We start from the raw sequence: 55,901 nt of genomic DNA on the forward strand, positions 1-55,901 counted from the left end.
GCCGATCCGGTTATCGCTCAATTTGACCAAGACCCCGTTATGGAACTGCGTCACTTTTTTAATAAAGGTCTGAACAAGAGAAGGGTCCAGTTTACCGAACGATTCATTAAATAACTGATCAAGCACGAGATAGGGAGAGGCGCCTTTTTTATGATAACGGGCGGAGGTCATTGCATGGAAAATATCAGCGATAGCTACGATCTTCGAATAGAGATGAATTTTATCCCCTTTGATTCCCATTGGATATCCGGAACCGTCTTCCCGTTCGTGATGCTGAAGAGCCGATAATTTTACCCCTTCATTAATGGCCGTGACGTTCTTTAGCATGTTATATCCGATAACGGTATGCTGCTTCATCTCTTCCGTTTCCTCAACAGTCAGCTTGTTCGGTTTATACAGTATTCCCTGATCCACCTTGGTATTGCCGATATCATGAAGCAGCCCGGCAAGTGCTACCGGCATCAAATCCCTGGCGGGTAGCCCGTGCCATTTGGCCAAGCTGTAGGAGGTTAAGCTCACCATAATGCTGTTATGGTACACATAGTCATGAAGCTGAAACATTCTAGGGGTAAACGTCAAAATCCGGTACTGTTCGATATGTTGAATCAGCGCCTCAAGCTGGGTGCGAATTTCAAGGATCGGCGGATTTTGTCCGCTGGCCGAGATAAATACCCGTTTCAGCAAAGCCAACATTTTATCGTATTCTTCGAAAAAAGGAGAGACCGCGCTTCCAGTTTCCTCCGTAGCCGCTTCTTTTGCCGATTCTTGTTCTGTCTTTGATTCTATCGAGACGGTTGGAATAAGAAATGCTTTCAATATCTCAATGTCTCTTTCCGTCATGACTTTCCCTTTGTAGAAAAGAGTATTGCCGCGCTTTGTCTGCACGTTTTCGCTCATCTTCTCGCCAGGCTTTAATTGAGATACGGGAACAGTCGCCATCGAACGTCCTCACCTTACTTTCTGTCATATCATTCCTATTCTAAACGAAAAAGAATGGGGATGTAACCCCCATTCTTCGCGGTATGTGATAAAATTTAACGTTTGACTTGATTACTCTTGCGACTCGTTGGAATCAACGGTTTCTTCGCCGTCCTGCTCATCCAGCGCTTCTTCGTTTTTCTCGACTCTGGCGACGGTAGCCACCTCGTCCTCATCGCGGATATTAATGAGTCTAACCCCTTGCGTATTGCGTCCCATCATGGAAATGCCCGACATGCTTGTACGAATAATCGTGCCAAGGGCGGTTATAATCATGAGATCCTCGTCATCCTGAACGACTTTGAGGCCGACCACATAGCCGTTTTTAGGCGTAACGTTAAGAGTCTTGATTCCTTTGCCGCCGCGCGATTGGAGACGGTACTCGTCAATCGGAGTCCGCTTGCCGAAGCCTTTGGAGGTGACGATCAGAACGCTGTTGTCCTTGCGAACCACGTCCATATCGATCACAGCATCGTCTTCGCCGATGTGGATGCCCTTCACCCCGGTAGCCGAACGTCCCATCGAACGCACTTCTTCTTCCGGGAAGTGAATGGAGAGGCCCTGCTTGGTTCCCATAATGATCGTCTGATTGCCGTCAGTCAACCGGACGCCGATCAGATCATCGTCTTCGCGAAGCGTGATAGCGATCAAACCGCCTTTGCGGATGTTGCTGTAGTCGTCGAGCGGCGTCTTTTTCACCAAACCGTTCTTGGTTGCAAAGAATAAATACTGCTCGGACTCGAAGCTCTCCACCGGAATGACCGCGTTAATCGTCTCTCCCTGCTCAATCTGGATCAGATTAATGATAGGAGTTCCACGGGCCGTACGGCTAAGATCAGGAATCTCGTAGGCTTTCAGACGGTACACTTTTCCCTTGTTGGTGAAGAACATCAAGTAATGATGAGTATTGGTTACGAACAGATGCTCGACGAAGTCGTTATCCTTCGTATCCATGCCGATGACACCTTTGCCGCCGCGCTTCTGGCTGCGGTACGTAGTTACCGGCAGCCGCTTGATGTAGCCGGTGTGCGTGATGGTGATAATGACGTCTTCCTGCGGAATCAGGTCCTCATCCTCGATGCTTTCTTCACCTATCGTAATCTCGGAGCGGCGCTCGTCGCCGAATTTCTCTTTGATTTCGTTAAGCTCTGTGCTGATGATGGCCAGAACCAGCTGCTCATCGGCCAAGATCGCTTTGTACTCGGCAATTTTTTGCTGGAGCTCCGCGTACTCCTCTTCGATCTTCTCGCGTTCCAAACCGGTCAAGCGCTGCAGACGCATGTCTAGAATCGCCTGCGCCTGCTCGTAGGTAAGAGCGAACTCCCGGATCAGACCGTCGCGCGCTTCCTCAGTCGTACGGGATGCGCGGATCAGGGCGATGACGCGATCCAAATGATCGAGCGCTATGCGCAAGCCTTCGAGAATGTGAGCTCTTGCTTCGGCTTTGCGCAGCTCGTATTCGGTACGGCGGCGGATAACTACCTTCTGGTGCTCCAAATAATGAAACAGCATTTCCTTCAGATTCATGACCTTCGGCTCGCCGTTGACCAGCGCCAGCATGATGATGCCAAAGTTGGATTGAAGGGCCGTATGCTTGTACAAATTGTTCAAAACAACATTCGGATTAACATCGCGGCGCAGCTCAATGACGATGCGCATCCCGTTGCGGTCCGATTCATCGCGCAGGTCGGTAATGCCGTCGATTCTTTTCTCTCGCACGAGCTCCGCGATCTTCTCGATCAGACGGGCTTTGATAACCTGATACGGAAGCTCATGAACGATGATTCGCGCTTTGTTATTGTTTTCTTCAATCGTGGCTCTCGCCCGCATCGTAACGGAGCCGCGTCCTGTATTATAGGCTTGTCTGATTCCTTCGCGCCCAAGAATGAAGCCGGCCGTAGGAAAATCCGGGCCTTTAATCGATTGCATCAAATCCATAGGAGTGCAATCCGGATTTTCGATCAGCTGCTGAACGCCGTCGATCACCTCTCTCAAGTTATGAGGAGGAATGTTCGTCGCCATACCGACTGCAATGCCGGAGCTGCCGTTCACGAGCAAATTCGGAAAACGGGCCGGAAGAACGGCCGGCTCCTGCTCCTCGCCGTCATAGTTCGGAATAAAATCGATCGTTTCCTTGTTGATGTCGCGCAGCATCTCCATGGCGATCTTGGATAATCTGGCCTCGGTATAACGCATCGCCGCCGCAAAGTCGCCGTCGATCGAACCAAAGTTGCCGTGGCCGTCCACCAGCATATAGCGAAGCGAGAAGTCTTGCGCCATCCGCACCATGGTCTCATAAACAGCGCTGTCCCCGTGCGGGTGATATTTACCGATGACTTCGCCGACGATTCTGGCCGATTTCTTGTGAGGCTTATCCGGAGACATTCCCAGCTCGGACATGGCGAACAGAATGCGTCGATGCACAGGCTTAAGCCCGTCCCTTACGTCCGGCAAGGCGCGGCTGACGATAATGCTCATGGCGTAATCCATAAAGGAAGTCCGCATCTCCGAGCTAATATCGATTTCTTTAATTTGTGGTGACCTCTGTTCGTCGGACATTGTTTACCTCCTGAGAGTTTTCCGTAGGGAAAACTTACTTCGTAAGCACTAGCTGAACTTTCCCATAGGGAAAGTTTACTTCGTAAGCACTACTGAGTTTTCCGTAGGGAAAACTTACTTCGTAAGCACTGCTGAATACGATTAAAGCCCGTGCAGTCTTTTAAGAATTAAATTATTCAATGAGTTCGCTCTAACAAATGGACTCCCGGCATTGATCCGCGGAATCTGCATCGGGTCGGTTCCCCGCTCCGTAAGCCCGCTGACGGTGGTATAGGCATACCGAATGCCTGCCTTGTTCAATAGTTCTGCCGATTTGGCGTCATAGATACCGAATGGGAAGGCAAACGAATCGACGGGCCTGGGATAAAGAGATCCCAGCTTGCTGCGGCACAGCTCGGTGTCGTCAATAATGCGCTGCTCGAACTGCGCTTCCGTCTCTTCTATCCCTGCGCTGTTCGTCAGCCTTGTCGTGAAGAGAGCGCCGCCGTTCGGAGCACGGTCATGCAGGCTGTCCGTATGACACTGTACGTCTATTCCGGGATTTTCCTGAGTCATTTGCCGGATCTGATCTTTCGATAGAGAAGGAATATGACTCATCAGTGGCTGTTCCAGATCTTTGGTAATGACGAAATTGACGGCGGGAATATTCAATTCATTCAAAATGGGGTAAGCGCGGGTATAAAAACTTTGGTATCCGTCATCAAAAGTAACCAAAACCGCATTCGGAGGAACCGCCCCTCCCGCCAAAAACGCCTTAAACTGAGAGAGCGTAATAAAGTGATACCCTCTTTGCAGCAGATCGGTCAACTGATCCCGGAACAATCGGGAAGAAATCGTCACGTCGCCTACTATTTCGTCATCGATATGATGATAGGCGACGACGGCTACCTTATCGGTGTAGGCATTCCATTCAGCGCTTCGAAACAATCCCGGACTGAGCCATAGCAGAACGATCATAAGCAGCCATAGTCCGGCTTTCTGTATCCCATTCAACGCTAATAGCTCCTTCTATTTTTTTCCTAAACATCAAGATTTTTAACGAACTTGGCATGCTGCTGGATAAATTCTCTGCGCGGTTCGACATTTTCCCCCATGAGCGCGTCAAAAATAGCGTCCGCATCCATCGCATCCTGAATATTCACCTGCAGCAGCGTGCGGCTCTCCGGGTCCATCGTCGTCTCCCACAGCTGTTCAGGGTCCATCTCTCCTAGACCTTTATACCGCTGCACATTGACCTTCACGCCTTCGCCGAACTCCTGCATGATCGCATCCCTCTGCTTATCGTTGTAAGCGTAACGGACCGTTTTGTTGCGCTCCAATTTGTACAGCGGCGGCTGGGCGATATAAATATAGCCGGCCTCGACCACTTTCCGCATATAGCGATAGAAGAACGTAAGCAGCAGCGTACGAATATGCGCTCCGTCGACATCGGCATCGGTCATAATGATCACTTTATGATAACGCGCTTTGGAGATATCGAAGTCGTCGCCGATTCCCGTTCCGAGCGCCGTAATGATCGCGCGAATTTCCGCGCTGGACAGAATGCGATCCAGCCGAGCCTTCTCTACGTTGAGGATTTTACCGCGGATCGGCAAAATCGCTTGGAAATGACGGTCGCGTCCTTGCTTCGCCGAGCCTCCCGCGGAGTCCCCTTCGACGATGTAGACTTCGCTGATCGAAGCGTCTCTGGAAGAGCAGTCCGCCAATTTCCCCGGCAGGGCGCTCACTTCCAGCGCGCTTTTACGACGGGTCAACTCGCGAGCCCTCTTGGCAGCTTCGCGCGCGCGCGCCGCCTGAACGCCTTTTTCGACAATTTTCTTCGCTATCGCCGGGTTTTCGTCCAGAAATTCCATCAGCTTCTCGGAGAACAGCGATTCGACAATACCGCGCACTTCGCTGTTGCCCAGTTTGGTCTTCGTCTGTCCTTCAAACTGCGGCTCCGGAATTTTAACGGAAATGATCGCAATCAGACCTTCCCGCACATCATCCCCCGTAAGGTTCGAGTCGCTGTCCTTGATCGCATTGTACTTGCGGGCATAATCGTTCAAAATGCGCGTCAAAGCGCTCTTGAACCCCGATTCATGCGTCCCGCCTTCATGTGTATGAATATTATTGGCAAACGAATAAATGTTCTCCGTATAGCTGTCATTGTACTGCAGGGCGATTTCGACCTGAATGAAATCCTTGGTGCCCTCCGTATAAATCGGCGCATGGATAGTCTCACGGTTCCGGTTCAAATATTCGACGAAGGAAATAATGCCTCCCTCGTATTTGAACGTATTGCTGACATCCGTCCGCTCGTCGGTCAAGCTAATTTCGATGCCTTTATTCAAGAACGCCAATTCCCGTATCCGGGATTGCAGCGTATCATAGTCGTAATCCGTCGTTTCCGTGAAAATCTCCTCATCCGGCCAAAATCGGATCGCAGTTCCCGTATGATCGGCGTCTCCTACGATCTTCAGATCATATTGGGGTACGCCGCGCTGGAATTCCTGCTGATGGATTTTCCCTTCGCGTTTGACTTGCACGACCAGCTTCTTGGAGAGAGCGTTCACGACAGACACGCCGACCCCGTGAAGACCGCCGGACACCTTATATCCTTCGCCTCCGAATTTACCGCCGGCATGAAGAACCGTAAGCACGACCTCCAGCGTCGACTTCTTCAGCTTCACGTTCTCGCCGACAGGAATCCCGCGGCCGTTATCAATAACGGTAATACTGTTGTCTTTATGGACAATGATTTCGATTTTGGTACAAAATCCGGCCAAAGCTTCGTCAATACTGTTGTCGACCACTTCCCACACAAGGTGATGAAGGCCTCTTACACTGGTCGACCCGATGTACATCCCCGGACGTTTCCGGACAGCCTCAAGACCTTCCAGTACCTGTATCTGACTTTCATCATACGTGTTTTGATTCACAGACATGTTGACACCCACTTTTCCAAGGTAAAATCTAGTTTGTTAATAACTGATGCGCCCGTTTCTTCAAAGTCATGGAGGAGATGGGGGAATAGTACACCTTCGATTGGGTGACCACCAGAGACTTGCTTTCTTCTTCCCCGATCACTTCAACCTTCTTGTCTTTGAGTGCGTAGCTGATGAACTGCTTTGATATTTTTGAAGATTTTTCGATGGATAAGTCAAATATGGCCACGAGCTCAGCTGCACGAATAATTTTTTCTCCGCCTAAATGGATGAACATTTCCGCGCCCTCTCCTTATCGCGTGAGACTTTGCTAAGTTAGGCTTCCGTTCCGAACATGAATGACAGAAGCGTTTTCCAGCTTGGCTAAATCCACGCTTTCAATTCCGGTCGTCGTAATAAACGTCTGCACTTTGTTCTGAAACGTCTCAATCAGCTGGGTTTGCCGGGACCGATCGAGCTCGGACAAAACGTCGTCCAGCAGCAAAATCGGGTATTCCCCGACTTCTTCGCGAATCAATTCGATTTCGGCTAATTTCAAAGAGAGCGCCGTCGTCCTCTGTTGCCCTTGCGAACCGAACGTTTGCACTTCTTTGTCGTTAATATAGAACAATAAATCATCCCGATGAGGGCCCACCAACGTAACGCCGCGCCGCACTTCCTGTTCTTTCACCTGTGATAACTTTATCATAAATTGGTCAAATAAAACAGTTTCATCTTCCACAGCCGCGGAATCGAACGCCGTCGCATAAGCGATTCGGACCTGTTCGCCTCCTCCGGTGATCCCCAGATGAATCTTCTCCGCCCAGGATTGCAGCTTCTTTATAAAGCTTTGACGTTTTTTAATAATTTTAATACCAAAATTCGCTAATTGTTCGTTCCACACCTCCAGCATGCCGTCTTTGGCATCCTTGGCGGAAAACAATTGCTTCAAGTAGTTGTTGCGCTGCGTCAATATTTTCTGATACTGCGACAGATCGTATAAATAAGCCGGATGCACCTGACCGATCTCCATATCCAGAAAGCGCCGGCGGACGGAAGGCGAGCCTTTGACGATTTCCAAGTCTTCGGGCGCGAACATGACGACATTGAGGGAACCTACGAAATTGCTCAGCTTCTTTTGCTCAAGTCCGTTGATCTTCGCCTTCTTCCCTTGCTGGGATATAGTCAGGTCAAGCTGACACGTGCCGTACTTTTTCTCCACCTCGCCGTGCAGCAGCGTATGGGAAGCGTTCCACTGGATGAGCTCTTTATCCTGATGAGTCCGATGAGACTTGGTTAAGGCCAACACAAAGATGGATTCCAACAGGTTCGTTTTTCCTTGAGCGTTGGGACCCACAATGATGTTGACCATATGTCCGGTTTCAAAAAAGACTTCGTCATAGTTGCGGTAATGCTGTAAAGACAGCTTTTTCAGTTGCAAAGCATTTCCTCCTACAGGCTTATGCGAACGCACAGCCGCTTCCAAACATGCTAGCCGCGAGCCACTTGAAATTCTCCGCAGCCTTCGACACGCACACGATCCTGATCAACGAGCTTCTTGCCGCGGCGGTTCTCCGGTTCTCCATTGACGAAAATAGCGGTGTCCTGCAAAAAGCTTTTAGCTTGACCGCCCGTTGAAATACAGTCCGCAAGCTTGAGAAACTGGCCTAACGTGATGTACTCCGTATGAATATGGATCGTCTTCATCGTAATTCGATCCCCCTTTTTCCCTGAAAATAGGCGCGTCAGTTCGTCGTCCGATAAGGCAGAATCAGCTGCAGCAGACTGGAGGTTTCCTCCGGCCGGATAATGATCGGCTGCATCGCGCCGCTGAAGCCGATGCGGATCAAGTCGCCGTCCATCACTTTGAGCGCATCGAGCATATATTTGGAGTTGAACGAAATCCGCAGCAGCTCCCCGGTCAAGCTGGACACTTCGAGCTGCTCCGTTACTTTCCCGAGCTCGGAGGAGCTGGAAGAAATCTCGATCGTGTGGTCCTCGCGCATAATTAATTTAACGATATTCGTCTTCTCTTCCCTTGAGAGCAAATACGCCCGATCGATCGCTTCGGCGAGCTGCTGCGAGTTAATGACCAGCTCGGTTTGGAACGATTGCGGAATCAGCTTGGACGTGTCCGGATACGTTCCGTCCAAAATGCGGGTATAGAACAAAATCGAGCTGAGTTTAAACAACACCTGATTTTCGGCAAAAATAATGTCGATCAATGTATTTTGGTCGGGCAAAATTTTGGAAAGCTCATTGAGCGTTTTCCCCGATATCGATACGTTGTGCAGCGTAAAATCGGCATCCACTTCGATATTCGTTTCGCGGCTGCCGAGACGGTGCCGGTCACATGCGGTAAACTTCAGCTTGCGATCGGCGATCGTCCACAAAATACCGGTCAAAATCGGCGTCGATTCATTGGTGGAGACGGCAAACGACGTTTGTTTGATCATCGTTTTGAGCAGATCGCTCGGCATTTGAATGCGGCGGTTTTCTTCGATGCTCGGAAGCGTAGGATATTCCTCCGGATCGAGACCGACCAGCTGAATTTCGGAGGAACCCGAACGAATGGTCGTTTGGAAATGATCCTTCACTTCGATTTCCACCACTTGAGCCGGCAGCTTCCGTACGATCTCTACAAAAAATTTGGAAGAGAGAACGACGCTCCCCGGGCGTTCCAGCTCAATGATATGAAGCTCGTTCTTTTCCACAGGGATAAAGCTTTGGATCGATATGTCCGTGTCGCTGGCGGTCAGCGTCATTCCGTTAGCATCCGCATCTATTTTGATCCCGCTCAAAATGGGAATGGTCGTCTTATTCGATATGGCTTTGGATACATGCTGAATGGATTCGTTCAAATGTTCTTTCAGGATCGTTAACTTCATATTGTCACTCCTATGGTTACGAAAATGATGGAGATGCCATATACATCTATAATACCTTTTTTTTATTAGTAATAGTAGTAGGGGCCCTGGATATGTGGATATGTGCAAAAAAACGCCAAAACGAAAGCCTATCCACATGTGAATAGTTTGTGCATAGGCTTATAGTTATACAGAAACGAAAAGCTACTCACCAAGACTCTGGATAAGTCTTTATCGGAGGCAAGTCCGATCAAGTAGCTTTGTTCATCATACCGTTATGTTTTTCACTTTCTCCATCAAATTCTGAATAATCTTGTATAATTCCTGATCGTTCTTCAATGCCTCCGAGATTTTCTCATGAGCATGAATGACGGTCGTATGGTCGCGTCCGCCGAACGCTTCGCCGATCTTGGGCAAAGAGAAGTCGGTCATTTCGCGGGCCAAATACATCGCGATCTGCCTTGGGAAAGCGACCATTTTCGTACGCTTCCTCGCCTTGAAATCCTCCAGCTTGAGTCCGTAAAATTCGCCGACCTTCTGCTGAATATCCTGAATCGTGATCACCTTCGGCCGGCTGCTGGGAATAATATCTTTCAGCGCTTCGGCCGCCAAATGCGAAGAAATATCTTCGTTAATCAGCGATGAATAGGCGACGACGCGAATGAGGGCGCCTTCGAGCTCCCGGATGTTCGTATCGATTTGATTGGCTATGTAAACCATCGCCTCGTTCGGTATTTCCAAGTTTTCCGCCTTCGCTTTTTTGCGCAAAATCGCAATCCGCGTCTCCAGATCGGGCGGCTGAATGTCGGTGATCAGACCCCATTCGAACCGGGAGCGCAGCCGTTCCTCCAGCGTCGGAATTTCTTTCGGCGGGCGGTCGCTGGATATAATAATTTGCTTGCGTTCTTCGTGCAGCGCATTAAACGTATGGAAAAATTCTTCCTGCGTTTGTTCTTTTCCGGCCAGAAACTGAATATCATCTATAAGCAGCACGTCGATATTGCGGTATTTGTTGCGGAAACTCTCGCCCCGGTTGTCGCGAATCGCGTTGATGAATTCGTTCGTGAATTTTTCGGACGAGATGTACAGCACCTTGGCGCTCGGATTATGCTCCAGCACGTAATGTCCGATCGCATGCATAAGGTGCGTTTTTCCAAGCCCCACGCCTCCGTATAAAAACAGCGGGTTATAAGCCTTCGCCGGCGCTTCGGCCACAGCAAGAGAAGCCGCATGAGCAAACCGATTGCCCGAACCGATGACAAAGGTGTCAAACGTATACTTCGGGTTCATCATATGGCTGAACGTTTCTTCTGGGACGGCGGATTGGGCTTTCACCGGGATATTGGGCAGGGAGGAGGGAGCGCCGACCGCTTTATCTTCGTCGGACTCGATGATGAACTTCACTTCCGCTGGCTTTCCAAGGTAATCGAATATCGTATCCTTAATCAGCTTGGTGTACCGGTTCTCCAGCCATTCCCTGGCGAAGTTGTTCGGTGCGCAGATGACGACTTTCGACTCGTTGAAAACAACGGCCTTTGTGGACGTAAACCAGGTTTCGAAGCTCGGTTTACTTAGCCTTGTTTGAATAATGGAAAGAACTTGCTGCCATTGCTCGTTCGGATGGCTTTCCACAATGTATTCACTCCTTCAAAAAAATAGGCGGTGTGGCTAAAGCCATACGGGTGTAGAAAAAATGCGGGTCGTGTCGTAAAATATCCACAACATTCAGAAGATGCGACTTTTTATTATACAGAGGGGCTGTAAATTGTTCACAAAGATATCCACAGGCTGTTGATAAAATAGTTGATAACCGTTCTCTATCCACAGGATAAGCATTATCATAATAACAAAATATGCAGTGATTATCAATGGATTGTTTCGATTTATCCACATCTTCAAGAGCTTGTGTGTAACTTTTATCAACAACACAAGATATTGTTTATAACGTGTTATTAGTTCGACAAATCCTGCGCATAAGCGCTTTTTTTTATTCACAGGCACTTTTTTGGCGAGTCATCCACAGGCCCGGCTGCGGCCGGGAGAATGGCAAAACTTTGTCGGAGGGGGAAGTTGACTTTTGGGCTTTAAGATGTTTTAATGTTATAAGGTATTTTTGGGAATGGTATTCCTTTGGGGAGGTGCATATAATGAGACCGACATACAAACCGAACGTGAGAAAACATAAGAAGGTTCACGGCTTCCGTAAGAGAATGAGTACGAAGAATGGTCGTAAAGTACTCGCTGCTCGTCGTCTTAAAGGAAGAAAAGTATTGAGCGCATAATACAAAAGACCACTGTCAGGTGGTCTTTTTTGTTGTATATGGACCTTTGGTTCCGGAGGTTGTCGGCGGCTGATTGCCCCGGAAGCGGGGAAGACGGGTTTAAAATTACCGGTTTTGGCACAGGCTAGTATTGTTTTGGCGGGGCGGATCGGGTCGAAGATGGAGAGAACACGCGTGGAGAAGAAAAATCGCTTAACGAAAAGAGAATATTTCGATAAGGTGTACCGCGGCGGCAAGTCGATGGCGAATCACCAGTTTGTCCTCTATTATTATCCGCGTCCTCAGCAGGAGTCGTTTCGCCTCGGGATTTCGGTCAGCAAGAAGCTCGGCAACGCGGTCGTCCGCAACCGAATCCGCCGGGTCGTTAAGGAAATCGTAAGGCTGAACAGGCCGAAATTTGCCGGCGGCTACGATTTTATTCTCATCGCCCGCAAGCCGGTCGTCGGACTGACTTATCAAGAGGTGGAGAAGAGCATCCTCCATGTGTTCAAGCGAGCGTCGCTTTTGGCGCGAAAATAAGGCGATTTCATTTCTTTTTTACGATAAGATATGATATAGTTTATTATTGGAAAAGATTAATCTAGGAGGATATCATTTTGACGCGTCGACTTGCTACATATTTACCGCTTTTACTATTGTTCCTGGTGTTAGCGGGTTGTACTCCGGCGACGACACCGATCGATCCGAATAACGGGGTGTGGGACAAGTATTTCGTTGGTCCTTTGGCAGAAGTACTCGATTGGTTCGCGGCAAAGCTGTGGGAACAGTACGGATTGTCCATTTTAGTCGTAACAGTTATTATCCGATTGATTATATTACCGCTTACGCTGAAGCAGTATAAGAGCTCGAAGCGGATGCAGGAATTGCAGCCAGAACTGAAGAAGCTTAAGGATAAGTATAAAGACGATCCGAAGAAGCAGCAGGAAGAGACGATGAAGCTGTTCCAGAGCAACGGCGTCAATCCGCTGGCAGGCTGTTTCCCGCTTATCGTGCAAATGCCTATTCTGATCGCATTATATAATGCCATCATGCGCAATCACCACATCGGCGAGCACTCCTTCCTCTGGATGCAGCTCGGAACGAAAGATCCTTATTATATTCTGCCGTTATGCGCCGCTTTGACGACGTTCTTCCAGCAGAAGATGATGAAAACTCAAATGAACCCGCAAATGCAAAGCCTTATGTTTATTTTCCCGGTACTGATCTTCGTCATGGCAATGAACTTCGCCTCGGCGCTGCCGCTATACTGGGTATACAGTAACCTTTTCACGATTGTACAATCATACTTTATTTATGGTGGATCTCAAAATAAGGTGGGCCAGTCGAAATGAAAAAAATAGTGGTTACGGGTAAGTCGATTGAGGAAGCCGTTAAGAATGGCCTTCAGCAATGGAATACCACCGAGGATCGGGTCAAAATACAAGTGTTGGAGCAGCCCTCTAGAGGGCTGTTCGGCATAATCGGCGCCAAGGATGCGAAAGTTGAGCTGGAGCTGATTCCCGATGCCATCGAAGAAGCCATTCATTTTTTGGAAGACGTGTCTCGTACAATGAGTTTGCAAGTTCGCATAGAAAAGAAGGAAGGCAAAGACGGTCCTGAGCTGCATCTCTACGGTTCGGAGCTCGGGATGCTGATCGGCCGCAGAGGGCAGACGCTGGATGCGCTGCAATATCTCGTCAACATCGTGGCTAACCGGTATTCGACCTCCCATTTGCGCATTGTGCTCGATGCGGAGCAGTTCCGCGAACGGCGCAAAAAGACGCTGGAGGATTTGGCCGACCGTTTGGCCGACAGGGTGATCCGCACTAAGAAGGAAGTCGTATTGGAACCGATGTCTCCGCAGGAGCGTAAAGTGATTCATGCCAAGCTGCAGGATCATGGCAAGGTTCGGACGTTCAGCAGAGGCGAGGAGCCGAACCGGAGAGTCGTAATTGTGTCCAGATAAAATGATCGCAATCGCTGCAATGATGTCATCGTTATGACTCATTGCTTTTTTTAAGTAGAGCGGTCTTTTCTCAAAGACCGGTGAAAGTGTCCGGGGAGCGAATAGGGAGTTGAAGCAGCGTCATGCATTCCATCGCCGGCCTTCTAAAAAATATATGCCGTCGTTTCGGTTGGTGAAAGAAGCCGTAATTTCAGGCTTGAGAGGTTGGGAGTTAACATGATACAAGATACTATCGCAGCGATTTCCACTCCGATCGGCGAGGGGGGCATCGCCATCATCCGCGTCAGCGGAGACGGAGCCGTGGCCGCAGTGGAGCGTATTTTTGCAGGGAAAATCAAGCTGTCCGAGGTGCCTACGCATACCGTTCATTACGGACATATTCAAGATCCGGCGACGAAGAGCCGCATCGACGAAGTGCTGGTGACCCTCATGAGAGGGCCCAGATCGTTTACGGCGGAAGATGTGGTTGAGGTCAGCTGTCACGGCGGATTCATTTCGGTGAAAAAGGTGCTGGATCTGCTGCTGGAGCAAGACGGGGTGCGTTTGGCCGAGCCGGGTGAATTTACGAAGCGGGCCTTCCTCAACGGGCGTATCGACTTGTCCCAGGCGGAAGCGGTGATCGATGTGATCCGGGCCAAGTCGGACCGGGCGCAGCGCATCGCGATGAAGCAGTCGGAAGGAAGCTTGTCGAAGAAGATTAAGGAACTGCGGCACGAGCTCGTCGAGCTGATGGCGCACATCGAGGTGAACATCGATTATCCGGAGCATGACGTTGAAGAAATGACTAATGCTTTCATCAAAGAAAAATGCGTGAAGGCGATGGAGCAAATCGAGCGGCTGCTTGCTACGGCCCAGCAGGGGAAAATTCTTCGCGAGGGGATTGTGACGGCCATCGTCGGCAAACCGAACGTAGGCAAGTCTTCGCTGCTTAATACGCTGGCGCAGGAGAATCGCGCCATTGTTACTGACATTCCCGGAACGACGCGCGATGTCATCGAGGAATTCGTCAACGTCAACGGCATTCCGCTCAAGCTGCTGGATACGGCGGGCATTCGCGAAACGGCGGATATTGTCGAACAGATCGGCGTGGAGAAATCGCGCAGCGCCTTGGCCGACGCCGATTTGATTTTACTCGTCTTCAACGGAGCGGAACGGCTGCAGGAAGACGAGCTGGAGCTGATCACCCAGTTGAAGGCGAGGCAGACGATCGTGATCGTGAATAAGCTGGATTTGCCTCAGCAGATCGAAACGGATGTTTTGCTTCGCGAGTTCGGTCCGGAGCGGGTCGTGAAGATGTCGCTGCTGGAGCAGCAGGGCATCGCCGACTTGGAAAAAGCTATAGCTAGTATTTTCTTCAGCGGTCAGGTAGAATCAAGTGATCTGACTTATGTGAGCAATGCGCGCCATATTTCATTGTTCAAAAAGGCTAAAAGTTCGCTTGACGAAGCGCTGGAGGCAGCCGAGGCATACGTACCTATCGATATGATCCAAATCGATATTCGCAACGCCTGGGAGCATCTCGGCGAAATTATCGGCGATTCGGTAGGAGATTCGTTGATCGATCAAATTTTCTCCCAATTTTGTTTGGGTAAATAAATAGAAGCTTCTTATATAAGCAGGGAGGTAGATGTAACGATGAGTTACGTTGGAGGAACATACGACGTTATTGTCGTCGGAGCCGGTCATGCCGGCTGTGAAGCGGCGCTTGCCGCGGCCCGGATGGGCTGCGAAACGCTGATGATTACTATTAATCTGGATATGGTAGCGTTCATGCCATGCAATCCTTCGATAGGCGGTCCCGCCAAAGGCCATGTCGTGCGGGAAATCGACGCGCTCGGCGGAGAAATGGGACGCAATATCGATAAAACGTATATTCAAATGCGGATGCTGAATACGGGCAAAGGCCCAGCCGTTCATGCACTGCGCGCGCAAGCGGATAAATTTCTGTATCAGCATATGATGAAGGAAACGATGGAAAAAGAAGAGAAGCTGACGCTTCGCCAAGGTATGGTCGAAGAGCTGATCGTCGAGGACGGCGTCTGCAAAGGCGTCATTACGAAAACCGGCGCGCGCTATATGGCCGATGCCGTTGTCATTACGACAGGAACGTATTTGCGCGGCAAAATCATTATGGGCGAGCTGATGTATGAGAGCGGACCGAACAACCAGCAGCCTGCGGTGAAATTGTCGCAATCGTTGAAGGAGCATGGGCTTGAGCTCGTTCGCTTCAAGACGGGAACGCCGCCGCGCGTGCATAAGGAAACGATCGATTTCAGCAAAACGGTGATTCAGCCCGGCGACGAGAAACCGAAATTTTTCTCTTTCGAAACGACGGAGGAGGTGCCGAATCAGCTTCCGTGCTGGTTGACGTACACTTCGGAGGAAACTCACCGTATCATTAACGATAACCTGCATCGCGCTCCAATGTTCTCGGGGGCGATCGAAGGAACGGGTCCGCGTTACTGTCCGTCGATTGAAGATAAGATCGTACGATTCAGCGATAAGCCGAAGCATCAAATTTTCTTGGAGCCGGAAGGCCGCAATACATCGGAATATTATGTACAGGGCCTATCCACCAGTATGCCGGAAGATGTGCAGCTGAACATTTTGCGCTCCATACCGGGCTTGGAAAAAGTCGAAATGATGCGCACCGGCTATGCGATCGAATACGATGCCGTCATCCCTACTCAGTTGAAGCCGTCGCTGGAGACGAAGGTGGTTGAGCGGCTGTTTACAGCCGGGCAAATCAACGGTACTTCCGGATACGAAGAAGCGGCCGGTCAGGGCGTTATGGCCGGAATAAACGCCGCGCGCAAAGTGAAGGGGGAAGAACCCGTCATTTTGGACCGTTCGGAAGGATACATCGGCGTATTGATCGACGACCTGGTGACGAAAGGGACGAATGAGCCGTATCGTCTGCTCACTTCGCGCGCCGAATATCGTCTGCTGCTGAGACATGATAACGCGGATCAGCGCTTGACGCCGATCGGGCATAATATCGGCCTGATCAAGGAAGACCGTTACCAACGCTTCCTATTGAAGCAGCAGCATATCGCCGAAGAGCTTGAACGGTTGAAAACGACCAAGATCAAACCGGTCGAGGCGCAGGAGATGCTGACTTCTCTTGGCAGCGCCGAGCTGAGCAATTCGGTTGATCTGCTCACGCTGCTTCGCCGTCCGGAAGTCACATACGCGCATATTCATGCATTGTCGCCGGCTCCGGTCGAACTGACGGAAGAAGAGATGGAGCAGGTCGAAATTCAAGTGAAGTATACCGGCTACATCGAGAAGCAGCTGGCCCAGGTCGACCGTTTGCGCAAAATGGAGAAAAAGAAAATTCCCGACGATATCCGCTACGAAGATATTCACGGTATCGCTACGGAAGCCAAACAAAAGCTGGCAAAGATCCGCCCGATTTCCATCGGTCAGGCATCCCGTATTGCCGGGGTAACCCCCGCGGACATTTCGATTTTGCTAGTGCATTTGGAGCATTACAATAAAGTGGTGGCGGCTAGGAGTTAATATGGATTTTATACAAACGCAGTTTATCGATGGGTTAAAATCAAAAAACATCGTTTTATCCGATGAGCAGCTGTCTCAATTCGAAACGTATTATAAAGAGCTGGTGGAATGGAACGAGAAAATGAATTTGACCGGCATTACCGAGAGAGAGCAAGTATATGTGAAGCATTTCTACGACTCTCTTTCACTAGCATTCTTCGTTCCGATGGGAGAACAGCGGCGTCTGGCCGATATCGGCTCCGGCGCTGGATTTCCCAGCATTCCGCTAAAAATTGCGTTTCCGCATTTGCAGGTAACGATTGTAGATTCGCTAAATAAACGAATTCAATTTTTGAATCATTTGACAGAGCGGCTGAATTTATCCGATGTGCAGTGTATTCATGGCCGTGCGGAAGACATTGCGCGGACGCCGGAGCATCGAGATCATTATGATATCGTTACGGCGAGAGCCGTTGCGAGATTGGCCGTATTGAACGAGTTTTGCCTCCCATTCGTCAAGGCCAACGGGCATTTCATTGCCATGAAAGGCAGCGAAGTGGGGGAAGAGGTGCAAGAGGCGGCATTTAGCTTGAAGGAACTCAAAGGAACGCTGGTGCAAACCCATTCCTTTGAGCTGCCGGACCAAGAGGTATCCAAGCGGCATCTCGTTATTATCCGGAAGACGGCAGCCACGCCTGCCAAGTATCCCCGCAAAGCGGGAACGCCGCTCAAGTCCCCGTTGGTTCGTTAAAATCGAATGCTGTTTCACGTGGAACACTTTACCGTAAAACAATGTGCGATGAGCATCCGTTATCTATCATACGAGAAAAGTTATTTTTTAAGGCTTCTTTTACGAAGCCTTTTTTCTACATAAGAGACTAAGCTTTTTATGAATGACAGCAGCCCGTTTTGATTTAAAATGTTGCACCAACTGCTGCGCCAAAGCGGGCCGGGGATTTTTGAACAAGCCCAATGCCTTATCACTGCATGAGCAAAATCGGGGTACAGCGCGGCAGTCATCTTACTACGGAAAAAGGGGGATTAATATTGTAAGCACCGTTGGCAATGAACGCCGGCGGGTTTCTGAAAAGAGCTTCATGCGTGCTCACGGAAAGCAAGTTATCGGGTTGAATCTGCATCATTATGGACAGTACTTATTTGTTCACTTATTTTTCATGGACTTCTCTAATTCCACATGCAGGAAATTCCGTATTCTTGGAGAATTATATACATTGTAGAGTAAAAGTTTCGGTTCATATTTACGGCAAAAGATCGGGTGGTAAATTAATGAAAGAACAGATCTCAAAGTTGTTTGGATTTACGGAAAAAACTTCGGCGGATGAAATCAAGAATATTTCTGTGCATGACATTATTCCGAGTCCGTATCAGCCTAGAACGATTTTTGACGATGAACGAATTGATGAACTGTGTCAAACCATTAAGACTCATGGCGTCATTCAGCCGATCGTTGTGCGTATTCGAGATAATATATATGAATTAATTGCGGGCGAGCGCAGATGGAGAGCGGTGAAAAAGCTCGGAATGGCGACGGTTCCCGCTATTATTCGCGACTTCAACGATTCGCAGGCGGCTTCCATTGCGCTTATCGAGAACTTGCAGCGTGAGGGGCTTACCGCAATTGAAGAGGCTTTGGCTTACCAGCAGCTGATCGATTTGCATTCGCTTACACAAGAGAGTCTTGCACAGCGCTTGGGCAAGAGCCAATCTACGATCGCCAATAAAATTCGTTTGCTGAATCTGAGCGAGCCTGTGAAGCTTGCCTTGATGGAACGGAAAATTACGGAGAGACATGCTCGCGCGCTGTTGTCTTTGGATCAGGAAGAGCTGCAGGTTAAGGTGCTGGAGGACATTTTGTCCAAAGAGCTTAATGTGAAGCAGACGGAAGCAAGAATTCAATTGCTGAAGGAAGCCGTCAAACAAAAGAAAGCGAAACGAATTTCGTTCTCCAAGGATGTGCGTCTTGCGCTGAATACGATTCGTCAATCCGTCGATATGGTAACCTCGTCCGGTTTGCAAATTAACACGACGGAGCAGGATTACGAGGATCACTACGAGATCGTCATCAAGATACCAAAAAGATAAGCAATTGCGCTCAGCGACGGTTTTTTAACGCCGATGGGACTTGATCTTTACTAGGCTGACGCTTTAGTGAACTTAAACATTCCTATACGGTAAAAAATATAGTATGATAGAAGAGTAGATTTTTTGGGGATTTTCGACAAGGCTATTCTTCATTTTGCGGTTTCAAGCTAGGCAAATTCCCTTTGTTTTGAGGGTACAGGCGGCCAGTCGGTTTACAGCGGCACAGGCTGTTTCTGAACATGGAGTATTTTGCCGCCGCGATAGGTTTGCGTTTTCGAAAATCAAAATAAATATTCGCGTATGCTGCGATCCAATCAACCTCTACATACGGTCTTTCAGCGATGAGAAGGCCTTGATAGAGGTTTTCTCGCCACATAGGAATATTCATTTTGCTTGCAATTCCTATTTGAAAAGGTTTCGGTAGAGGTTTTCTCTATGTTTTCGTTTTATTCAATGTCATGAAATAGCCTTTATCGTCCCCGCAGCTCTGAATGTTTCGTGCGCATGAGCGAGTATGATGACTTGATCTTGCTCGTACTTAGTATTTTATTGAGGTGAAATGATTTTGTCTAAGATTATCGCAATAACGAATCAAAAGGGTGGGGTAGGCAAAACGACAACATCCGTAAATTTGGGAGCGTCTCTAGCGTCCTTAGGTAAAAAAGTTCTATTGGTAGATATCGACCCCCAGGGAAATACGACGAGCGGAATCGGAGTCAATAAGGCGGACGTTGTTTATTGCATTTATGACGTGATCATTAACGATATTCATCCTAAAGAAGCGATGGTAGATACGGCGATACCGAATTTGAAGATTATTCCTGCAACGATTCAGCTTGCCGGAGCGGAGATCGAGCTGGTGCCTACTATTTCGCGTGAGGTGCGATTGAAAAAGTCGCTGCAGCTGGTCAAGCATTTGTTCGACTATGTGCTGATCGATTGCCCGCCTTCTTTGGGTATCCTTACGGTCAATTCGTTGACGGCCGCCGATTCCGTCATCATACCGATTCAATGCGAATACTATGCTTTAGAAGGATTAAGCCAGCTATTGAATACCGTTCGGCTCGTTCAGAAGCATTTGAACACTTCTCTGCAAATCGAAGGCGTGCTGCTGACAATGTTCGATGCCAGAACGAACCTGGGGATGCAAGTGATTGAGGAAGTGAAGAAATACTTCCAGCAAAAAGTATATCAAACGATAATTCCGCGAAATGTTAGATTGAGTGAGGCACCTAGCCATGGTCAATCGATTGTAACTTATGATCCGCGATCAAAGGGAGCCGAAGTCTACATGGAGCTCGCAAAGGAAGTGATCGCACTGTGAGTAAACGACTAGGAAAAGGCTTGGACGCATTGCTGCCGGCATTAAGCATTAACGACGACGATAAGGTCGTAGAAATTCCGCTGTCCCAGCTTCGGGCCAATCCGTACCAGCCTAGAAGAACGTTCCATGACGAATCGATTAATGAATTAGCCGCTTCCATTAAAGAACATGGGGTGATTCAGCCGATTATCGTTCGCACCGTGCTGAAGGGCTATGAGATTATCGCCGGGGAACGGCGGTTTCGGGCATCGCAAGTATGCGGAATGGCAACGATCCCGGCTGTAGTGAAGAAATTTAGCGACCAACAAGTAATGGAAATCGCTTTGATAGAGAATGTGCAGAGGGAAGACTTGAATGCAATGGAAGTTGCCGTTGCTTACCAGGCGCTGATCGACCAGTTTTCACTGACGCAGGAAGAACTCTCGGTAAAAGTAGGGAAGAGCCGCTCCCATATAGCTAACTTTTTGCGGCTGATTCATTTGCCGGAGGAAGTCAAACAGTATGTTTCACGTGGAACATTGTCTATGGGCCATGCCAAGGCTATCGTCGGATTAAAAGACGCCAAGCTCATTAAAGCGCTGGCCGAGCAGGCGATCAAAGAACAATGGAGCGTTCGGGAACTCGAAGAAGAAGTGAAAAGGCTGGAAGAAAAGGCCGATACCAAGAAAACCTCCGCCAAGGCGAAAAAGAAAGATCCGTACATTAACGAATTGGAAGAAACGCTGCGTGATGTGTATCGGACTACGGTGAAAATTAAACATAACAACAATAAAGGGAAAATCGAGCTGATGTACTACTCCAAGGACGATTTGGACCGATTGTTGGAACTGCTGCAAGGGAAAATATCGTAATCACCCTAAGGCGAGTAGAAGGATGAACTGTAGCATATCTTGTTATTGCCTTTGTTTTTAGGGCAGACTAGATATGCTACTTTTTGTGAAGGAAGGTGAAAACCATGCAAGTAGCATACTTTGATCATGCGGCATCTTCTTGGCCCAAACCGCCGGAAGTGTTGGAAGCGATGCAGCGATGCATGCTGGAATATGCGGCCAATCCCGGGAGAGGAAGCCACCAAATGGCAGTGCAGGCAAGCCGCGCGTTGTTCGAAACGAGAAAAAATCTTGCCAAGCTGTTTGCTGTGAAAAATCCGAATGATATTTCGTTTGCGCAAAATACAACGATGGCCTTGAATCAGGCGATTTTAGGTTTTGTGAAAGATGGAGATCATGTCGTCTGCACGTCGGTAGAGCACAATTCCGTGCGCAGACCGCTTGAGTTTTTGAAAAAAACGAAAGGAATTTCCATCACCTATGTCGCCACAAACGAAAAGGGCGAGTTGCATATCGACGATGTGGCTGCGGCAATAACGGCGAATACGACACTGCTGGTATGCAGCCACAGCTCTAATCTGCTCGGCAGCATTTTACCTGTGGAGCAAATGGGCGAATTATGCCGGCAAAAAGGCGTTACGTTCCTCGTCGACGCCGCGCAATCGGCCGGTACTCTGCCTATCGATGTCGTTCGCATGGGCATCCATCTGTTGGCATTCCCCGGGCATAAAGCTTTATTGGGGCCTCAGGGAACAGGAGGTCTCTATATCGATCCGGAGCTCGATCTGGTTCCGCTGATGCATGGGGGGACTGGAAGCCAATCCGAGGCGATCGACCAACCAACCGTGCGCCCGGACCGCTATGAGGCGGGAACGCAAAATACGGTCGGTATTGCGGGATTGAATGAAGGCGTGAAGTTCGTATTGAGAGAGACGACGGAGAAAATACATAAAAAAGAGTGGGAGCAAACGCAGAGGATCATGGCGGGGCTGATGGAAATTGAAGGAGTGAAGGTGCTGGGACCGGATTTGGGGCAAAATAAGACCGGTATCGTCACTTTTACCGTACATGAAGCCGACTCATCGGAGATCGCCTTCATCCTCGATCACTCATTCCAAATTGCCGTGCGTTCAGGCTATCACTGCTCCCCGCTCGCTCATGAAAGCGCCGGGACCATGGAGCGCGGCGCGGTCCGTGCCAGCGTCGGCTATTTTACATCCGAGGAAGAAGTCGACCGGCTCATTGCTGCGGTCAAAGAAATCGCCAAGCATGTAAAGTGAAAAAATCAGGAGAAGAGATAAGAAACACAACGGCATAGGGGGACAGAAAGTATGGGGGAGCTGCTGGAACTGCTGGATATGAAGGTGCTTGTCATCTTCATGACTGCTGTTTTGCTTTTGTTTTTAATACTGGTGATCGTGTTATGGAGCAAGCTGAACAAGCTGCGTAAACAATATATGAATATGTTAAATGGCGGCAGCGACTTGAATGTCGAAGAAGCGTTGATCCGAATCCAGGAGCAGGCGACGGTGCTGGAAGCCGAATACGAAAAATCCCAGCAGCAAATCGCCGGGATTATGTCTCGTATGAAAAAAATGAAATCCAATGTCGGCGTTTACCGTTATAATGCCTTTGCCCAAAACGGCAGCGATTTAAGCTTTTCCGTCGCGGTGCTCGACGATGAGCTGGACGGGGTTGTGTTGACCGGTATTCATAACCGCGAGGAGACCTACGTGTATGCGAAGCCGGTTTCGCAGGGCCAGTCCGAATATGTGCTCTCTCCGGAGGAGAAGGAAGCTATCCATCGAGTCGGGCAAAAGAAGTAGAAGCCGTCATGCTATGGGTAACCGCCGCTTCGAATGATTTGGCGATGACTTCGGCCATGCTCATGACCAGGCTTAATCTTGTATTTTGCAGAACGAAATATTCCATAAAGCCGCCGACATTGACGATTCCGGTTATATGCATGTCGCCTACGGGAGGCAGATCTTTGTTCACGCCGGCTCCGGGTTTGACGGGGCCGCTGCCGATCTGAATACAGCCGACACTGGTCAGCTGGCCGAGGCAGGCATCGATTGCGATAATGAAAGGATCACTGAATTGTTCTTGAATCGTTTGAAGCGTATCCTTCAAATTCATGGCGTGTACCGGATGATCTAATGTGCCATAGAGATGAATGCCGTCCAAACGGAATTTTTTTAGCTGTGTGCCGACAAGCGGTCCCAAGGAATCTCCCGTGGAGCGGTCCGTGCCGACGCAAATAATAATAATAGGTTGATCGGAAGGAACTTGATCGAGAATGGTAGAAAGCTTCCCAGACAAAATCTCGATGATATTGCTCTCGGTATGCGGAATTTTTAAGGCCGGAGCGGCTTCCGGAGACTCGGCGGCGTTAACAGCGTCTCTATGAAAAGGCAATTTCATATAATGACCCTCCATTTGCTAGGAGATAAAAGCATTTTTACTAGTATACGGAAAGAGAATGTGAATTATACGTAACCGTGGAAATAAAAAAGGGGGAGGCGTTCGGTGTGCTTCTAATGGCGTTTGATTCGACGCAGCAGGCTTTAAGGGCGGAAATGCTGCTCGAATATGCGGATATCGAAAACGATATGTGCCCTACACCCAAACAAATAACGGCGGGTTGCGCGCTTTCTCTTGAATTTCCCGACGATTCGCTGGAAGAAGTGAAGACGATCATAAGAGAAGAAAAGGTGGAGATCCGAGGAATCTATTCCAAAGTAGGCGACCGATATGTTAACATGGAGCTATGAGTCTGTCCAATGAAAACACGCAGAATGTATATATGCAAAATGACAGTGATTAAGTAGCGTTAGCGGCAAAATAGGCAGTCATTATTTATTCGCTATGCACAAAAGTAACTCTGTTGGACAGACTCTTTATGAGGTGGTGTAAAGCATGGATCAGTGGCTTCGTCTGTTCCTTGCTGAAGATAAGGCAGGAGCGGATGCGACAACTTGGCTGCAATTTAAAGAGAAGATCGTGAATTACGTATCCAATCCTGATGTTTGGATGAACTATTTGTTCATCGTCATAAAGGTCATCGTTATCTACACTGCCGCAAGGCTGGTGACCAAATTCTCCGATAAAACGCTGCAGCATATGCTGGCAGGGCGTGAGAAGAGCCCGTTGAAGTTCGATTCGCGGAGAACGAAGACAATCGGCAAGCTGATCGGTAATATAACTTCGTACGTGGTTAATTTCATCATGATCCTGATGATTTTAAACCAGTTTGGAATTCGGCTGGAGCCTCTGCTTGCCGGGGCCGGGGTCGTCGGTTTGGCGGTAGGGTTTGGCGCGCAGAGTTTGGTTAAGGACGTCATTACCGGGTTTTTCATCATTTTCGAGGATCAGTTTGCCGTAGGAGATGTCATTCAAACTGGCAATTTTAAAGGAACGGTAGAGGAAATAGGTTTGCGCGTAACCCGTATTAAAAGCTGGACAGGGGAAGTGCATATTATCCCTAACGGGACGATAACCCAGGTGACTAATTTCTCGGTCAATAATTCGGTGGCTGTGGTGGACGTGTCCGTCGCCTATGAAGAAGACGTGGACAAAGCATTGGCTGTTATGCGGGAAACCGTGCTGCAAAACTACGAAACCAATGTTAATATGGTCAAAGCGCCGGAAGTGCTCGGCGTCCAGTCGTTGGCGGGAGTGAACATCACGCTGCGCGTTACCGTGGAGTGCAAGCCGAATATGCAGTTCGCGGTCGCCAGAGAGCTGTACGCGGAAATTAAAAAGGCATTTGATTCCCACGGCATTGAAGTTCCTTATCAACGGGTGGTCAATTTTCATAAAAACGAAAGGGGAGAGTGAGCTATGGAAAGAAAGCAGTATCAATTGGGCGATATCGTACAAATGAAAAAGCCTCACCCCTGCGGTACCAATGAAATGGAAATTATTCGTCTCGGTATGGATATCCGGATTAAATGCGTAGGATGCAAACATAGCGTACTGGTGCCCAGAGCGAAGTTCGAAAGCAAGCTGAAGAAGGTGCTGCGGTCGAACGCGGAGCCGTCTGCCGATGCGTAAAAATAATTAAGAAAAGGTCTTGCATTCGTACGGGGAGTTATGCTATTATAACTCTTGTCCCTTTTGGAATGCGGAAAGGTACCCAAGAGGCCCAAGGGGGCTGACTCGAAATCAGCTAGGCGGCGCAAGCCGTGCGTGGGTTCGAATCCCACTCTTTCCGCCACTTATACTATTGAATTACATTAGATTGTTATATGGAAGCGAGATCGGCGATCTGCGCTTCATAAGATAAGACCCTTTTGCGTTGAAGAGAACGCGAAAGGGTCTTTTTGTTGTTCCAATGAAGGTGATGCAGCCGTTATTTACTGCCGATAATGGGGATTCCCGTGGGCGATTGCGAATCTGCTGCTTGAGGGAGCCTGTACCCGATCAAGGACTCTAGACGGATTGACGGGTGCCGTGGGTTTCTTATAGTATGCTAACAAGGAAATGGAATAATATAGGAATTGATGGAGGGAAATGATGAAATCTCAGTTAGCGATTATGGTATGCGCAATCGCTGTCTCCTTGACGGGATGCGGCGACAAACCGGCGGCAACCAGCGAACCGGCTGCAGTGACGAAGTCGGGGGAAGCCGTGACGATTACGAAGGCTAAGTTCGAAGCGGTCGAGAACGGAATGACCTATGAGAAAGTAGTTCAGGTCGTCGGCGGGCCGGGTGAACTGATGTCCGAGGCAGGCAAGAAAGGCGATGCGATGCACACGGTTGTGTACAGCTACAAGGGTGAAGGCTCGGCAGGAGCCAATGCCATATTCACGTTTCAAGGCGGCAAACTGGCGGCTAAGGCGCAAGCGGGTCTGCAATAACCGTATCAATGCCAGGCTGACGACATAGGTTTCCGGCAGCCTGGCGTTTTGTATTTCTGAAGATCGTAAGCGGCGAAAAGGCGAGCACGGATGCGCTGTGGATAGAAAGGCTGCCTTAAAGGGCACTGTGTAAATGTGTATAACCTGACCGACGAAGATGTGGATAGTCTGCCGTGAGAAGTTATCAACATGTGAGTAAACGGACGCTTGTCAACGACAGAAACGAGCCTTCCCTGAATAACCCGAGGGAAGGCTTTGTTCGGCTGTCAGTAACGGCTTTTTTTGCGAACAGAGAACAGATCGACGACATAGCCGATCACCGCCCAGGATAAAATCGTCAGCGTGTACAGAGTGACGGGATTGACGTTCTCGTAGCCGACGATCGGATAGAACCAGGCAGGCACGCTGAGGCAGTAAAATAAAATATAGATCGGCTCCGATTCGTGACCGAAGTAATGAACTAGACTGAGAACGGCGCCGACGACGGCCAATATTATCGTAACGGGATATCGCATACGGGATGCTCCTTTAATTATAGTTGGAAAAGCTCCCTCCGCACGGGCAGCCGAGGCCAGCCTAAAGGAGGGAGGAGCGGGCTAGTATTTACGCTTCCACTTCCGGTTGTGATTGGAGGTGTCAGGGAATTTGTCGCCTTTTTTCAACGTGATGATTTTGGGGTTGTTAATCCCCATATGAAAGGCGTTTTCCCCGATCTCCATATACTCGCCGTCATTGGGAGCTGAATCTCCAGGACTGAACTGGCTCCATTCGCTCATAGCTGGTCACCTCCTGTACGAAAGTGTAATGTTAGCTTTTCCTTCCTTTATAAAATGCATAAGCCGTAAAATTTACCAAGGGGCATAAGCGGGAGGAGCCGGTCAGGGCCAGACGCTGGGGAGGGAGGAAAAGAACTTGTATTTGGGCTGTAATTTTGCTATAGTATTATGGTGCGAGTTTTGATAGCAATTGATAATCTCGCTCCTTGCTCCTCACATGAGGGGCCGTTAGTCCAAAAGGAGGTGAAACCATGCGCAAATATGAAGTGATGTACATCATTCGTCCGGACATCGAGCAAGAGGTTGTTCAATCTACGATTGAGAAGTTCCAAAACATCATCAACAACGGTGGCGAAATTACGAAGCACGATGTAATGGGTAAACGCCGTCTTGCGTATGAGATCAACAAGTTCCGCGATGGTCACTACGTGTTGGTTAATTTTAACGCTAACAACGAAGTTATCACAGAGCTTGACCGTGTGATGAAGATTTCCGATGAAGTCATTCGTTACCTGATCACTAAAGACGTAGCGTAAGACAAGGCATACGTGCCGTAATTGACATGCTGGGAGGGTTTTAGGTTGCTAAATCGTGTGATTCTAATCGGAAGGCTGACTCGTGACCCTGAATTACGCTATACCCCGTCGGGCGTTGCCGTGACGACATTTACGCTGGCTGTGGATCGTCCTTTTACGAACCAGCAGCGCGAGCGTGAAGCGGACTTTCTTAATATTGTGACATGGCGTCAGCTTGCTGAAACATGTGCCAATTATTTGCGTAAAGGCCGGCTTGCGGCAGTGGAAGGCAGAATTCAAATTCGCAACTACGATAATAATGAAGGCCGGCGTGTATACGTCACCGAGATTATTGCCGATAACGTGCGGTTTCTGGAATCTGCTAACAGCGGCGGCGGCGGTCAACGCGAAGAAGGAATGAGCGGCGGCGGCTATGGACAAAGCCCGCAAGGGCAAGGATACGCGTCAACAAGCCAAGGTCAACAGCGTTACGGTGGACAGCGCGACAATCAAGATCCGTTCCAGGATGACGGAAAACCGATTGATATTTCCGATGATGATTTGCCATTCTAACGTAGAAAGGACTGAAAATCGATGAGTTTCCAAAAAAGAGACAACGGCGGCGAAGAGCGCGGCGAGCGTAAATTCGGCGGTCGTGGTAAAAAAGGCGGCAAGCGCCGTAAAGTGTGTTACTTCACTGTGAACAAAATTACTCACATTGATTATAAAGACATCGATACGCTGAAGAAGTTTATCTCCGAGCGCGGCAAGATTCTTCCACGCCGTGTAACAGGAACTTCCGCTAAGTACCAACGTATGCTGACGATCGCTATCAAGCGTTCTCGTCAAGTGGCGTTGCTGCCATACACAACGGAATAGTTGCATGAACCGATAAAAGACAGCTCGGGAAACCGGCTGTCTTTTTTATTGTTTAGGAAATGATGCGCAGCAAAATCCTGTGGATATCCGTGGGCTCCCCCGAAAGTAATGTCTACCCATTACCCATAGAACGATCCCAGAGGAAGGGTTAGACGCCGATCCAGCCTAGGCTGGATGCGGACGGAATAAGCTTCAGAGCATCACGTCACTACCCTGGAAATTACTCTTGGTACCCCATTTCCATTGTCTGTGGTGCCGCGTCGGCGGCATGGATGGCTTTTGGGGGATTTGTTCTATTATGGTACAAAATGGGGCATAGTGAAGCCGGCCCTTCATTTTGGTAAAATAGAAGGGCGGGGGCGGATGAAGGCGTATATCTTCCTTTCGCGTCATAGTGTATTATGAAGAGGACCCTGCATATAGCGGAAGTCCAGTTTGGAAAGGGTGGCTTTTGGTGAATATCGCATTTTTTCTTGTGCCCAAAGATGACGTCATTTATTTATCCCCTCATTCGACGATGCGACAAGCTTTGGAACGAATGGAATACCACCGCTATTCGGCGGTGCCCTTGATCGACGAGCACGGCAAATACGCGGGCACGATAACGGAGGGGGACTTGCTCTGGAAGCTTAAGCATTCTCCTGACATCGGATTTGAAAATGCGCATAAAGTTTATCTTAAGGATGTGCCCCAGCATATGGCGATTAAGCCGGTGCGGATCGATCAGCAGATGCAGGACTTGATCACGCTCGCCACCAATCAAAACTATGTTCCGGTTATCGACGATAACGAGGTTTTCATCGGCATCATTCGAAGAAGAGAGATTATCGATTACTGCTTCAAGCTGTGGCAAGCCGAACAAAACATTTAAAATTGTGGTATAATTAGCCTAAGTGTCTGCTTAAGGAAAGGCGGCTTGCCCTATGGATCGGGATATGGATTTGGCTCGACGCGCCAAGATCATTGAATGGCTCAAAACGGAAATCGTCGATCAAATGGCACAACTGTTAAAAGGAATTTGGGAAGGAAGCCATCATAAGATTGTAGACGGCTTATCAAGCCTTATCGCCTGCTGTTACATTCTCGGGAGACGACTCGGTATCCCGCTGCGCAGTTTAGACGAAGCGGTTTTGGAGAAAATGAAGAAGCATAGGCAGGATGGACATCAATTGGAAGAATGGTACGGAGACATATCCGCTTTGGAAGAACATTTGCGTAAGAGGTGAAGGTGTTGGGGAAGGGTTCCGTACGAATGCTCGGCTGGAGCATAGCTACAATCATTTTGCTTCTTTCGGTGATTACACCGCTTAGTATCATTACGTTTTTTCTGTTAATGATTCCGGTCGTCGTGCAATTCGTTAAGCTCGATACGAAACGGTTTCTAATGTATTATGGCGCAAGCTTGGCCATCGTGTACATTCTCACTTCGGTATTTCTGGTCGGCTGGGCCGGCGTGCTGCTGGTTTCGATGTCGCTTTTCTTTTTGCCTCCCGTCATTCAAATGGGCAATCTGTACAAAAAGCGGTCTCCTGCGCGCACGGTGCTTACGGTAGGTACCGTAACGCTGCTCGCGGAGCTGCTGCTAAGCCTCGTCGTCAGCTATTTGTTCGGCTTCAATCTGATCGACAAGATGAAGCAGTTCATGACGGAAAGCATCAATTCGCTGCCGGACCAGCTGAAGGGTATGGTGGCGCTGGACCAGGATGTGCTGGTTCAATTGATGAGCCAGATGCTGCCGCTGTATATGATCGGTTTTTCGTTGATTGTCGTAGTCATTACGCATTGGCTGTCGAGGAAAGTGCTCAATCGTGCGGGCGAGTCCATTCCGGCCTTCAAGCCGATGAGAGAGTGGATGCTGCCGCGGTCCTTCGTATGGTATTACATGATCGCTTTGTTTATGGAGTTTTTCGTTAAAGACGCCAACTCGATTTTGTTTACTTTGCTGATTAACCTGCTGCCTTTGCTGACAGCCGCTTTTGCAATACAAGCGCTTGCGTTTTTGTTTTTCGTGGTCCATACCAATCGTTGGAATAAAGTGTTGCCTATCGGAGGTATCGTGCTGCTGCTCATCTTTCCGCCGGCGTATTTCATTTTTAGTATGCTTGGGGTATTTGACGTAGCTTTTCCGATCCGTGAACGTATGACGCGAAAATAATGATGGATTAGGAGCGAGTGGAATGCCGAAGTTCCTGCTAAAGCGATGGCACGGCTTGCATATCGTGTGGATTTTCGCCTTAATGACGATTTTGATTTTTATTTTGATGTGGTATCAATGGGTGATCGGCGTGATCGCCTTGTTTCTATGCGGGATACTGGCCTACTTCACGCTTCAGGCGGAGCAGGCCTTTCGTAAAGACCTGAATCATTATGTAGGGACGCTGTCCCACCGGATTAAACGGGCGGGCAATGAAGTCATTCATGAGCTGCCCATCGGCATTTTACTTTATAACGAAGAGAAAATGATAGAGTGGCATAATCCGTTCGTGGCGAAAATGGTGTCCAAAGAAACGTTGATCGGCGAACCGTTGATTGAGGTGTTTCCGGCTTTGAAGGCGCGCAAGGAGAAAGATGTAAGACTGGAGATTACGGTTGGAAAAAGCATCTATCTCGTACAGGTGAAGCCCGACGAAAGGCTGCTGTACTTTACCGATATTACCGCCTTCAAAACGTTGTCGGCCCGCTATGAGGAAGAACGGCTTGCGATAGGGATCGTCATGATGGACAACCTCGAGGAAGCGACGCAGGGAATGGACGATCAAACCCGCAGCATTATGCTGGCCCGGGTCACCGGGGAAATTACCGAATGGGCGCAAAAAAACAACGTCTATTTAAGACGCACCGCCTCGGACCGCTATCTGATTCTGATGAATCAAAAGGGGCTCAAATCGCTGGAGCAGTCGCGGTTTGAAATCTTGGACGAGGTTCGGGATTTGACGATTGAAAACAAGCTGCCGCTGACGCTCAGCGTCGGAATCGCTTCCGGCATCGATTCGCTTACGGAGCTCGGCCAGCTGGCCCAGACGAGCTTGGACATGGCTCTGGGCCGCGGCGGCGATCAGGTCGCCGTCAAGGTCGGCGAGCGGCTGTCCTTCTACGGCGGGCGCTCCAACGCGATTGAGAAGCGAACGCGGGTCAGAGCGCGGGTTATCTCTCATGCGCTGCGCGATTTGATCAAGGAGTGCGACAAAGTGATCATCATGGGACACCGCTACCCGGATATGGACTCGATCGGAGCGGCCATCGGCGTGCTGAAGGCGGTTCACGTGAGCAATAAAGAAGGCTATATCGTGCTGGAAGGCATCAATCCGTCGATTCAGAAGCTGATGGATACGATCTACGAGGACGAGAAGCTGAACCGCTGGTTTATAACGCCCGAGCAGGCGATGCAGATCACGAACCAGAAGTCGCTGGCGGTCGTCGTCGATACGCATAAGGCGTCCATGGTGGCGGAGCCGAAGCTGCTGCAGCTGACGCAGCGCAAGTTCGTCGTAGACCATCACCGCCGCGGCGAGGAGTTCATACAGGACGCTACGCTCGTCTATATGGAGCCGTACGCTTCCTCCACCTGTGAATTGGTGACGGAGCTGCTGCAGTACTTTAACGACCGTCTGACGATGGGTGTGCTCGAAGCGACGGCATTGCTGGCCGGCATCGTCGTAGATACGAAGAGCTTCAGCTTGCGCACCGGCGCCAGAACGTTCGAGGCGGCTTCGTTCCTTCGCCGCAACGGCGCGGATTCCTCGCTGATCCAGCGGCTGCTGAAGGAGGATTTGGACGCTTACATCCAGCGTTCCGAGGTGATCAAGAATGCGGAGATCCTCTTCGATCATATCGCGCTGGCCGTAACGGAGCCGAATCGCAAATATTCTCAGTTGCTCATTGCGCAAGCAGCTGATACATTGTTAACTATGACGGGCGTGATGGCGTCTTTTGTCATTAGCGAACGCCCGGACGGCTTAATCGGCATCAGCGCCCGTTCGCTCGGGCAGATGAACGTGCAGGTCGTTATGGAACGGCTGGGCGGCGGCGGCCATTTGACTAACGCGGCGACCCAGTTGGAAGGCACGATCGCCGAAGCGACGCAAAGATTGAAAGAAATATTAAGTGAGATGGACTCAGAGGAGGGGCTTTTCGAATGAAGGTTATATTGCTGAAAGACGTTAAAGGCCAAGGAAAAAAAGGGGAAATTAAAAGCGTATCCGAAGGATATGCCAATAACTTTTTGTTTCCGCAGCAGTTGGCTGCGCCTGCGAATGAGTCGTCGATGAAGGTGTTGGAGAACCAGAAGAAGGCCGAGCAGCGCAAGAAGGACGAAGAGAAGGCCGAAGCGGTTGAGCTCGGCAAGAAGCTGGAGACGCTGACCGTGCAGTTGAAAGCGAAGTCCGGTAAGGACGGACGGCTGTTCGGAGCGATTACAAGCAAGCAAGTAGCGGAAGAGCTGGAGAAGCAGTTCAAAATTAAAGTGGATAAACGGAAAATTTTGATGGAGGATTCCATCCGCACTCTAGGCGTTACCGAGGTAGGGGTCAAGCTTCATCCGGAAGTGACCTCCAAGCTGAAGGTGCACGCTACGGAAGAGTGATTTATGATCGACAGCTCCTTAAGGGAGAAATGACATAGAATAGGAATTCTGCCGTCTGACTGAAGGATTTACGCAAGATCGGCGGGTTCGACAAGCCCAAGGCTTTCCTCACGGAAAGCCTTGGCTTATGGAACGGACCGTTAGAAGTGTGGTGAAAAAGCGGCCGAAGAGTCGATAGAATGTTGGAGCAGCGTAAACGGTCGCCTTTGTAGACGGATTTTCACCGCTAGCGGTTCAAAATGAAAAAAATCCGGCTACAACAGCGAGTGGAAACTTCTATCGACCGCAGGACGCGACGAAATCACCACGCTTTTAGGAGTCTGTCCGACGAAACAGGAAAAGCATAGTTTCGTCGCGAAACTTAACTGTAATCTGTTTATCTGGTAAAAAAGGGTGTGTGGTTTATGGCAAAATTTAAATCTTACTCCACGGAACAAGGTGAATTGTTTCCGATGTATTTGAGCGATTGGATCCCTGAAGATCATTTAGTGCGGCTTGTTAGCGACATCGTGGATCAGTTAGATCTCACGGTCATGACAAATCGGTATTCCCATCGCGGAGAAGAAGCCTATCACCCCGCCATGCTTTTGAAGTTATGGTTCTATGGCTATGCTACGGGTGTGTTCACCTCCCGGACCCTTCGTCAGGCTATGGATGAAAATATTCCTTTTCGTTGGCTATGTGGCGGCCATCGACCGGATTTCCGTACGCTCAGCGATTTTCGAAAGGATCACCTCGAATCATTACCGGGACTTTTCAAACAAGTGGTACACATCGCCATACAGCTAGGGTACGTGTCCCTCGGTCATGTCAGCATCGATGGTTCGAAGCTGAAAGCCCATGCATCGAAGCATAAGTCGATGTCGCGAGATCGGATGAACCAGGAAATCGAGCGTCTGGAAAAGGAAATCCGCGAAGCTCTCGAGCAAGCCGGCCAGATAGACGACCAAGAGAACGAAGAGCCCCTTTCGCTGTTGCCGGAATCGGTGACCAATCGCCAATCCCGACTTGAAAAAATCAGAGAGGCGCTCAGACAGTTGGAAGCTCGCAAACCGGTAGAGGAATCGAAGACACCGGACAAAGATCAATTTAACTTTACCGATCCAGATTCCCAAATCATGGATACGAAAACCCAAGGCGTCATCCAAGGATATAATCCGCAAATTGCCGTAGATGCGGATCAGGGATTCATCGTCGGACTGCAGATGAACCCTAGCAGCAGCGACCAACACCAATTCCAGCCGGTGCTCGGTTCCATCCGCAACATAACGGGAAAGGTGCCCGAGAAAGTGAGTGCGGACGCAGGGTACTTTAGTGCGGACAACATTCAGGCGGCGACGAAGGCCGAGACCGACGCCTACATCGCGGCAACCCGTGAAAACAAGCAGCACGGGAATCCGTACGATAAAACCAACTTTACGTATATCCCGGAAACGGATACCTATGTGTGCCCAGCGGGACAAACGCTGATCCACAAGTACACATACTATGAAAAGGATCCTCAAAAAGCGACTCAATGGGTGTATATGAGCGATGCCTGCCTGACCTGCCCGTTTCAAAAGGACTGCGTTAAGTCCGGATCCGGTAAACGAAGGGTCAAACGCAATGAAGGCGATCCGATCCGAGAAGCCATGAGAACCAAAGTGCAAAGCGATGCCGGTAAAGACATTTACCGGTTACGTAAAGCCATCGTGGAACCCGCGTGGGGGCAAATGAAAGAATGTCAGGGCTTTCGTCAGTTTCACCTCCGTGGCGAAGATAAGGTTGAGGGTGAGTTCGTCCTTTTGGCTTTAAGCTATAATTTAAGAAAGCTTCATTCTGCCAAATATCCCAAACCATCCACGGTGTATAAACGGGAGAGGTCTGCCCAAAAACGTAAAAAAGCGGCGTAACTCCCACAAAGGCAAAGAAAGACACAGTGATTATACTCAAATCGTGATGAAAAATCATTTGAAAACCGAGTCTTACTCCGAAGGGACCTACAAAAGTAACTCCGTCGGACAGACTCTTAGAAGTGTGGTGAAAAAGCGGCCGAAGAGTCGATAGAATGTTGGAGCAGCGTAAACGGTCGCCTTTGTAGACGGATTTTCACCGCTAGCGGTTCAAAATGAAAAAAATCCGGCTACAACAGCGAGTGGAAACTTCTATCGACCGCAGGACGCGACGAAATCACCACGCTTTTAGAAGTCCGGTGAACAAAGAGCGGAGGGGCCATTTGAATCTGGAAAAGCATTAGCGTTCGCCTTTGAAAACGGATTTCTCCATAGAAAAAAGGAAATAACCATCCAAAAAATCCGGTTTCAACAGCGATTGGAGGATCAAATGGGCACCGCAGCGGACTTTTTCACCACACTTTTAGAAGCGCAGGGAAAAAGCGGCCGGAGGCCATATGCTCAAATGTAACTCCGTCGGACAGACTCTTAGGACTGCTGGGAGAAGAACTTCTGGGAGGAAACGAACTTGAACAACGAAGGCATGTTTATGGACCGGATCCCTCCGCAAAATTTGGAAGCCGAGCAGGCGGTGCTCGGCGCGATTTTGCTTGACAGCGATTCGCTCGTCACTGCGATGGAACGTATCACCAGCGAGGATTTCTATCGGACCTCGCACCAGCGCATCTTCGAGTCGATGATCGAGCTGGCGGAGGAGAATGAGCCGATCGACTTGGTCACGCTGACGGCCAAGCTGCAGAATAAGCAGCAGCTGGAGGAGATCGGCGGGATCAAATATTTGTCGGAGCTGGCCAATGCCGTTCCGACCGCGGCGAATATCGACTATTACTCGCAGATCGTCGAAGAGAAATCGATGCTGCGAAGGCTGATCCGCGCCGCGACGAACATCGTGACCGACGGCTATGCGAGCTCCGATGACGTCGGCGATTTGCTCAGCGATGCGGAGAAGCGCATTCTGGAAATTTCGCAGCGCCGCTCCAGCACCGGATTCGTCTACATTCGGGACGTACTGATGGAAGTGTTCGACAAGGTGGAATTCCTCTATAACAATAAAGGAGGAACAACCGGGATCAAATCCGGTTTCCACGACTTGGACAAAATGACGTCCGGATTTCAACGTTCGGACTTAATTATTGTGGCGGCTCGTCCTTCCGTAGGGAAGACGGCGTTTGCCTTGAATATCGCGCAAAACGTCGGTGTGCGCGAGAAGGAGACCGTGGCGATCTTCAGTTTGGAGATGGGCGCGGCTCAGCTCGTCAACCGGATGATCTGCGCGGAGGCGAACGTCGACGCCGGACGGATGCGGACCGGCTTCCTGGAGCCGGACGACTGGGAGAAGCTGACGATGGCGATCGGCGCGCTGTCCGAAGCCAATATTTATATCGACGATTCGCCTTCCGTAACGGTAGCGGATATCCGTGCCAAATGCCGCAGGCTGAAGCAGGAGAAGGGGCTCGGCATGATCCTGATCGATTACCTGCAGCTCATTCACGGCCGCGGCAAGGGCGATAACCGCCAGCAGGAAGTATCCGAAATTTCGCGTACGCTCAAACAGATCGCGCGTGAGCTGGACGTGCCGGTCATCGCGCTGTCTCAGCTCAGCCGGGGCGTGGAGCAGCGGCAGGATAAGCGCCCGATGATGTCGGACTTGCGCGAATCCGGTTCGATCGAGCAGGATGCTGATATCGTTGCCTTCCTGTACCGCGATGACTACTATGATAAGGAATCCGAGAAAAAGAATATCATCGAAATCATTATCGCCAAACAGCGGAACGGTCCGGTCGGAACCGTAGAGCTGGCATTCCTGAAAAACTTCAACAAATTCGTCAGCCTCGACCGCTCGCATCAGGATGCGGGATAACGGATGCACATGATTGTTGCACGGGGAACATTTTCTCAATTGCATATATGAACAATATCCGAACAATGGTACAGAGGGCTGTACTATTGTTCGTTTTTATTGACTTTGGCAGATGAGACTGATAAAATATTCATGGTGCTTTAGGCCTTTTGGCTAATTATAGGTGAGACTCACCTGATGGGGGTTATGTGCATGTCAACGGTAGTGGTTGTCGGAACCCAATGGGGCGATGAAGGAAAAGGAAAGATTACGGATTTCCTTGCTGAATCTGCTGAAGTAGTGGCACGTTATCAAGGCGGTAACAATGCAGGCCATACGATTTTAATTGATGAGAAGAAATATAAATTGACGATGATTCCATCGGGCATTTTCTACAAAGATAAAGTATGTGTAATCGGTAACGGGATGGTAATTAACCCAGGCGCGTTGCTGCAAGAAATTGAATATATTCATGAAAATGGCTTTACCACAGACAACTTGAAGATCAGCGACCGCGCACATGTCATTATGCCATATCATCTGATCCTTGACGGCCTGGAAGAAGAACGCAAAGGCGACAACAAGATCGGGACGACCCGCAAAGGGATTGGCCCTTGCTATATGGACAAAGCGGCAAGAAACGGCATTCGGATCGCCGACCTCATGGACGCGGCCGAATTCGAGCGCAAAGTTCGCCATATGGTGGCCGAGAAAAACGTGCTGATCGAGCAGGTGTACAATGGCGAGGGGCTGAACGCCGATGCTATTATCGAGGAGTACCTCGGATATGCGGAGCGCATTCGTCCTTACGTATGCGATACTTCGGTCGTGCTGAACGATCTGATCGATGACGGGAAAAAAGTACTGTTCGAGGGCGCGCAAGGGGTTATGCTTGACATCGACCAAGGAACGTACCCTTACGTTACGTCTTCCAACCCTTCCGCAGGCGGCGTATGTATCGGTTCCGGCGTCGGCCCGACGAAGATCAAGCAAATCATCGGCGTTGCCAAGTCGTATACGACCCGTGTGGGCGACGGTCCTTTCCCGACCGAACTTCACAACGAGACAGGCAACTGGATTCGTGAAAAAGGCCATGAGTACGGAACGGTGACAGGCAGACCGCGCCGCGTCGGCTGGTTCGACAGCGTCGTCGTTCGCCATGCCCGCCGCGTCAGCGGTATTACCGGCTTGTCCCTGAACTCGCTAGACGTTCTGGCTGGTCTGGAAACGGTCAAAATCTGTACGGCTTACAAATGCCGCGGAGAAATTATCGAGCATTATCCTGCAAGCTTGAATCTGCTGTCCGAGTGCGAAGCGGTTTATGAAGAGCTTCCGGGCTGGAGCGAGGATATTACCGGCGTTCGCAAGCTGGAGGATTTGCCGGCCAATGCCAGACGCTATGTAGAACGCGTATCTGAGCTAACCGGTATTCCGATCGCCATCTTCTCGGTCGGCCGCAACCGCGAGCAGACGAATCTGGTAAGACCGATCTATTAGTCGTGATAGATTAACGGAATGTTTATAGAAGAACCTCTTAGTGCCTTTAGTTTTGGGCCGAGAGGTTCTTTTTTTGCATTACGAACGGTTGGTTTGGCAACAAAACGTCAATACTGGAAGGAGATGATAACGTTTCGACAGGCGGGAGATGAGAACGACAATGAAAAGTTTGCAATGGATGGCCAAATTACTGTTAAGCGCATGGATTACGTCCGTCGTTTGCATCGCGTCCACCTTCTGGGCGGTAAGTACCTACGCGGATATGATCATGGAACAATATAATTTGAAATCGTCGACAAGCGCCATGCCGACTTGGCCGCAGTTTGTCGGGCAGCTTGGCAAGCAGCTTGGCTTCGGCGGCGGTTCGCCGTCGGGTCAGGGAAGGACGGCGCTGGGCGACAAGCAAGGAGCCCAGCCGCAGCCGGACCGTCCGGTATTGGGCAGCGTCGCGGATAGCTCCAGCGTGGCAGGAGCAGGCAATCAAGCGGGAGCGGGTGACCCGTCTGTCGGCGCAGAAACCGGAGCAGGCACGGGCGGAGCTGCGCCGGGAGGCGGCAGCGGCAGCAACGGCGGTTCGTCTACGACGAAAAAACCGCCTGAGGATGCTGTCGCCGTCTTCGGCCACCAGAGCGGGGGCGATTCGTCCACCCCGGAGGCCGGCGCAGGAACGGGAGGGGGAATCAGTCCCGGAGCGGTAGCAGGGGCCGGCAGCGGAGCGGGTTCCTCGGCAGCCGAGGACAGCAAGAGAATCGTCGTCTCTGGCGAGGAGTTCACGAAGAAGAAAGATCAGCTGTCGAGCGCGGATAAGAACAAGATTTTCAACCTGCTGGTATCCCGGGTGCCGCAGGCGGACATGCAGACGATTTCCGGGCTTATGGAGGACGGGATTACGGCATCCGAGCTGAAAGAGATCGAAGAAATATTGCAGAAGTATTTGAAGCCGGATGAATATGCCCAGCTTATCGCGATGATTAAAGCGAACTAAAGGCTTCGGTTCTGCGGCAAGAAGAAAGCTCCGGGCACGATACAGTGTCCGGAGCTTTTTTGCCGTTCAATTCATGAATAGGGTAAGGCAGCAAGAGGCGGATATTCGTCGCTTGAGGAGCTCCAATCGTCAACATCCGGCCGCAACGGCGAGCGGTAGCCCCCGATCGACCGCAGGCTGCCTGTTTTTCTCCAGATTGCTATCGCTTAGCGAAGCTCGCTTTTTCACCGGGCTTTTAGAGCTGTCCTCCGAACTTGGCCAATGTATCCTCCGCTTGCCTGGAGCGGGAAGACTCGACGACGACTTGCAGGACATATCCGTGGCCGTTCGCGCTCTCATCCTCCGTCAGGGCGGATTGGGTCAGCGGCGTCAAATAAGCCGAAGACCCGGCTTCGCTGTCCGGATGAATCCGGATATCGATCGCCCCCTGCTCGCGCAACGTATGGGCTGCCTCGTCCAGATTCGACCGATTTTTGAAAAATGCCGTTATGTTTTCCATAGTTTAACTTCACACCCCCGACACCAAACCATTGATTCCGACTCCAAGACAGTGAATTATGTTGAAAGAAGAAGTCTAGTTGTGGTAAATTGATAAATGGAGTCGACTTACATGGTTAGTGTCCCTATTTTAGGTGTTTTTATGTATTTTTCGTAGAAAACGACTTAAAAGGAGTAGAACATGACAGTTTTCAAAGGAAGGAATTGGATGAAAGAGAAGATGGAGCAATCCAAGCTGAAGCTGTCCCAATTCCAATGGAGAAACGTGGCCGCCAAGCCGGCAGTCGAAGAAGCTAAGAGCGAACAGAAGCAGCAGCCTTTAACCGGAAAATTTTATAGTGATCTTCGTTTACATAAATGGACCGTGATCAAAGCCGTATCCGTATTGGGCGTCGTATCCGCCGTTGTGTGGGGCGGGAATAGCCTTGTTCATGCGGGTATGAAAAACATATATCATGTAGCAATCAACGGGCAAGAGGTAGGCACGGTTGAGGATACCTCCGAAGTGGAAGAATTGAAGCAGACGAAATCCAAAGAGCTGGCGTCTTCCAATACGGCGGTGCGGATGAAGGTTCTGGAGCCTGAGGTCACATATCAGGTTGAAAGGGTTTTCATGGAGAAGACGAACGATCAGCAGGTGCTAGACCGCGTAGCCGGTGCTATAACAGCTACGCCAGTAGGCACGGAGCTGCTCGTTGACGGCAAGCCGATGGGCGTGCTGAGGGACGAACAAACAGCGGACAAGCTGCTTGAGGATATTAAGAATTCGGTGCTGGAGAAGAAGAAGGATGCGGGCAAGGTGCGTATTCTATCGGCCTCTCCGGCTAGCGCGCCTTCGGAAGTAGAATTGCAGAAGGTAGAGTTCGTGCAAAAGGTAGAGTTGAAAGAAATCGAGATTCAACCGCAAGATGTGATGAGTCCCGACGAGCTGAAGCAGAAATTGGAGACCGGCGACGTGACGCCGACCAAATATACGGTGGAGAAAGGCGATTGCGTATCCTGCATCGCCCAGAAGCTGGACATTCCGAAGCAGGTCATTTATCAAAACAATCCGACGATCAGCGACGACATGATCAAGGTCGGTCAAGAGCTCGATTTAACGGTGCTGCAGCCGAAGCTGGCCGTCCGCACGGTCGAGAAGGTGGCCGAATCCCAGGAAATTCAATATGAGACTGAATACCAGACCGATGATACGATGCGGGCAGGTACGAATGAAGTCATTAAAGAAGGCAAGAACGGCTTGAAGAAAGTGATGATTCAAGTGACGAAGGTCAACGGGCTGATGACCGACGAAACGGTATTGAGCGAGGAAGTCGTTCAAGAGCCGGTCAAAGCGATCGTCCGCAAGGGAACCAAGGTCATCAAGGGAGAAGGAACAGGCAAATTCGCATGGCCGGTGGCATCGTCAACCATTACGAGCACGTTCGGCACCCGCTGGGGCGTATTCCATAAAGGAGTCGACCTGACATCTTCGAACAAAAACATTATGGCGTCGGATAACGGCAAGGTTATTTTTGCTGGCGTCAAGAGCGGCTACGGCAACTGCATCATTATCGACCATATGAACGGGTATAAGACGCTGTACGGCCATTTAAGCCAAATCTATACGAGCGTCGGGAAAATCGTCGAGAAGGGCGAAAAAATCGGTTATATGGGCAGCACAGGCGACTCAACGGGCATCCATCTGCATTTCGAGGTGCAGCAAAACGATTCGCCGCAAAATCCTCTGAAATATTTGAATAAATAGCACTTATTCATATCTTTCTTACTAGCATAGACGCAGCCCGAGGGGAAAAGGTTGCTTCGTCCGGGCAAGATCGCGGAACAGCATATAAAGAGGCATGGAAGAAGCAGGAAAGCTGCTGGCCCATGTCTCTTTTTGCATCGAGGTGTGGTAAGATAGATGTAAGTATTGTGAGAAAGTGGATAAACCCGAGCGATTCAGTTTTTTTCTAAGGCGGTGATCGAACAGGATGGCGAAAATACTCGTTGTCGATGATGAACAACCGATTGCGGATATATTGAAATTCAATTTGGAAAAGGAAGGCCATGAAGTCATCTGCGCGTATGACGGAGGCGCGGCGGTCGATCTGGCTTTCAAGGAAGACCCCGATCTGATCCTGCTCGATTTGATGCTTCCCGTGAAGGACGGAATGGATGTATGCAGGGAAGTGCGGAGCAAGCTCAACACGCCGATCATTATGCTGACGGCCAAGGATAACGAGATCGACAAGGTGCTAGGGCTTGAGCTTGGGGCCGATGATTATGTGACCAAGCCGTTCGGCACCAGGGAGCTGCTCGCCCGCGTGAAAGCGCATTTGCGGCGGCATACGAAGGTGCAGACGCCGCTGCCGACGGAGCCGGAAGCGAGGCAGGGTATCCGGATTCAAAGCCTGTTTATCGATAGCGATATGTATCTGGTCTACAAGGATGACGTCGCTCTCGATCTGACGCATCGCGAATTCGAGCTTATTCAGTATATGGCCAAAAACAGCGGCAAAGTGATGACCCGCGAGCATCTGTTGCAAGCGGTCTGGGGCTTCGAATATTTCGGCGACGTACGGACCGTGGATGTGACGATCCGCCGGCTGCGAGAAAAGATCGAGGATGACCCGAGCCGTCCGGAGTATATCTTGACCCGCAGAGGGTTGGGCTATATGATGCGCAATCCGAAAAGCGGAGGCTTCTAAGAGATGAAAGGACTTCGTTTCTTTCAATTTTTTCAATCGATTCAAGCGAAGATCATCATTATTTACGTACTGCTGATTCTGATTGCAATGCAGCTGATCGGAGTGTACTTCGTCCGAACGCTGGAGAGCTATTTCAAGAACGATTTCATAGAGTCTCATAACAGCCAGGCGCAGTTGCTTACCCAATTCGTCGAGCCTTATTTGTCGGTGAGCAGCGAGGAATCGAAGCAGGGGGATACGCGCAAAACGTTCGCCGATTTGAACGATGTGGTGAACAAGCTGTTCGCCAACAGCAGCGCGGAGATTCAGGTGATCGACGCCAACGGGTTCGTGCTCAGCACGTCGATGGCGAGCCACCAGTCGATTGTCGGGCAGAAGAACACGCAGACGGAAGTGAACCGCGCCCTGCAGGGGATTAAGGACAATCAGCGAATGTTCACCGACCTGGACGGCATCCGCAAGATGATCATCGTGAAGCCGGTGGCTTCGGGGGTTAAGGTGAACGGGGCGGTGTACATCATCGCTTCCATGGAAGAACTGTACAACACGATGAACCGGATCAATCAGTTTCTGATTACCGGGACGCTCATCGCGCTGGGGCTTACCATGGTCTTGGGGGTCGTGCTGTCGGCGACGATCACCGGGCCGATCAAGGCGATTACCCGCCAGGCGACGGCCGTCGCCGAAGGGCGGTTTAACGACAAGGTGCCCGTGCTCGGCAAGGATGAGATCGGACAGCTGGGGCAGACGTTCAACTTCATGATGGAGCGATTGAAAGAGGCTTTGTCGCTCAATGAGGAAGAGAAGGAGAAGCTGGCTTCGATTCTGACCAATATGAACGACGGATTGATCGCGACCGACGACGACGGCAAGGTGATCGTCATTAACCGGCGGGCGAAGCAGATCCTGCAGGTGAATGAGGATACGACGCTCGGCAAGCCGCTTCCCGAGGTGCTTGGCATCTCGAAGGAGACGATGAATGAGCTGCAGGCGGGGGAGTCCTCTTCCCCTTCAATGATGCTGCAATTTTATCACGATGCGGATGAGGAGCAGCTCTCCGTACGGGTCTCCTTCACGACGGTGTACAGCAAGGAGAAGGGCTCGGCAAGCACGATTGTCGTGCTGCAGGACGTGACGAACCAGGAGAAGCTGGAGGAATCGCGCAAGGAGTTCGTAGCGAACGTCTCACACGAGCTGAGAACCCCGCTGACGACGATTAAAAGCTATCTGGAGGCGCTGGAGGACGGAGCGTTGGAGGAGCCTCAGCTGGCCGGCAAATTCGTCAACGTAACGCGCAATGAGACGGAGCGGATGATCCGGCTCGTTACCGATCTGCTGCAGCTGTCCCGCCTCGATTCGAATCAGGCGATTATTAGCCGCGAGGTGACGGATGTCGCTGAAATGCTCGATGAGGTGGCCGACCGGTTCTCGTTCCAGCTGGAGCACCGCCAAATCGCGATCGCGATCGAGGTGGAGCCGGATATGGAAGAGATTATGCTGGACCGCGACCGGATCGATCAGGTACTGGACAATCTCGTGTCCAATGCGATCAAATATACGCCGGACGGCGGAAGCATCGCGATTCGCGCCCGCTGCCCGGAGCCGAAGTGGCTTGAGGTGTCGGTTCAAGATAACGGAATCGGCATTCCGAAGAAAGATTTGAACCGGATTTTTGAACGGTTTTACCGCGTTGACAAGGCGCGATCCCGCAGTATGGGAGGCACGGGGCTCGGGCTATCGATTGCCCGGGAAATAGTAAGGGCGCACGGCGGAACGATTGCGCTGGAGTCGGAATGGGGGCAAGGGACGAAGGTTACCTTCACGCTTCCGTACACCCTAGAGGAGGTTGCGCTATGATCGAGAAGCTGAAATCCGGCGTATTGGTGCTGTTGGTGGCGCTAAGCTTGCTGCAAAGCTACCTTCTCTCTTACAGCTCTCCGAAGTTCGATCCGCTCGTCCAGCAGGATTATGTCAAGACCGACCCGATGGGTTCCCAAGCTTCGCTGGAGGATCTGCTGTTCGCGGATCATGTCGTTTTGCATATGGGCAATCAGGTGCATACCGTGCTGTATCCGAATACCGCAGGCTATAATCAAATCCTCGATAGCGTGAAGCAGAGAACGCTGTCCGGCTTCCGCAAGACGACGGTGTCCTCCCTCAACATGAATGTGGAGGAAGTACGGGGCAAGCAGCAGGGTCTTGAGGTCGTGTTCCGCGACGGGATTCCGCTCAACGTCCTGCAGCGCGTCATGCAGCTGAAGGGCGAAGTGCCCGCAGATAACGATGTCATTACCCGGATTTGGATCGTTGCCAGAGAAGCGAAGGACGAGGTGCGAACGATTCTGTTCACGGATACGGCCAGTACGGTGTATGAAGTGCAGAAGGCGGATATTTCGGCCAAAGATATCGAACGGATTATCACGCTGGAAGGAACGGTTCCGTATAAAGAGACGGCGGACGGCTACTATTTGCCGACAAAGCCGATTTCTTTTCCCGCTTATACGCTCGATTTCACGCAGTTTACGGTCGATCAGCTGAAGCGAAGCTTCTTCGTCGATCCGGCGATCACACGGAACTTGTCGGAGCGCGACGGCACGGAGATTTATACCGACGCCAAGCGGGGGCTGCAGCTGAAGAACGACGAGCGCTGGCTAACCTATTCCGACCCTGTGGCTCCTGTAGACAGCAAAATCGACGTACAGGATAATCTGCTCTCTGCGGTGCAGTTCGTCAATCAGCACGGCGGCTGGAACGGACAGTATGCGGTGCAGAAGGTGCCTCAGCGGATGCTGCCGGTCAGCCAGTCGTTTATTTTCCGCCAATATTACGGTTCGCTGCCGGTGATGAATCAGCATAACGACAATATCGGATTTATTAAGATGTCGCTGCAAAAAGGCGTCGTCTCCCGCTATGAGCGGTCCATGATCATTCCCGATCCGGCGGGGGTAAGGAGCAGAGACGCGACGCTAATCGCCGGCGAAGAGCTCGATGCGAAGCTTGCTCAATATGCGAAGAAAAACGCCGTCATCTCGGTGTTCCCCGGCTATCGGCCGACGATATTCGATAAGACGATGGAGCTGGTGCCGGTATGGACGGTGGAACTGAGGGACGGTACGTATGAGTTTTTGGAATAGCTGCGGGCGGAGTAAGGCAAACGGACTCAGGCGCGGACAACGGTGTGAAGGAGGATGCCCATGGACTGGGGCCGGGCGAAGACGATTCTGATTCTTTCGTTTTTTCTGCTGAATATGGTGCTCGGCTACCAGCTGTGGACGACCCGGTCGGATCTGCTGGAGTTCGACGCCAATACGGCAAGTGCGGCCGAAGAGATTCAGAAGCTGATCAAGAGCAAGAACATTCAGATTTCCACGGAGATTCCGAAGGATGTCCCGAAGCTGAAGGAAATCGTCGTTAATTTCGACGATAAATATACATCGAACCAGCTGATTCCGCTGGAGACGCCGTTTAAGTACAGCCCGCTGCTAAGCCGGAGCGGGGCAAGGGAAACCGCTCCTAAGACAGGCATTCCGAATATGGATAAGTATCAGTATGATCCGATTCTGAGCACGAACGGCACCTATGTCTTCCACCAGCTGTACGGCTCGCTGCCGATGTTCGAGGTCAGGCTGGAGCTGAAGGAGCAGGACGGGATGATCGTAGGGTATAGGCAGGGGTATGCCGAGGTGAAGCCGGAGAGCGATCAGAAGGAGCAGAAGGTCATTTCTCCCTATATGGTGCTGCGCAGTCTGATCGAGAATTATTTCCCGAGCGGGACGGTCGTCACCAGCATCAAGCTTGGTTATCACGGTCAAGTATTTAATTCGCAGACGATGTTTATGGTGCCTTATTGGCGCGTCACGATAGGCAACGGGGAAGACGATATTTATTATGTGCACGCTTTGAACGGAGCGGTGGACCCGCCGCAGCGCAACAAGCGGTAGCGGCGCGGTTGTCAGGTTTACAGGATGGGAGTTTAATGGTATGGGAATTCGATTTACCGTATTGGCCAGCGGATCGACGGGGAATGCGATGGTGGTGGCGACGGATGAAGGCAAGGTGCTTATCGACGCCGGACTCAGCGCCAAAAAGATCGATCAGCTGTTAAAGGAAAAAGAGATGGACCCGCGGGAGCTCGACGCGATTCTGGTTACACACGAGCATGCGGATCATATTAAAGGGCTGGGAGCGGTCGCCCGCAAATACGATCTGCCGGTCTATGCCAACGAAAAAACGTGGGAAGAGCTGAACCGGCATATCGGGGAAATCGCCGAAGATAAGCGATGTATTATGGAAACCGGCGAGGTTCGCAATTTCGGCTCGCTGCAGGTGGAGTCGTACGGCATTTCCCACGATGCGGCCGAGCCGGTCGGCTACTGCTTCTATCATGGGGATGAGAAGCTGGCGCTGGCTACCGATCTGGGCTATATGAGCGCTAAAGTCAAGGAGAAAATCCAGAACAGCGACGTGCTGGTGCTGGAATCGAATCATGACATCGAGATGCTGCGGATGGGGAAATATCCGTGGAACATTAAGCGGCGCATCCTCAGCGATCTCGGCCATTTGTCGAATGAAGCCGCGGGCATCGGCCTTGTCGATGTAATGACGGAAAAGACGAAGCGGGTGTACTTGGCGCATTTGAGCCGGGATCATAACATCATGGATTTGGCCAGGCTGACCGTGAATAATATGGTAGAGGAAAGGCTGGCGCCCGACGATTACCGCGCCCGGCTTATGGATACATATTACGACCGGGCCACGGATTGGGATCGGCTGGATGAAGATTAGAGCCCCGATTCCGGAGTGAAGGCCGCGTCCAATTGCTCCGACATCGCGGCGATATCCTGCGCGGTAATGATGCCTTTCTCTACAAGCACTTCGATGAGCGCGCTGACGATCAGCGAATTCTGGTAATGCGCGAGTTTCAAATCGGCTAGCTTGCCGATCCAATCTACTTGCTCCAAATGCGAGGAAATGCGGTTCATAGATTGCAGCATCCTTTCCATATGAGAATGAATGGGTTGTGACCGGCCGTCTGTATCAGACAAGGGCTCTTCTATACTATACCGCCGACTGGTTTGAGCCTGCCTGCTGCGGGCTGTACGTTCGTGTGCAGCAGCGAAGCTCCTTCGTTCGGAGGAGCCGTGTGTCAGGGCGGATCGCAAATGAAACCAAGACGCTGGAGCCGGTTGATCTTCTTTTCGTTCTACTCTTAGTCTAGTCTTTCAAGCGGGAAAACATTCCTGTTTCTAAAAAAAGTTTTGGAGATTGCTAGTTTAGCCTGATGCGAATCTCAAGTGTTACTTTGACGACGGGACCAGAATTCAATGGGGACTCTGCTTGGCAGAGAAGGGAGCGGGAGAGCGATGAGTCTGTTCGACGATGATTTTTATTCCACGAAGGTGTCCCGTTGGGAAGGCTGGTCTGCCCGGGGAGCGGCTGGACGGCGGATGAAGGGGATGAAGCTCGCTCCTTGGGTGCTGCCCGCCGCAGGCGGAGCCGCCGCGATGCTCGTACTCGTGCTGCTGTTCGGCGGTTGGGGACATCACTCTGCACAGCCGGCTTCGCTAACGGCGGCTGCTGCGGCAGCGGGAGGAGCCGTTGACGCGCAAGGGCTGGCCGGAGATTCGGCCGTCTACGCTGCGGAGAAGGTAGGGCCGACCGTTATCAGCATCATCGCCTCCAACAAGGACAGCGATAAGGAGGCGGTCCGCGGGGCGGTAGGTCTCGGCTCCGGCATTATGTTCCAGAAATCGGGAAGTACGATCCGCATCGTCACGAACAACCATGTGGTGGAGGGCTTCAGCCAGCTGGAGGTCGTTACGGCGACCGGAGAGCACAAAAAGGCGGAGCTGATCGGCCGCGATCAGATGACCGATCTGGCGGTGCTGGAGATCGACGGGAGCGGGATCAAGCAGATCGCCGAGTTCGGCGATTCGGACGCATTGAAGCCTGGGGAGGCGGCCATCGCGGTAGGCAATCCGCTCGGACTCGGCTTCGCCCCGACGATTACGAAGGGCATTATTAGCTGGCCGAAGCGGACGATTCCGGTCTCCTTAAGCCAGCAGGGCGACTATGACTGGGAAATGGACGTCATCCAGACCGATGCGGCGATTAACCAGGGCAACAGCGGAGGCGCCCTCGTCAGCCTCGACGGCAAGGTGGTCGGCATCAATACGCTGAAGGTCGCCGATATGGGCGTCGAAGGGCTCGGCTTCGCCATTCCGATCAACTCGGCCAAGCCGGTCATCGAAGCGCTGATCAAGGATCATAAGATCAAGCGCCCTTATATGGGCGTGGTGACGCAAAATTTGCAATCTTTTAAAGGAACGGAAGTATTAAAGCTGCCTGCGGGTGTAAAGACTGGTATTATTGTTATAGACGCGACAGGGCCGTCCAAAGACGCTGGTCTCAAAACGAACGACGTCATCGTCGAGCTCGACGGCAAGCCGGTCGACAGCACCTTGGAGCTGCGCAAATATATTTATAGTCAAAAGAAGGTCGGAGATAAAATCAACGTCACCTATTACCGCGGCGGCAAGAAAGCGACCGTCGCCCTGACAATGGGAGAGGTGCCCGACAAGTAATATGCGAGAGCAAATAGAAAAAAGCGGGGTCTCATTATGTATGTAGTCTGCAAAGAACATCTGGAACTGGCGATCGATCAATTCGTCGACGAATACGAGGATGCGCCGGATATTGTCGATTTAGAGAAAACCAGCTTCCCGGCATGGGAGCCGCCGGCTCATTGCGAGCGCTGTATGGAACGGGCGAGATTCCTGGTCGTATAGCCGGAAGCGAAGGAAGAAGGCCGCTCGTGCCCGCGTTGGGACGAGGGCCTTCTTTTTTTATGGGGGAAACGCAGGTAGGCTGCGGCTGTGCGGCTGCATGAAGAAAAAGCAAAAGAAAAAGCAGGATGAAAGGATGTTGTTGCATTATGCAAATCCAGATTGTTGCCGTAGGCAAGCTGAAGGAATCTTATCTCGTGCAGGGCATCGCCGAGTACGTCAAGCGCCTTGGCCCGTACGCCAAGGTGCAGATCAGCGAGGTGCCCGACGAGCGGGCACCGGAGACGATGAGCGCCGCGGAGGAGGCGCTCGTGCGCCAGCGCGAGGGCGAACGCATCCTCGCGCAGATCAAGAGCGACGCCTACGTCGTGGCGCTCGCTATCGACGGCAAGCCGCTCTCGAGCGAGGAGCTCGCGCGGCATGTGGAGGGCCTGGCCACGTACGGGCGCAGCCACGTGGCCTTCGTCATCGGGGGCTCGCTGGGGCTGGCCCCCGCGGTGCTGGCGCGCGCCGAACTGAAGCTGTCGTTCGGGCGCATGACTCTGCCGCATCAGCTTATGCGGCTGGTGCTGGTGGAGCAGGTGTACCGCGCGTTTAAGATTATGCGGGGGGAACCGTATCGCCTTTAAGGGTAAAATAGAAAGGGACTCCATCAAGTCCCCGTAGCTGATTTCTGTTAAGTTGTTCATATAATCCAAGGCCGATGGATGAATAGGAGCAATGGATTCAGAGTATTTCGCCATGCGTCTTACAAGCTCTGCCGTGTCGCTATGAAGCGATTCGATAGCAAAGTCGAAGTGCAGAATGATTCGTTCTATGTGGCGGCTTTCCCTTCTGGAGGGTTTGTCCTTGGATATGTGAATGCTCTGAATGAGGAGCCGGAGCAAGGCTTTCTGCTCATCCTTGTCGGCGTGATTTAAAGCATCCTGTACCTTTGCGAGCAAGTTATGCAGAGAGTCATAATCGACAGGCTTGTTATCGTACTGTGCTTCACTGACTGCAATTTCATCCAAGCGTTTTTGAAGTGAATGCAGCTCGGATTGAGTCGCCAGCAGATCGGGCTTGAAGATATCAGCCAAGTCAGGGTCGTTCATAATGCCTTCTTTCAAACTTTTAAGCTTTCTTTGTATCTTGGCAATTTGCTGCTCAACCACCTTCTTTTCATCTAGCAGGGGCAACTCTGCATTTGATCGTTGCTGATTTATGTGGTCAACAAGCTTTCTCAAAATGTATGGCTTTGCTACGATACGATGCAACTCATCCATCACTTGCTGCTCAGCGTATTCAGCCTTGATCATGTTGGAGCGGCATACACTCGCCCCTTTATTATGAAACTGCCCGCAGACGTAATAACGATATTGCTCTCCACTGCCTCCCTTGGAACGTGCAGGAACCATGCCGTGGCCGCAAGCGGGACATTTCAATATTCCGCTAAGAATGTACGGCGTATACGAGCGTGAAGGCTTGTAGGAGCGTTTCTGAATCGCCGAGTGGACTCTATCCCATAGTTCCTTCGCAATGATTGGCTCATGGATGCCGTCTGTCAGAATGAAGTTGGGGTTCTTTCCTTTGCGTCGTTTTTCAGACCAGTTCTCAACCTGATTGTAGCGAATCTTGCCGATGTAGATCGGATTGTTCAGGATCGTTTTGATGCCGTTGGTAGAGAAGGGCTTGCCCTGCTTGGAACGGTATCCGGCTTCATTGAGCCGTCGCGTGATTGCCTTCAGCCCCAAACCTTGGTCGGCGTATTCAAATATCTTCTTGACGATGATAGCCTCGGATTCATTCACCACAAGTTCCTTGTTGATGTTGTTATAGCCGAGAACAACGCCGCCATTGTATTTTCCTTCGCGTGCCCGCTGCTGTTGTCCAAGCTTCCCTCGCTCGATGATATTGCTTCGTTCCAATTCTGCAATCATGCCAAACATCTGAAAGGTCATCATGCCAGTAGGTGTTGATGTATCGAAGTTCTCCTTCAAGCTGACCAGTTTGATATTGGAATTGACCAGCGTATCACTGATTTCCAATTGATCACGCAACTTGCGGGCAAGTCTGTCCAGCTTATACAGCATAACGATCTGGAATTTTTGCTGCTCGGCATCCTTCAGCAGTTTAATGAGTTGCGATCTTCCTTTGATACTTTTACCGCTGGCTCCCTCGTCAATATATCGCTCCACAATCTCAAGATTGTTCAGCCCTGCATATTTCTCCAGTTCTGCGATCTGTGCGGCGATACTAAAGCCCTCCTTGGCTTGCTCTTCTGTACTCACACGTGCGTATATGACCGCTTTAAGCTTGCTCATCCTGCTTGTCCTCCTGTTGCTCATATTTGCTCAGAAAATCGTTGTAAAGTTGATTCCAGTCCTTTATTGGGAACAGAGGGAATACATTTGGATGTTCAATAGAGGCCTTAAATAATTCAATAGCATGATGCAGTGGTGAAGGATGGTCTGCAATAGCATCATCAAATAAATCTCCTGAACGACTGTGCATTTCGACTTCGGCAATAAAACGGGCCAGGCAGTCAATAAAGGTCTTGTGATCTACTGTGTTGACAGTATCCTTATTGTAAATAAACCGCATTCTGCCGTTCGGAAAGAGCTGATAAATGTAGCATCCGAAATGAAAGTCCGATGGCAAATCGGATTGGCGTTCAGCAGATGAAGATTGTTGAGAAGCAGGTTTTAATTCTGAACAGCCAATTGTGAATGTCTTTATTTCACCCCTATAAAAATCATCATTCAGAACATCCAGCGAAATGTTTAATTCCTTGGTTAATCCATAAACAAGCTGATATGAAGGATTTTTTGAATCTCCGCGTTCAACGGCGGTAATAGATTGCGGTGTCACTCCCAACCTCTCACTGATCGCTTTCGTTGTATAATCGCTTTTTGCATTGAGTTTGCCGACTTCTTCACGGAAAAAGCGGATACGCTCACCAAGAGTGCTTTCCTTAAGCTTTAGAAATTCAAATGTAGTTATCGGTCTGGAGGCCATGGTCGGCATCCCCTTTCTAATTTTTCTTTACACCAATTATATGTGTTGATATGATAATAGGCAAATATATTTACTTAGACAAATATAAATGGTGGTGTTTAAATGAATATGAAGGACCATGTTTGTGGTGCTGAGCTTCCCGATGAGTTAGACAAAAGCATTGTTGAATTGCAAGAGGATCAGCACAGGGCTGAGGAGCAATTCCTAAGAAAGCTGGCTTTGCTTGTGGAAGCTGAGATTAAAGAACAGGTTTATCGGCTCTAACAACGGGTGTACAAGAATGACAAGCAAGAGGCCTCAATCCCTTGCTACGTCTGGACTTGGGGCCTCTTGATATTGGAGTGAATTCTCATGTATTTGTATAATAAGCGAAAAGTATCAGAGCTATTGAACACAGTCCAAGCTTTAAAGGATATCATAGCTGATGATAGTTTTTCATGCCCTTATGATAAGTTGATAATTTGTTCTGAGGAGCTACCATCGCAGGAGTTTCTCGATACCATAAAGCCTGCAATGTATCAAACTGAAGACGACGAAACGCATTACAGATATAGGTTGGTATACGAGCTTTTCAGTGTGCAGTGGAAGCAGATGAACCCTAAAGCGGCGACAACTTCAATCATGCTAAATCCATGGAAACACAGGCTCACTCCTGCCGCAGTGCTTAAAATAATTGACTTCATCATAGGTAGCCATCATTTTGCATACGTAGTAAAAAGCGACGACAAGGTTGATTATCTCCATACGGTAACCTCAGAAGAACTATCGAAGTGCCTTTTCGTAGGATATCAAAAGAAGCCGCCGACAAACTATATGATGCTAGACCAGACCTTTTTATATGGCAAGAGCAAAGGTCAACAGGTAAAAAATTATGATAAGGCAGAAGAACAGGGGACTTCTGATATCACATGGACTCGGGTTGAGAAAACGAGAAAGATAAGAGACAAGAACGCAAGACTAAAGGTATTCCAATTTATGTTCGATGATCGAGCTGACGCATTAAAGAATATGCTGGTAGTTGATACCGGGAGATTTAGTGGCCGGGATAAAATCATCCGCAGAATAAAGAAATATGGCACCTTTCAGGCAGCATATATGTCTTTAAGTACTCAAGAAAAAAGGAAACTGAGGAGCCATGAAGCTTTTAAAAATCCCAAAATAAACCTGCTTGAAGCTTTTAAAACTGATTTAGATATCTGGCTATCTACATCGCCGATCTTAAAGATAAAGAAAATGAACTTGGATACTGTCGAAAAGAGTTGGAATAACCATGATAAAAGATATGCAACCGATTTGAAAGTGAGTCCAATATTTTCGGAGTACAAGCCAATAGCCTCTTTGACTGGTTATAACAAGGCATACAGTTCCACAAGAAGCAGCTGTTTCTCAAAGCAAGTTGTATCCCTATACTAGAGTCTGTCTTCAAACTATTAATCAAGTAAAAATAATGGTAGAATCAGGGTATGAGAAGACGATACGAAATACACGACGAACAATGGGAAATTATTAAAGACTTGCTGCCCTCCGAGCGAAAAAAGCAAGGCGGAAGGCCAGCAAAAGACAATCGGACGATGTTGAATGCCATGCTGTGGATTGCAAGAACCGGCGCGCCTTGGCGCGATTTACCGGAGTATTATGGTTCCTGGAAAACCGTATACACCCGATTTCGCCGCTGGCAAATGTCTGGGGTGTGGGAGCAGATTTTAGAGCATGTTTCGATAGAACCCGACTTCGAGAATGTGATGATCGATGCAACCATCGTTCGCGTTCATCAGCATGGAGCCGGGGCAAAAGGGGGCAGCAATTTCAAGCCATCGGGCGATCCAGAGGCGGACTCACGACCAAGATCCACGCCATCGTAGACGCACTGGGTAACCCTTTGCGTTTTGAACTCACCGGCGGACAAAGTCATGATTGTATGACGGGCTACGAAATGCTGAAGTCCATGGAACTTACTGGAACCAATGTCTTGGCGGATCGAGGATACGATACGAATGCAATCCTTGATCTTCTACAGGGTCAACAAGCCAATCCCGTGATTCCCAGTAAAAAGTCTCGCCGTGTTCAGCGAGATTGCGACTGGTGGCTTTACAAAGAACGCCACGGGGTAGAATGTTTTTTTAATAAAATTAAGCATTATCGTCGCATTGCTACACGGTTTGAGAAATTAGCCTGTACGTTCAAGGCTTTTTTGACATTAGTTTCGATTATGATATGGATGGCTTAAGTTTGAAGACAGGCTCTAGGGCAGCAGCCTGTCAAGCCCGAGCGACAGCGAGTTCATTACAGGCTTGATAGGCGTCTTTCATATCCGACACTGTGCAGGTTCCTTGGCGTCAGCCAAGGGACGCCGCACGGCGAGTGACGGGATGCAAGGGCAGTAGTCCTTGCGTTCCCCTCAGGGGCGGAGGGGTGGTCTATCTACAACGCGATGTCGGGCCGCGAGCGTCAGCGAGCGGCCCTGTCCCTTGCTTGAGGTTTCACAGTAGCAAGCTACATTAATCCACGTTCTTTCAAGCTGACAAAGATGCCGTCGCCAATGATGATATGATCCAATACGTCTACGCCAATAACGTCGCCAGCATCGGATAACCGCTTCGTTATCTGGATGTCCTCGGGGGATGGAGTCGGGTCGCCGCTGGGATGATTATGGCAGACCACAATGGATGCAGATGAACGTTTGACGGCAGCACGAAATACCACAGCAGGATGAACGATTGCAGCGTTTAAAGAACCGATGGAGAGTGTCTCTGGCTGTCCGATAACGTGATTCTTCGTATTCAGAAACAGCGTAACAAATTGCTCCTGCTGAAGATAACGCATCTCCTGCATTAATAAATCGGCGGCATCCTGCGGCTTGCGGATGAATCGCGGCTGACTGCAGGATGGCTTGCTGAAACGTTGTGCCAACTGCATAGCGGCGACAATCTGCCGTGCCTTAACCTTGCCGATTCCTTTAATAGACAACAGTTCCTGCTCTGTGGCGTTGGCAAGCTCCCGTATGGAGGGGAAGCGGTTAAAAATCTCATCAACGATATAGGAGCCGGGCTTTTCGGCGAGGGCATCACCCAGCAGCGATTTAATCGTACTCAGTTCATTCCAATGGTTCATGGTTGCTTCCTCCTGTAAACGCAAAAAAGGAGAAGCCGCATTCCACTTCTCCCGTTGCGTGATATGATGTTGTTCGGTATGATGATTACAAGGTTATTTTTTTGAGTCGCCTCATATGCGGGCGGCTTCTTTTTCTGTTTCCTCAATCTGCATCTGAATCAGGACGAGCTTCACAAGAGCCTGAGCGTACCTTCTGCCGTCTTCAGTATCGAAATCAGCATCGTTGTCCATTGTCTGCATCGCCCTCATCAGACTGGCCTTCCGAGTCATTAGATGATTAATCTTTTTCACGCATTTCACCTCCTTTCAAGGCAATAAAAAATAGCCTGCTGTCGTCTTCTGACGATGCGGCCATCTGCATGATTCTTATAAATATAAGATCGGGAATGGGTGCAACTCCATTTCCAAAGTATGGTGCCAAGTAGACTCACTTCTGCGTTTCCTGTGGCTGAGCAATGAATTGAATCAATACCGTCGCCCGCCCGTTTTGGAGTGCAACAACTGCATATCTCCCCTTAGCCAACTGCACACTGTAGATGAATCCTTTCTGTTCGCAAAATCCTAAATACTCTTTGGAGTCGTTGTCCTTGAATGCCATGTAATTCATCGTACGATCTTCCTCTCTAAGTAAAATGG

The 55,901-nt window shown here is 50.2% G+C and carries 59 protein-coding genes, 1 tRNA gene and 2 pseudogenes (1 of these 62 running past the window's edge); 42 read left to right on the forward strand and 20 right to left on the reverse strand.

What is annotated here, in order from left to right:
- The 9 genes from SK3146_RS18655 to dnaA all read right to left on the reverse strand — a co-directional run.
- Positions 1–939, reverse strand: the 5' portion of a protein-coding gene (locus tag SK3146_RS18655) for an HD-GYP domain-containing protein (protein WP_249860240.1). The gene continues 117 nt to the left of window position 1, outside the view; only the first 939 of its 1,056 coding nucleotides appear in the window; the start codon lies at positions 937–939; the stop codon falls past the left edge of the window.
- A 111-nt stretch (positions 940–1,050) separates the two neighbouring features.
- The gene (gyrA, locus tag SK3146_RS18660; RefSeq protein WP_249860241.1) at positions 1,051–3,537 is read right to left on the reverse strand and encodes a DNA gyrase subunit A; all 2,487 of its coding nucleotides are present in this window, start codon (positions 3,535–3,537) and stop codon (positions 1,051–1,053) included.
- A gap of 141 nt (positions 3,538–3,678) precedes the next feature.
- Entirely contained in the window at positions 3,679–4,530 is an 852-nt protein-coding gene (locus tag SK3146_RS18665) for a polysaccharide deacetylase family protein (RefSeq protein WP_249860242.1), read from the reverse strand.
- Positions 4,531–4,556: 26 nt separating this feature from the next.
- On the reverse strand, positions 4,557–6,464 hold the full coding sequence (gyrB, locus tag SK3146_RS18670) for a DNA topoisomerase (ATP-hydrolyzing) subunit B (protein ID WP_249860243.1): 1,908 nt from the start codon (positions 6,462–6,464) through the stop codon (positions 4,557–4,559).
- 28 nt (positions 6,465–6,492) lie between these two features.
- Positions 6,493–6,741, reverse strand: coding sequence for an extracellular matrix regulator RemB (gene remB, locus SK3146_RS18675; RefSeq protein ID WP_249860244.1), 249 nt, complete (start codon positions 6,739–6,741; stop codon positions 6,493–6,495).
- A gap of 33 nt (positions 6,742–6,774) precedes the next feature.
- Positions 6,775–7,884: a DNA replication/repair protein RecF gene (recF, locus tag SK3146_RS18680; RefSeq protein ID WP_249860245.1), complete on the reverse strand. Its 1,110-nt coding sequence runs from the start codon at positions 7,882–7,884 to the stop codon at positions 6,775–6,777.
- A 50-nt stretch (positions 7,885–7,934) separates the two neighbouring features.
- Positions 7,935–8,150, reverse strand: a complete 216-nt coding sequence (gene yaaA / locus SK3146_RS18685; RefSeq protein ID WP_249860246.1) for a S4 domain-containing protein YaaA — start codon at positions 8,148–8,150, stop codon at positions 7,935–7,937.
- A 38-nt stretch (positions 8,151–8,188) separates the two neighbouring features.
- Complete coding sequence (gene dnaN, locus SK3146_RS18690; protein WP_249860247.1) at positions 8,189–9,331, reverse strand: DNA polymerase III subunit beta; 1,143 nt, start codon at positions 9,329–9,331, stop codon at positions 8,189–8,191.
- 246 nt (positions 9,332–9,577) lie between these two features.
- Positions 9,578–10,942 carry a chromosomal replication initiator protein DnaA gene (gene dnaA / locus SK3146_RS18695; RefSeq protein ID WP_249860248.1) on the reverse strand — a complete coding sequence of 455 codons (1,365 nt, stop codon included), beginning with the start codon at positions 10,940–10,942 and terminating at the stop codon, positions 9,578–9,580.
- A gap of 515 nt (positions 10,943–11,457) precedes the next feature.
- Between dnaA and rpmH the strand changes: the two genes are divergently transcribed.
- The 9 genes from rpmH (at position 11,458) to noc (ending at position 19,141) form a co-directional block, all read left to right on the forward strand.
- The gene (rpmH, locus tag SK3146_RS18700; RefSeq protein WP_028550661.1) at positions 11,458–11,592 is read left to right on the forward strand and encodes a 50S ribosomal protein L34; all 135 of its coding nucleotides are present in this window, start codon (positions 11,458–11,460) and stop codon (positions 11,590–11,592) included.
- A 174-nt stretch (positions 11,593–11,766) separates the two neighbouring features.
- Complete coding sequence (gene rnpA, locus SK3146_RS18705) at positions 11,767–12,111, forward strand: ribonuclease P protein component (RefSeq protein WP_249866360.1); 345 nt, start codon at positions 11,767–11,769, stop codon at positions 12,109–12,111.
- A 77-nt stretch (positions 12,112–12,188) separates the two neighbouring features.
- Complete coding sequence (gene yidC / locus SK3146_RS18710; RefSeq protein WP_249860249.1) at positions 12,189–12,923, forward strand: membrane protein insertase YidC; 735 nt, start codon at positions 12,189–12,191, stop codon at positions 12,921–12,923.
- Positions 12,920–13,537 carry an RNA-binding cell elongation regulator Jag/EloR gene (gene jag, locus SK3146_RS18715; protein WP_249860250.1) on the forward strand — a complete coding sequence of 206 codons (618 nt, stop codon included), beginning with the start codon at positions 12,920–12,922 and terminating at the stop codon, positions 13,535–13,537. Before yidC ends, jag begins: the two co-directional genes overlap by 4 nt.
- A 216-nt stretch (positions 13,538–13,753) precedes the next feature.
- Positions 13,754–15,133 carry a tRNA uridine-5-carboxymethylaminomethyl(34) synthesis GTPase MnmE gene (gene mnmE, locus SK3146_RS18720; protein ID WP_249860251.1) on the forward strand — a complete coding sequence of 460 codons (1,380 nt, stop codon included), beginning with the start codon at positions 13,754–13,756 and terminating at the stop codon, positions 15,131–15,133.
- 39 nt (positions 15,134–15,172) lie between these two features.
- Complete coding sequence (mnmG, locus tag SK3146_RS18725; RefSeq protein ID WP_249860252.1) at positions 15,173–17,059, forward strand: tRNA uridine-5-carboxymethylaminomethyl(34) synthesis enzyme MnmG; 1,887 nt, start codon at positions 15,173–15,175, stop codon at positions 17,057–17,059.
- Between the two features lies 1 nt (position 17,060).
- A complete protein-coding gene (gene rsmG, locus SK3146_RS18730) occupies positions 17,061–17,789 on the forward strand; it encodes a 16S rRNA (guanine(527)-N(7))-methyltransferase RsmG (protein ID WP_249860253.1) in 729 nt (242 codons plus the stop codon).
- Positions 17,790–17,931: 142 nt separating this feature from the next.
- Entirely contained in the window at positions 17,932–18,276 is a 345-nt protein-coding gene (locus tag SK3146_RS18735; RefSeq protein ID WP_249860254.1) for a hypothetical protein, read from the forward strand.
- Positions 18,277–18,325: 49 nt separating this feature from the next.
- The gene (gene noc, locus SK3146_RS18740) at positions 18,326–19,141 is read left to right on the forward strand and encodes a nucleoid occlusion protein (RefSeq protein WP_249860255.1); all 816 of its coding nucleotides are present in this window, start codon (positions 18,326–18,328) and stop codon (positions 19,139–19,141) included.
- 142 nt (positions 19,142–19,283) lie between these two features.
- On the opposite strand, the gene SK3146_RS18745 is transcribed toward noc, so the two are convergent.
- The gene (locus SK3146_RS18745; RefSeq protein ID WP_249860256.1) at positions 19,284–19,529 is read right to left on the reverse strand and encodes a hypothetical protein; all 246 of its coding nucleotides are present in this window, start codon (positions 19,527–19,529) and stop codon (positions 19,284–19,286) included.
- Positions 19,530–19,706: 177 nt separating this feature from the next.
- Between SK3146_RS18745 and SK3146_RS18750 the strand changes: the two genes are divergently transcribed.
- From SK3146_RS18750 to SK3146_RS18765, 4 genes are all read left to right on the forward strand, one after another.
- Positions 19,707–20,465 carry a ParA family protein gene (locus tag SK3146_RS18750; RefSeq protein WP_249860257.1) on the forward strand — a complete coding sequence of 253 codons (759 nt, stop codon included), beginning with the start codon at positions 19,707–19,709 and terminating at the stop codon, positions 20,463–20,465.
- Complete coding sequence (locus tag SK3146_RS18755) at positions 20,462–21,316, forward strand: ParB/RepB/Spo0J family partition protein (protein WP_249860258.1); 855 nt, start codon at positions 20,462–20,464, stop codon at positions 21,314–21,316. The genes SK3146_RS18750 and SK3146_RS18755 overlap by 4 nt, the downstream gene beginning before the upstream one ends.
- A 104-nt stretch (positions 21,317–21,420) precedes the next feature.
- Positions 21,421–22,575: an aminotransferase class V-fold PLP-dependent enzyme gene (locus tag SK3146_RS18760; RefSeq protein WP_249860259.1), complete on the forward strand. Its 1,155-nt coding sequence runs from the start codon at positions 21,421–21,423 to the stop codon at positions 22,573–22,575.
- Between the two features lie 51 nt (positions 22,576–22,626).
- Entirely contained in the window at positions 22,627–23,121 is a 495-nt protein-coding gene (locus SK3146_RS18765; RefSeq protein ID WP_249860260.1) for a DUF4446 family protein, read from the forward strand.
- Here SK3146_RS18765 and yyaC read toward each other — a convergent pair.
- Positions 23,093–23,719 (reverse strand): spore protease YyaC, encoded by a 627-nt coding sequence (yyaC, locus tag SK3146_RS18770; protein ID WP_249860261.1) that lies wholly within the window; start codon positions 23,717–23,719, stop codon positions 23,093–23,095. The two genes, SK3146_RS18765 and yyaC, sit on opposite strands and share 29 nt — an antisense overlap.
- A gap of 116 nt (positions 23,720–23,835) precedes the next feature.
- On the opposite strand from yyaC, the gene SK3146_RS18775 reads away from it, so the two are divergent.
- The 5 genes from SK3146_RS18775 (at position 23,836) to SK3146_RS18795 (ending at position 26,158) form a co-directional block, all read left to right on the forward strand.
- Positions 23,836–24,069 carry a putative Se/S carrier protein gene (locus SK3146_RS18775; RefSeq protein WP_249866361.1) on the forward strand — a complete coding sequence of 78 codons (234 nt, stop codon included), beginning with the start codon at positions 23,836–23,838 and terminating at the stop codon, positions 24,067–24,069.
- Between the two features lie 145 nt (positions 24,070–24,214).
- Positions 24,215–25,135, forward strand: coding sequence for a mechanosensitive ion channel family protein (locus SK3146_RS18780; RefSeq protein WP_249860262.1), 921 nt, complete (start codon positions 24,215–24,217; stop codon positions 25,133–25,135).
- A gap of 3 nt (positions 25,136–25,138) precedes the next feature.
- Entirely contained in the window at positions 25,139–25,351 is a 213-nt protein-coding gene (locus tag SK3146_RS18785; RefSeq protein ID WP_249860263.1) for a DUF951 domain-containing protein, read from the forward strand.
- Positions 25,352–25,423: 72 nt separating this feature from the next.
- Positions 25,424–25,514: transfer RNA gene (locus SK3146_RS18790), tRNA-Ser, on the forward strand.
- A gap of 296 nt (positions 25,515–25,810) precedes the next feature.
- Positions 25,811–26,158, forward strand: coding sequence for a DUF3862 domain-containing protein (locus SK3146_RS18795; protein ID WP_249860264.1), 348 nt, complete (start codon positions 25,811–25,813; stop codon positions 26,156–26,158).
- A 266-nt stretch (positions 26,159–26,424) separates the two neighbouring features.
- Here the strand turns inward: SK3146_RS18795 and SK3146_RS18800 are convergent, their stop codons facing one another.
- Positions 26,425–26,673, reverse strand: coding sequence for a hypothetical protein (locus SK3146_RS18800; RefSeq protein ID WP_249860265.1), 249 nt, complete (start codon positions 26,671–26,673; stop codon positions 26,425–26,427).
- 81 nt (positions 26,674–26,754) lie between these two features.
- Positions 26,755–26,934, reverse strand: coding sequence for a YjzC family protein (locus SK3146_RS18805; protein ID WP_249860266.1), 180 nt, complete (start codon positions 26,932–26,934; stop codon positions 26,755–26,757).
- 251 nt (positions 26,935–27,185) lie between these two features.
- Between SK3146_RS18805 and rpsF the strand changes: the two genes are divergently transcribed.
- The 12 genes from rpsF to SK3146_RS18865 all read left to right on the forward strand — a co-directional run bounded on the left by rpsF (position 27,186) and on the right by SK3146_RS18865 (position 39,184).
- Complete coding sequence (gene rpsF / locus SK3146_RS18810) at positions 27,186–27,470, forward strand: 30S ribosomal protein S6 (RefSeq protein ID WP_249860267.1); 285 nt, start codon at positions 27,186–27,188, stop codon at positions 27,468–27,470.
- A gap of 45 nt (positions 27,471–27,515) precedes the next feature.
- The gene (ssb, locus tag SK3146_RS18815; protein ID WP_249860268.1) at positions 27,516–28,022 is read left to right on the forward strand and encodes a single-stranded DNA-binding protein; all 507 of its coding nucleotides are present in this window, start codon (positions 27,516–27,518) and stop codon (positions 28,020–28,022) included.
- A gap of 21 nt (positions 28,023–28,043) precedes the next feature.
- The gene (rpsR, locus tag SK3146_RS18820; protein WP_249860269.1) at positions 28,044–28,328 is read left to right on the forward strand and encodes a 30S ribosomal protein S18; all 285 of its coding nucleotides are present in this window, start codon (positions 28,044–28,046) and stop codon (positions 28,326–28,328) included.
- A gap of 454 nt (positions 28,329–28,782) precedes the next feature.
- On the forward strand, positions 28,783–29,199 hold the full coding sequence (locus SK3146_RS18825; RefSeq protein ID WP_249860270.1) for a CBS domain-containing protein: 417 nt from the start codon (positions 28,783–28,785) through the stop codon (positions 29,197–29,199).
- 52 nt (positions 29,200–29,251) lie between these two features.
- Positions 29,252–29,554 carry a MazG-like family protein gene (locus tag SK3146_RS18830; protein WP_249860271.1) on the forward strand — a complete coding sequence of 101 codons (303 nt, stop codon included), beginning with the start codon at positions 29,252–29,254 and terminating at the stop codon, positions 29,552–29,554.
- A gap of 68 nt (positions 29,555–29,622) precedes the next feature.
- Complete coding sequence (locus SK3146_RS18835; RefSeq protein WP_249860272.1) at positions 29,623–30,483, forward strand: DUF2232 domain-containing protein; 861 nt, start codon at positions 29,623–29,625, stop codon at positions 30,481–30,483.
- Positions 30,484–30,505: 22 nt separating this feature from the next.
- Complete coding sequence (locus SK3146_RS18840; protein WP_249860273.1) at positions 30,506–32,467, forward strand: DHH family phosphoesterase; 1,962 nt, start codon at positions 30,506–30,508, stop codon at positions 32,465–32,467.
- Entirely contained in the window at positions 32,464–32,910 is a 447-nt protein-coding gene (gene rplI / locus SK3146_RS18845; protein WP_249860274.1) for a 50S ribosomal protein L9, read from the forward strand. Before SK3146_RS18840 ends, rplI begins: the two co-directional genes overlap by 4 nt.
- 404 nt (positions 32,911–33,314) lie before the next feature.
- On the forward strand, positions 33,315–34,802 hold the full coding sequence (locus SK3146_RS18850; RefSeq protein ID WP_249860275.1) for an IS1182 family transposase: 1,488 nt from the start codon (positions 33,315–33,317) through the stop codon (positions 34,800–34,802).
- A gap of 583 nt (positions 34,803–35,385) precedes the next feature.
- Positions 35,386–36,723, forward strand: a complete 1,338-nt coding sequence (dnaB, locus tag SK3146_RS18855; protein WP_249866362.1) for a replicative DNA helicase — start codon at positions 35,386–35,388, stop codon at positions 36,721–36,723.
- Between the two features lie 192 nt (positions 36,724–36,915).
- A complete protein-coding gene (locus SK3146_RS18860; protein WP_249860276.1) occupies positions 36,916–38,199 on the forward strand; it encodes an adenylosuccinate synthase in 1,284 nt (427 codons plus the stop codon).
- 178 nt (positions 38,200–38,377) lie between these two features.
- Positions 38,378–39,184 (forward strand): hypothetical protein, encoded by an 807-nt coding sequence (locus tag SK3146_RS18865; RefSeq protein ID WP_249860277.1) that lies wholly within the window; start codon positions 38,378–38,380, stop codon positions 39,182–39,184.
- Positions 39,185–39,419: 235 nt separating this feature from the next.
- Here the strand turns inward: SK3146_RS18865 and SK3146_RS18870 are convergent, their stop codons facing one another.
- Positions 39,420–39,683 (reverse strand): hypothetical protein, encoded by a 264-nt coding sequence (locus SK3146_RS18870; RefSeq protein WP_249860278.1) that lies wholly within the window; start codon positions 39,681–39,683, stop codon positions 39,420–39,422.
- A gap of 207 nt (positions 39,684–39,890) precedes the next feature.
- On the opposite strand from SK3146_RS18870, the gene SK3146_RS18875 reads away from it, so the two are divergent.
- The 6 genes from SK3146_RS18875 to SK3146_RS18900 all read left to right on the forward strand — a co-directional run bounded on the left by SK3146_RS18875 (position 39,891) and on the right by SK3146_RS18900 (position 47,157).
- Positions 39,891–41,429 carry a peptidoglycan DD-metalloendopeptidase family protein gene (locus SK3146_RS18875; protein WP_249860279.1) on the forward strand — a complete coding sequence of 513 codons (1,539 nt, stop codon included), beginning with the start codon at positions 39,891–39,893 and terminating at the stop codon, positions 41,427–41,429.
- A 226-nt stretch (positions 41,430–41,655) separates the two neighbouring features.
- Positions 41,656–42,372 (forward strand): response regulator YycF, encoded by a 717-nt coding sequence (yycF, locus tag SK3146_RS18880; protein ID WP_249860280.1) that lies wholly within the window; start codon positions 41,656–41,658, stop codon positions 42,370–42,372.
- Positions 42,373–42,459: 87 nt separating this feature from the next.
- The gene (gene walK / locus SK3146_RS18885) at positions 42,460–44,229 is read left to right on the forward strand and encodes a cell wall metabolism sensor histidine kinase WalK (protein WP_434006902.1); all 1,770 of its coding nucleotides are present in this window, start codon (positions 42,460–42,462) and stop codon (positions 44,227–44,229) included.
- Complete coding sequence (locus SK3146_RS18890) at positions 44,226–45,506, forward strand: YycH family regulatory protein (protein WP_249860282.1); 1,281 nt, start codon at positions 44,226–44,228, stop codon at positions 45,504–45,506. Before walK ends, SK3146_RS18890 begins: the two co-directional genes overlap by 4 nt.
- 60 nt (positions 45,507–45,566) lie before the next feature.
- Positions 45,567–46,313: a two-component system regulatory protein YycI gene (yycI, locus tag SK3146_RS18895; RefSeq protein ID WP_249860283.1), complete on the forward strand. Its 747-nt coding sequence runs from the start codon at positions 45,567–45,569 to the stop codon at positions 46,311–46,313.
- 40 nt (positions 46,314–46,353) lie between these two features.
- On the forward strand, positions 46,354–47,157 hold the full coding sequence (locus SK3146_RS18900; protein ID WP_249860284.1) for an MBL fold metallo-hydrolase: 804 nt from the start codon (positions 46,354–46,356) through the stop codon (positions 47,155–47,157).
- Here SK3146_RS18900 and SK3146_RS18905 read toward each other — a convergent pair.
- Positions 47,154–47,333, reverse strand: a complete 180-nt coding sequence (locus SK3146_RS18905) for a nitrile hydratase subunit alpha (protein ID WP_249860285.1) — start codon at positions 47,331–47,333, stop codon at positions 47,154–47,156. The genes SK3146_RS18900 and SK3146_RS18905 overlap by 4 nt on opposite strands.
- A gap of 402 nt (positions 47,334–47,735) precedes the next feature.
- Between SK3146_RS18905 and SK3146_RS18910 the strand changes: the two genes are divergently transcribed.
- The 3 genes from SK3146_RS18910 (at position 47,736) to rlmH (ending at position 49,786) form a co-directional block, all read left to right on the forward strand.
- Positions 47,736–48,956, forward strand: a complete 1,221-nt coding sequence (locus tag SK3146_RS18910; protein ID WP_249860286.1) for a S1C family serine protease — start codon at positions 47,736–47,738, stop codon at positions 48,954–48,956.
- 36 nt (positions 48,957–48,992) lie between these two features.
- The gene (locus SK3146_RS18915) at positions 48,993–49,160 is read left to right on the forward strand and encodes a CxxH/CxxC protein (RefSeq protein ID WP_249860287.1); all 168 of its coding nucleotides are present in this window, start codon (positions 48,993–48,995) and stop codon (positions 49,158–49,160) included.
- A gap of 146 nt (positions 49,161–49,306) precedes the next feature.
- Positions 49,307–49,786, forward strand: coding sequence for a 23S rRNA (pseudouridine(1915)-N(3))-methyltransferase RlmH (gene rlmH, locus SK3146_RS18920; protein WP_249866363.1), 480 nt, complete (start codon positions 49,307–49,309; stop codon positions 49,784–49,786).
- A 684-nt stretch (positions 49,787–50,470) separates the two neighbouring features.
- Here rlmH and SK3146_RS18925 read toward each other — a convergent pair.
- A pseudogene (locus SK3146_RS18925) lies at positions 50,471–51,484 on the reverse strand (recombinase family protein); the annotation flags it as partial.
- Positions 51,447–52,154: a helix-turn-helix domain-containing protein gene (locus SK3146_RS18930; RefSeq protein ID WP_162944339.1), complete on the reverse strand. Its 708-nt coding sequence runs from the start codon at positions 52,152–52,154 to the stop codon at positions 51,447–51,449. The gene SK3146_RS18930 and the pseudogene SK3146_RS18925, both read right to left, overlap by 38 nt.
- Before the next feature lie 102 nt (positions 52,155–52,256).
- On the opposite strand from SK3146_RS18930, the gene SK3146_RS18935 reads away from it, so the two are divergent.
- From SK3146_RS18935 to SK3146_RS18945, 3 genes and pseudogenes are all read left to right on the forward strand, one after another.
- A complete protein-coding gene (locus tag SK3146_RS18935; RefSeq protein ID WP_249860288.1) occupies positions 52,257–52,418 on the forward strand; it encodes a hypothetical protein in 162 nt (53 codons plus the stop codon).
- A gap of 87 nt (positions 52,419–52,505) precedes the next feature.
- The gene (locus SK3146_RS18940) at positions 52,506–53,567 is read left to right on the forward strand and encodes a hypothetical protein (RefSeq protein ID WP_249860289.1); all 1,062 of its coding nucleotides are present in this window, start codon (positions 52,506–52,508) and stop codon (positions 53,565–53,567) included.
- A 50-nt stretch (positions 53,568–53,617) separates the two neighbouring features.
- A pseudogene (locus tag SK3146_RS18945) lies at positions 53,618–54,381 on the forward strand (IS5 family transposase).
- Positions 54,382–54,647: 266 nt separating this feature from the next.
- On the opposite strand, the gene radC reads toward SK3146_RS18945, so the two are convergent.
- The 3 genes from radC to SK3146_RS18960 form a co-directional block, all read right to left on the reverse strand.
- Positions 54,648–55,265, reverse strand: coding sequence for a RadC family protein (gene radC / locus SK3146_RS18950; protein WP_249860290.1), 618 nt, complete (start codon positions 55,263–55,265; stop codon positions 54,648–54,650).
- Between the two features lie 111 nt (positions 55,266–55,376).
- Positions 55,377–55,556 carry a hypothetical protein gene (locus SK3146_RS18955; RefSeq protein WP_249860291.1) on the reverse strand — a complete coding sequence of 60 codons (180 nt, stop codon included), beginning with the start codon at positions 55,554–55,556 and terminating at the stop codon, positions 55,377–55,379.
- Between the two features lie 136 nt (positions 55,557–55,692).
- Positions 55,693–55,872: a hypothetical protein gene (locus SK3146_RS18960; RefSeq protein ID WP_249860292.1), complete on the reverse strand. Its 180-nt coding sequence runs from the start codon at positions 55,870–55,872 to the stop codon at positions 55,693–55,695.
- Positions 55,873–55,901 lie beyond the last annotated feature (29 nt).

The sequence above is a fragment of the Paenibacillus konkukensis genome (assembly GCF_023523925.1).
In the GTDB taxonomy this organism is placed as follows: Bacteria; Bacillota; Bacilli; order Paenibacillales; family NBRC-103111; genus Paenibacillus_S; species Paenibacillus_S doosanensis.

Excerpts from the sequence above, each read along its gene's own strand:
- gyrA (WP_249860241.1), bottom strand. The coding sequence starts at position 3,537 with ATGTCCGACGAACAGAGGTCACCACAAATTAAAGAAATCGATATTAGC.
- gyrB (WP_249860243.1), bottom strand. The coding sequence starts at position 6,464 with ATGTCTGTGAATCAAAACACGTATGATGAAAGTCAGATACAGGTACTG.
- remB (WP_249860244.1), bottom strand. The coding sequence starts at position 6,741 with ATGTTCATCCATTTAGGCGGAGAAAAAATTATTCGTGCAGCTGAGCTC.
- yaaA (WP_249860246.1), bottom strand. The coding sequence starts at position 8,150 with ATGAAGACGATCCATATTCATACGGAGTACATCACGTTAGGCCAGTTT.
- dnaN (WP_249860247.1), bottom strand. The coding sequence starts at position 9,331 with ATGAAGTTAACGATCCTGAAAGAACATTTGAACGAATCCATTCAGCAT.
- rpmH (WP_028550661.1), top strand. The coding sequence starts at position 11,458 with ATGAGACCGACATACAAACCGAACGTGAGAAAACATAAGAAGGTTCAC.
- jag (WP_249860250.1), top strand. The coding sequence starts at position 12,920 with ATGAAAAAAATAGTGGTTACGGGTAAGTCGATTGAGGAAGCCGTTAAG.
- mnmE (WP_249860251.1), top strand. The coding sequence starts at position 13,754 with ATGATACAAGATACTATCGCAGCGATTTCCACTCCGATCGGCGAGGGG.
- mnmG (WP_249860252.1), top strand. The coding sequence starts at position 15,173 with ATGAGTTACGTTGGAGGAACATACGACGTTATTGTCGTCGGAGCCGGT.
- rsmG (WP_249860253.1), top strand. The coding sequence starts at position 17,061 with ATGGATTTTATACAAACGCAGTTTATCGATGGGTTAAAATCAAAAAAC.
- SK3146_RS18735 (WP_249860254.1), top strand. The coding sequence starts at position 17,932 with ATGACAGCAGCCCGTTTTGATTTAAAATGTTGCACCAACTGCTGCGCC.
- noc (WP_249860255.1), top strand. The coding sequence starts at position 18,326 with ATGAAAGAACAGATCTCAAAGTTGTTTGGATTTACGGAAAAAACTTCG.
- SK3146_RS18745 (WP_249860256.1), bottom strand. The coding sequence starts at position 19,529 with ATGAATATTCCTATGTGGCGAGAAAACCTCTATCAAGGCCTTCTCATC.
- SK3146_RS18760 (WP_249860259.1), top strand. The coding sequence starts at position 21,421 with ATGCAAGTAGCATACTTTGATCATGCGGCATCTTCTTGGCCCAAACCG.
- SK3146_RS18765 (WP_249860260.1), top strand. The coding sequence starts at position 22,627 with ATGGGGGAGCTGCTGGAACTGCTGGATATGAAGGTGCTTGTCATCTTC.
- yyaC (WP_249860261.1), bottom strand. The coding sequence starts at position 23,719 with ATGAAATTGCCTTTTCATAGAGACGCTGTTAACGCCGCCGAGTCTCCG.
- SK3146_RS18775 (WP_249866361.1), top strand. The coding sequence starts at position 23,836 with ATGGCGTTTGATTCGACGCAGCAGGCTTTAAGGGCGGAAATGCTGCTC.
- SK3146_RS18780 (WP_249860262.1), top strand. The coding sequence starts at position 24,215 with ATGGATCAGTGGCTTCGTCTGTTCCTTGCTGAAGATAAGGCAGGAGCG.
- SK3146_RS18785 (WP_249860263.1), top strand. The coding sequence starts at position 25,139 with ATGGAAAGAAAGCAGTATCAATTGGGCGATATCGTACAAATGAAAAAG.
- SK3146_RS18795 (WP_249860264.1), top strand. The coding sequence starts at position 25,811 with ATGATGAAATCTCAGTTAGCGATTATGGTATGCGCAATCGCTGTCTCC.
- SK3146_RS18800 (WP_249860265.1), bottom strand. The coding sequence starts at position 26,673 with ATGCGATATCCCGTTACGATAATATTGGCCGTCGTCGGCGCCGTTCTC.
- SK3146_RS18805 (WP_249860266.1), bottom strand. The coding sequence starts at position 26,934 with ATGAGCGAATGGAGCCAGTTCAGTCCTGGAGATTCAGCTCCCAATGAC.
- rpsF (WP_249860267.1), top strand. The coding sequence starts at position 27,186 with ATGCGCAAATATGAAGTGATGTACATCATTCGTCCGGACATCGAGCAA.
- rpsR (WP_249860269.1), top strand. The coding sequence starts at position 28,044 with ATGAGTTTCCAAAAAAGAGACAACGGCGGCGAAGAGCGCGGCGAGCGT.
- SK3146_RS18830 (WP_249860271.1), top strand. The coding sequence starts at position 29,252 with ATGGATCGGGATATGGATTTGGCTCGACGCGCCAAGATCATTGAATGG.
- SK3146_RS18840 (WP_249860273.1), top strand. The coding sequence starts at position 30,506 with ATGCCGAAGTTCCTGCTAAAGCGATGGCACGGCTTGCATATCGTGTGG.
- rplI (WP_249860274.1), top strand. The coding sequence starts at position 32,464 with ATGAAGGTTATATTGCTGAAAGACGTTAAAGGCCAAGGAAAAAAAGGG.
- SK3146_RS18850 (WP_249860275.1), top strand. The coding sequence starts at position 33,315 with ATGGCAAAATTTAAATCTTACTCCACGGAACAAGGTGAATTGTTTCCG.
- dnaB (WP_249866362.1), top strand. The coding sequence starts at position 35,386 with ATGTTTATGGACCGGATCCCTCCGCAAAATTTGGAAGCCGAGCAGGCG.
- SK3146_RS18860 (WP_249860276.1), top strand. The coding sequence starts at position 36,916 with ATGTCAACGGTAGTGGTTGTCGGAACCCAATGGGGCGATGAAGGAAAA.
- SK3146_RS18865 (WP_249860277.1), top strand. The coding sequence starts at position 38,378 with ATGGCCAAATTACTGTTAAGCGCATGGATTACGTCCGTCGTTTGCATC.
- SK3146_RS18870 (WP_249860278.1), bottom strand. The coding sequence starts at position 39,683 with ATGGAAAACATAACGGCATTTTTCAAAAATCGGTCGAATCTGGACGAG.
- SK3146_RS18875 (WP_249860279.1), top strand. The coding sequence starts at position 39,891 with ATGAAAGAGAAGATGGAGCAATCCAAGCTGAAGCTGTCCCAATTCCAA.
- yycF (WP_249860280.1), top strand. The coding sequence starts at position 41,656 with ATGGCGAAAATACTCGTTGTCGATGATGAACAACCGATTGCGGATATA.
- walK (WP_434006902.1), top strand. The coding sequence starts at position 42,460 with ATGCAGCTGATCGGAGTGTACTTCGTCCGAACGCTGGAGAGCTATTTC.
- SK3146_RS18890 (WP_249860282.1), top strand. The coding sequence starts at position 44,226 with ATGATCGAGAAGCTGAAATCCGGCGTATTGGTGCTGTTGGTGGCGCTA.
- yycI (WP_249860283.1), top strand. The coding sequence starts at position 45,567 with ATGGACTGGGGCCGGGCGAAGACGATTCTGATTCTTTCGTTTTTTCTG.
- SK3146_RS18900 (WP_249860284.1), top strand. The coding sequence starts at position 46,354 with ATGGGAATTCGATTTACCGTATTGGCCAGCGGATCGACGGGGAATGCG.
- SK3146_RS18910 (WP_249860286.1), top strand. The coding sequence starts at position 47,736 with ATGAGTCTGTTCGACGATGATTTTTATTCCACGAAGGTGTCCCGTTGG.
- SK3146_RS18915 (WP_249860287.1), top strand. The coding sequence starts at position 48,993 with ATGTATGTAGTCTGCAAAGAACATCTGGAACTGGCGATCGATCAATTC.
- rlmH (WP_249866363.1), top strand. The coding sequence starts at position 49,307 with ATGCAAATCCAGATTGTTGCCGTAGGCAAGCTGAAGGAATCTTATCTC.
- SK3146_RS18930 (WP_162944339.1), bottom strand. The coding sequence starts at position 52,154 with ATGGCCTCCAGACCGATAACTACATTTGAATTTCTAAAGCTTAAGGAA.
- SK3146_RS18935 (WP_249860288.1), top strand. The coding sequence starts at position 52,257 with ATGAATATGAAGGACCATGTTTGTGGTGCTGAGCTTCCCGATGAGTTA.
- SK3146_RS18940 (WP_249860289.1), top strand. The coding sequence starts at position 52,506 with ATGTATTTGTATAATAAGCGAAAAGTATCAGAGCTATTGAACACAGTC.
- radC (WP_249860290.1), bottom strand. The coding sequence starts at position 55,265 with ATGAACCATTGGAATGAACTGAGTACGATTAAATCGCTGCTGGGTGAT.
- SK3146_RS18960 (WP_249860292.1), bottom strand. The coding sequence starts at position 55,872 with ATGAATTACATGGCATTCAAGGACAACGACTCCAAAGAGTATTTAGGA.